Genomic DNA, 43,943 nt, shown 5'->3' with positions numbered 1-43,943 from the left:
ACAGCCACCGGCCCGTCCGCGCCTTCGACGTCCTGGGCCTGAGCTTCTCCACGGAACTCGGCTACACGAACATGCTCACGGCCCTCGACCTCGCGGGCATCCCCCTGGAGTCGAAGGACCGCGGCCTGGACGACCCGATCGTCCTGGCGGGCGGCCACGCGGCCTTCAACCCGGAACCCATCGCCGACTTCATCGACGCGGCCATCATCGGCGACGGCGAGCAGGCCGTCCTCGACATGACGAAGATCATCCGCGAGTGGAAGGCGGAGGGCCGCCCCGGCGGCCGCGAGGAGGTCCTCTTCCGCCTGGCGAAGACGGGTTCCGTCTACATCCCGGCCTTCTACGACGTGGAGTACCTCGCCGACGGCCGTATCGCCCGCGTGGTCCCCAACAAGTCGGGCGTCCCGTGGCGCGTCTCCAAGCACACGGTCATGGACCTGGACGAATGGCCGTACCCCAAGCAGCCCCTCGTCCCGCTGGCGGAGACGGTCCACGAGCGCATGTCCGTCGAGATCTTCCGCGGCTGCACACGCGGCTGCCGCTTCTGCCAGGCCGGCATGATCACCCGCCCGGTACGCGAGCGCTCCATCACCGGCATCGGCGAGATGGTCGACAAGGGCCTCAAGGCGACCGGCTTCGAGGAGGTCGGCCTCCTCTCCCTCTCCTCCGCGGACCACTCGGAGATCGGCGACATCGCCAAGGGCCTGGCCGACCGCTACACCGAGGACAAGATCGGTCTCTCCCTCCCCTCCACCCGCGTCGACGCCTTCAACGTCGACCTGGCGAACGAGCTGACGCGCAACGGCCGCCGCTCCGGCCTGACCTTCGCCCCCGAGGGCGGCTCGGAACGCATGCGCAAGGTCATCAACAAGATGGTCTCCGAGGAGGACCTGATCCGCACGGTCGCCACCGCCTACGGCAACGGCTGGCGCCAGGTGAAGCTGTACTTCATGTGCGGCCTGCCCACGGAGACCGACGAGGACGTCCTCCAGATCGCCGACATGGCGATGAACGTCATCCAGAAGGGCCGCGAGGTCTCCGGCCAGGGCGACATCCGCTGCACGGTCTCGATCGGCGGCTTCGTCCCGAAGCCCCACACGCCCTTCCAGTGGGCCCCGCAGCTGTCGGCGGAGGAGACGGACGCCCGCCTCGAAAAGCTCCGCGACAAGATCCGCGGCGACAAGAAGTACGGCCGCTCGATCGGCTTCCGCTACCACGACGGCAAGCCCGGCATCGTCGAGGGCCTGCTCTCCCGCGGCGACCGTCGCATCGGCGCCGTGATCCGCGCGGTCTACGAGGACGGCGGCCGCTTCGACGGCTGGCGCGAGCACTTCTCCTACGACCGCTGGATGACCTGCGCCGACAAGACGCTGCCGGCCTACGGCGTGGACGTCGACTGGTACACCACCCGCGAGCGCACCTACGAGGAGGTCCTCCCCTGGGACCACCTCGACTCCGGCCTCGACAAGGACTGGCTCTGGGAGGACTGGCAGGACTCCCTCGACGAAACAGAGGTCGAGGACTGCCGCTGGACCCCTTGCTTCGACTGTGGGGTGTGCCCGGCCATGGACACGACCATCCAGGTGGGGCCGACGGGCAAGAAGCTGCTGCCGCTCACGGTCAAGAACGGCGCGTCGGTACCGGGCGGGCACGCGCACTGAGGTGAGTCAGGCGCTCGACCGGGTGGTGGGGGCCAGGGAGGGCGGGGTGGCCGCTGCGCTCGCCTCTGTCGGCGCCTCGTGTCCCCGCCCGCCCTCAGGCGTCGGCAACCTCCTGCGACGAGTTCAGCCGGAGCCCGGGCCGTAGAGCGCGGCGATGTTCTCGGACGTCGCCCACCGGCTGTAGGTGGGGGACTGCGGCCAGCCCTCGGGCGAGTCCTGCCATTCCTCCTGACGTCCGTACGGCAGGAGGTCGATCAGCGCGAAGCTGTGGCTGAGCTGCTCGGTGCCCCGGCCGGCGGTGTGCCAGGTGCGGTAGACGGTGTCGCCGTCGCGCAGGAACACGTTGACGGCGAATCCTCCGTCGGGCGGTGCGCCGACGTCCGACCCGAACGGACTGTTCGCGGTCGAGTACAACGCCATCCGGTTCCCGACCCGCTCCTTGTAGGCGAGTGCCTCCTTGATCGGGCCCTGGGTGACGATGACGAATCGGGCGTCGTAGTTGTCCAGGAACTCCAGGCGGGTGTACTGCGAGGTGAACCCCGTACAGCCCGGGCACTGCCATTCCTTGCCGGTGAACCACATGTGGTTGTAGACGATCAGCTGCCTCCTGCCCTCGAAGACGTCTGCCAGCCGAACGGGGCCGCCCTCGCCCTCGAGTGTGTAGTCGGGCATCTCGACCATCGGCAGGCGGCGACGCTCGGCGGCGATGGCGTCGAGCTCCCGCGTCGCGGCCTTCTCCCGGGCACGCAATGCCTGGAGCCGGTGTTCCCAGGTCGCGGCGTCGACGACGGGTGGTAGCGCGTGGTCGGTCATGGCGTCCTCACAGATCTCGTGCGCGGTTTTGGCCTGTGTGGAGACAGACTGCGCAGGGCTCGGGAACTCATCGGTCCGGCCTGCGAACGCGGCGGTGGGCGGCTGTCCGGACCAAGCTGCGGTCGCCCCTCCGGGGACCTGGGAGGGCTACCAGTGTCGTCCTCGCCGGGCTGACCGGAGCGGACGCGTTCCCGGGGCCGGTCGGGGCGGTGGCCCGGACGGGCGGCCCGGATGCCGTTCGGCCGGGGGAGTGACAGACTGGGGTTTCTGAGCCGGCGGGCCTGTGACGGAGTGTTACGGAGGGCCAGGGGCGCGGAGGGCTCGGGGGCGGCTGTCGGCTCTTCTCTCCGGTGGCGTGGCCCGGGCAGCGCTCCCGAGCCGTGTCCCGGCAGCGAGCGATCCGGTCGCTGACCAGTTGGGAACCGTCCATGACTGCTGAGACCTCCGAAGCGCGGAAACCCCCGTACGACCCGTACCTCCCGGACGAAACCGCTCTGCTGATCGTCGACCCTTACAACGACTTCCTTTCCGAAGGCGGCAAGTTGTGGCCCCGGGCGAAGGAAGTGGCGGAGGGCGTGGACCTGCTCGACCACATGCGGACCGTGCTCGCCACCGCCCGGGCCCAGGGCTTTCGCGTCTTCGTCGTGCCCCACCACCGGACGACCCCGAGCGACTACGTCACCTGGGACCACCTGTCCCCGACCCAGCGGCGCGTCGTGGCCCAGCAGACCTTCGCCGAGGGCAGCTGGGGGGCCCAGTGGCACCCCGACTTCCAGCCGCGCAAGGACGAGATCGTCGTACGGCAGCACTGGGCGTCCAGCGGGTTCGCCAACACCGACCTCGACTTCCTGCTGAAGCAGCACCACATCCGGAAGATCGTGCTGATCGGGATGCGCGCCAACACCTGTGTGGACACCACCGCGCGCTACGGCCAGGAACTCGGGTATCACGTGACCCTCGTCCGCGATGCCATCGCCTCCTTCAGCTGGGAGGAGATGACCGCGACCCTCGAGCTCAACGCGCCCCTGTACGCCCATGCGGTCCTCACCACCGAGGAGTTCGTCGGGATGGCGGACGGCGGGGCAGGTGCGGGCTCCCCGGAGACCGGAGGCGGCGGTCATGAGCGGTGACGGTGCCGAGCGCGGCGGCCCACGGGGCGAACTGGCCGGTCAGACGGTCGTGGTGGTGGGCGGCAGCGCGGGCATCGGTCTGGAGACCGCGCGGCAGGTGCGGGCGGCCGGCGGCGAGCTGGTGCTCGTGGCGCGCAACGTCGAGCGTCTCCGGCGGGCCGCGGACGAACTGCACCCGCTGAGCACGGCCGTGTTCGACGCCTTCGACACCGAACGGACGGAGCGCTTCCTCGGGGAGCTGCCCGGGCGGGTCGACCATGTGCTGGTCACGGCGGGCAGTCCGTCGTACACGCCGCTCGACGACCTCGACCTGACCGACGCCGGACGGGACTTCGGCGGGCGTCTGGCGATGGTGCTGGCGGTGGCGCGGGCGAGCCGGGGGAAGGTCAGGGCCGGCGGGACGCTGCTGTTCATCGGCGGCACCGGCGGCCGGCGGCCCGCGCCCGGGATGGCGGTGACGGGCGCTCTCACCGCGGCGCTGCCGGCGCTGGTCGCCAACCTGGCGCTGGAGGTCGCGCCGGTCCGGGTCAACCTCATCGCGGCCGGGTTCGTGGACACCCCGCTGTCGGCCTCCCTGCTGGGCGACCAACTCGAGGTGCGGCGCGAGGCGTTGCGGAAGGCGCTGCCCATCGGGCGGGTGGTCGGTCCGGCCGACGTCGCCGCCCTCGCGGTGCACCTCATGATCAACGACGCCCTCACCGGCGCCACCTACGACATCGACGGCGGCCAGCAGCTCCTCGCGCACTGAGCCCCCGCTCGGCCCTGGTCACGGGTTCGGTCGTCGCCGGTGTTCCCTCCGAGACGGGAAGTGCAAGCCATGGACATGAAACTAGAGGTGGTCGTGGTGCCGGTGTCCGACGTGGACCGGGCCAAGGACTTCTACACGGCGCTGGGCTGGCGGCTCGACGCGGACGTCGCCACCGACGAGGAGTTCCGGGTGGTGCAGATGACCCCACCGGGTTCCCCGGCGTCGGTCATCTTCGGCGAGTCGGTCACCGAGCAGACGCCCGGCTCGGCCCGGGGCCTGCACCTGGTCGTCGACGACATCGACACCGCCCACGACGAGCTGGCACGGCACGGCGCCCACCCCAGCGAGGTGTTCCACGACGCCGGCGGTGTCTTCCACCACGCCGACGGCGATGCCCGGGTCCCCGGTCCCGAACCGCGGCACGGCAGCTACGGCTCCTTCCTGTCGTTCAGCGACCCGGACGGCAACGGCTGGCTCCTCCAGGAGGTCACCGAGCGCCTCCCGGGACGGCTGGATCCCGCGGCCACCTCGTTCGCCTCGGCCGACGACCTGGCGGGTGCCCTGCGCCGGGCCGCGGCCGCACACGGCGAGCACGAGGCGCGCACCGGCGTGGCGGACCCTGACTGGCCGGACTGGTACGCGCGGTACATGGTGAGCGAGCGGGCCGGGACGCGACCGCCCGCGTGACCGTGGACGAGCCGTCCGGTCCGGTCCCCTCCCGTCAGCGCAGTGCGGTCGCGGCCGTGGCCGTGCGGACGGCGCGCAGGGCACGGTCGACTGTTTCCTGGTTCTCGCCGACCGGGGCCACGTAGTCGAGGACCCCGCGTGCCGCGTCCTCGCCGAGGGTCCGGGTGATCACCCATGTGGCGAGGTACTGCGAGGCCAGGCAGCCACCGGCCGTGGCGATGTTCCCCTCCGCGTGGAACGGCGTGTCCAGGACGGTGACCCCGGCCGCCTCGACGAAGGGCCGGGTCTTGCGGTCCGTGGAGACGGGCATGGAGTCCAGCAGCCCGAGCCGGGCGAGGACCAGCGCGCCGGAGCACTGCGCGCCGACCAGCTGCCGGGAAGGGTCGAGCCGCAGCCGGAAGATCAGCCCGTCGTCGGCGACCACCTCCCGTGCCTTCACCCCGCTGCCGACCAGGACCACATCGGCGTCGGTCACGAACTCCATCGGGCGCTGCCCGGTCACCTCGACGCCGTTCATCGACGTGACCACCGGCGTCGGTGTCGTGATGAAGGCCTCCAGGCCGTCCTTCCGGCACCGGTTGATCAGCGCGGCGGCGATGAAGCTGTCGAGTTCGTTGAATCCGTCGAAGGTGAGCACGGCTACCTGCATGGCGTCTCCTCGGAGCAAAGAGGGGGTGCGATTTCTCAGGAGGCCGGGACCGGGTCGCGGGCCAATCCGCGGCCAGTGCCGTTCGTGGTCACCCTACCGAGTTCCGCGGCGTCCATGACCTGCTGTGATGTGTCCCACGGGCTCTTGTCGCGGACCGGCTCGCCTGCCTAAATTCGGTCATATGTCCAGTTCTGATGCCTCCCTTCCCGCCGAGCCGGTCGACTTCGCCGTCGATCTCACCGGGCACGAGATGACCCGGCGCGCCCACGTCATGGAGGCGCTCGGCGACGCCTGGGACCCCGTCGAGACGGCGCGGGGCGAGGAGGAGGCGTACGCCATGCTGTACTCCGGGCTCGACGAGGAACAGCAGCGGCTGTACGACTCGCTCGTCGCGGCCGGGGTGCTGCCCCGGCGCTGACTCCCGCCCCCGGGACATGCCCCCCGGGACATGCCCCCGGGACGCCGTGGCGCTACGGCGTCAGCACGATCCGGCCGAACACCTCCCCGGCGGCCATCTTCCGGTGCGCCAGTACGGCCTCGGCCAACGGCAGCGACTCGTGCACCACCGTCTCCAGTTCCCCGCGGCCCGCGGCCGCGAACTGTCCGGTCCTGACCGTGCGCCGGTCGGCCGCGGGCACGGTGTCGGCGCTGAAGGTCGCGAACGACAGGGACCTGCGGAACGCCGCGACCATGCTCATGCCGAAGTCGGCCGGTGGCGGTCCGGCGACCATGCCGACGGCCACCAGACGGCCGTTCGGACGGAGCCTGCCGAAGAACGACGGCAGGTCCGCACCGGCCACGATGTCGATGATCACGTCATAGCCGGCCGGTGAGTCCCCGCCGCCCTCTCCCGAGCGGTCCAGCACATGGGTCGCGCCGAGCCCGCGCAGCCGTTCGCCGCGATCGGCCGACGACGTCGTCACCGCGACCGCCGTGGCACCGCCCCGGGCCGCGAGCTGGACCGCCGCGATCCCGATGCTCCCGGCCCCGCCCCGCACCAGCACCGACTCGCCGGCCCGGAAACGGGCATGGCCGAGCGCGAAGTGGGCCACCACTCCGGAACTCCCGAGGGTCACCGCGTCGGCGGCGGACAGGTCCGCGGGGAGGGCGAGGACCTCCTCGACCGGGGCGACTGCCTGTTCCACGTAGCCGCCGCCGGTGCCCGTGAACGCCCAGACCCGCCGGCCGAGCCACGCCGTGTCGACGCCCTCGCCGACGGCGCTCACCGTTCCCGCCACCTCGCTGCCGGGAACATGGCCCTCGCGGAAGCCGTAGCCCGCGAGCGCACCGCTGCGGATCAGGGTGTCGGCGCCGCCGACCCCGATCGCCTCGGTGTCGATCACCACCTGCCCGCCGGCGGGAACCGGCGCCGGGAGATCGACGACCGCCAGGCCCTCGGGGCCGCCGAACCTCCGGATCGTCACTGCTTTCACGTGGGCCTCCTGCGTACGGGATCGAGCGGGACCCTGGAGGTGTCCGCTGCTCACGGACGCTAAGGGTCGCCCTGGCCCGGCCTGGCTAATGTGAGAGCGGTGACCGACCGTTTGTCTCACTCACCGCGTTCCGACGCCCGGGACCCGCTGCGCTCCGACGCCCGGGAATCGCTGCGTTCCGACGCCCGGGACAACCGCGCACGCGTGCTCGACGCGGCCCGCGCGCTCTTCGCCACCGAGGGGCTGAACGTGCCGATGCGCACGATCGCCCGGCGCGCCGGGGTCGGCCCCGCCACCCTGTACCGCCGGTTCCCGACCAAGCAGACCCTGGTCACCGAGGTCTTCCGGGACCAGGCGCGGGCCTGTCACGCCATCGTCGACGAGGGGCTGGCCGATCCGGATCCGTGGCACGGCTTCCGGCTCGTGATCGAGAAGGTCTGCGAACTGCACGCGCACGACCGCGGGTTCACCGAGGCCTTCAGGTCGGCCTTCCCCGACGCGATGGACTTCGCCGCGGACCGCGCGGCCACCCTGAGGTCGGTCGCGCGGCTGGCCGACCGCGCCAAGGGCACCGGACGGCTGCGCCCCGACTTCGTCCTGGACGACCTGGTCCTCATGCTCATGGCCCAGCGGGGCATCCGCACCGCGTCGCCGGCCGGCCGGGTCACGGCCTCCCGGCGCTTCGCCACGCTGGTGATCCAGGCCTTCCAGGACCCGCCGGCCGCCACGCCCGCACAGCCGGCGACGAAACCGTGACACGACCGCCATGGCAGGCGCACCGGACCGGCCGCACAATCGGGGAGAGCGAAGACCGCTGAGACACGGGGGAGCTGGCGGGCATGGAACTGGAACTGGGCTACGACCTGCTGGGCAGCAGACTCCGCACCATCGGGGACGTCCCGCTCACCTACGGCCGGTGGGGCGGCAGGCCCCACGCGCTCGGACCGCATCCGCTGGAGTACGACATGCTCGGCAGCCGGCTGCGGTGGATCGGCGACATCGAGATCGGGTACGGCCGCCTCGGCAGCGTCCCGAGGACGTTCGGGACCTGGGACGTCGACTGCGCCGCCTGGTCCGGGATCCCGCGCCGCATCGGGCCATACCCGGTGGAACACCCCAGGTTCGGCGGCCGGGCGAGGACGATCGGCCCGCTCGCCCTGTCGTACGACGCCCTGGGCACCCGCCCCCGCCGCATCACCCTGCCCAAGGACCTGCCCACCCTCCCCGACGACCTCCTCCGGGTCCTCTTCCTGGTCCTGCACCTGCAGGCCGAACGCAACAAGAGTTCGTCCGCGGCCTCTTAGACGGGCGAAGGCCCGCCGGACGGATCCGGCGGGCCTTCGAGGTGATGACAGCTCAGACGGCGGCCGCGTACTTCGGGTTGTCGCCGTACTGGTTCTGCTCCGCCTTGCCCTCGGAGGCGAGCCAGACCAGCAGGATGATCCAGCCGACCAGCGGGATGATGCCGACCAGGATCGCCCAGCCCGAACGGCCGGTGTCGTGCAGCCGGCGAACCGAGACGCCCAGGCCGGGCAGGAAGACCGCCAGGCTGTAGATCGCGCCGAGGGCGGCGAACCCGATGACCCGCCCCACGACCGCCAGCACGATGCTGATGATCAGGTTGAACAGGAAGAACATCCAGTATTCCTGCCGGCGCGCACGGCCGCTGAACACCGCGTACTTCTTCAGTACGTCCACGTACCAGTTCATTGCTCGTCCCCCAAGGACCCAAGAAAGGTTCAAGATTTGGCTGGTGTCAGCAAATCAAGCCGTGGTGGCCGGTTCCATCCATATTGGCGTGTGCGGGACAACCGTTACCGTGTCGCCGCCGTTCGGTGATCAAGGGTGGCCGATCGCATCCGCGCGGCACGCGATAGCGTCCCTATGACCATGGACATGCAGAAACAGCCGCAGCCGCAGCCGCAGCCGCAGTCGCAGCCGCAGACGCATTCGCAGGCGCAGCACCCCGAAGGGTGTCTCGTCGTCGCGATCAGGATCCCGGTCCGCGTCTTCGTGTTCCTGGTGGTCCTGCCGATACGGCTGCTCTGGGACGCCCTCGCCGCCGTCGCACGGTTCCTGTGGCGGTACCTCGTCGTCCCCGTCGCGCGATTCCTCTGGCGGTACGTCCTCGCCCCCGCCGGCCGCGCCGTCGCCTGGCTCCTGCACGTCCTCCTCGTCGTCCCGCTGACCTGGCTTTACCGCTACCTGCTCACCCCTCTCGGCCACGCCCTCGCATGGCTCTACGCGCGCGTGCTCACCCCGATCGGCCACGCGGTGCTCTGGGTCCTCACGCCCGTCGCCAAAGCCGTCGCCTGGGTGTTCGAGCAGCTCGCCACCGCCCTGTACTGGATCGCGCGCGTGCTCCTCGTGCTGCCCGTCGTCGCCCTGTGGCGCTGGATCCTCACCCCCGTCGGGCATGTCCTCGGCATCGTCCTCAGGGAGCTCCGGGACGCCCTCGGCCACGCCTGGCGGGCCGCCGGACACGTCGCACGCGCCGTCGGACGGGTTCTCGGGACCCTCTTCCGGTGGATCTTCGTGGAGCCGGTGCGCTGGCTCTACCGAACCGTCCTCACCCCGGTCGGACACGTCGTACGCGACCTCGTGCTGCGCCCTGCCGCCCAGGTCGCACGGGCCGTCGGACGTGCCGTCCGGCAGGCCCGCGCCGACCTGCGCCGCGCCCTGTTCGGCGAGCCGGCCCGGCCGCCGGCCGTGGACCGGCGGGAACCCGTCGGCCGCGACACACGTACTCTTGATGGATAGCAGTACACGGCAGCACGGCCTCCGAGGCACGGCTGCTCTCACCAGGAACACGAAGGACTGACGACACTGGGCAAGCGACAGCCCGAAGGCCCGCCGCCCGCACCGGCGGTGCAGCGCATCCGACTGCGCTACACCAAGCGCGGCCGCCTCCGGTTCACCAGCCACCGAGACTTCCAGCGCGCCTTCGAGCGTGCGCTGCGCCGCGCCGAGGTGCCGATGGCCTACTCGGCGGGTTTCACCCCGCACCCGAAGGTGTCGTACGCCAATGCCGCACCCACCGGCACCGGCAGCGAGGCCGAGTACCTGGAGATCGCGCTCACCGCGGTCCGCGACCCGGAGCGACTGCGCGTGCTCCTCGACGAGTCCCTGCCCACCGGGCTCGACATCGTCGACGCGGTCGAGGCCCGCACGTCCGGACTGGCCGACCGGCTCACTGCCTCCGTGTGGGAGCTGCGACTGGCCGGTCAGGACCCGGAACAGGCCGCACAGGCCGTCGCCGCGTTCAACGCGGCCGACGCCGTCGAGGTCCAGCGCATGACCAAGAACGGCGTACGGACCTTCGACGCCCGCCCCGCGGTCGTACATCTTGAAACGCACAATGAAACGGCTGATAGGCCGAGCGACCAGCCCTGTGCGATACTGCGGCTGGTTGTTCGGCACGTGACGCCTGCCGTACGACCCGACGACGTCCTGTCCGGTCTCCGCGCCGTGGCCGACCTGGCGCCGCCGGTCCCCGCAGCGGTGACCAGGCTGGCGCAGGGGCTGCTCGATGAAGAGACCGGCACGGTGACCGACCCGCTCGCGCCCGACCGCGAGGCAGTACAGGCCCTCTCGAAGGCCGAACCCGCTGCCGCCGCGACAGCGCCGGCGTAAGGAAGGTCCCGCGAAGGACGGACGTCGTACGCGCAGCCCTCGTACTCGGGAGCCACCTGGGTCGGGCAGCGCACCGACCAGAAGACTTTCGCCAGGCCGTCCGCGACAAGGCGTACGGAACCGGCGAGACAGGACACAGAGAGCTCCTGTGCGGCGCCCGCGCCCCACACGGCGGCACCGCGCATCGCGCGAGCCGCGGACGTCACCGGCGGTCGCTCGAAGCGAACGCCGCCGGACCAGGCGCGGCGCCCGGGAGCCTGACGGGAGAACCGCCCGCATGCTCGAACCGACCGAGCCCATCGAGGGCTCCGAACCGAACACCCCGAGCGACACCCTGCCGCCGCGCAGGCGTCGCCGTGCCGCGTCCCGCCCCGCGGGACCGCCTGCCGCGACCGCGGCGGGCGAGGCCGTGGCCGAGATCACCACGCCGGCCATACCGGCCGCCGAGTCGTTCCCCTCCGAGCCCGCAGAGGCTGACGAGGAGACGGCTGCCGACGAGCGGGAAGAGACCCCTGTGGCCTCCGAGGCGGCCGAGACCGCCGAGGAAGCCGCGCCCGTCGCGCGTACCCGCCGCCGGGCCACCCGCCGGGCGTCGGCACCCGCCGGCTCCCCGACCGGAGCCGAGGCCGTCGAGACGGCCGAGACCGTCCTTCCCGCGACCGCCACCGAGCCCGCTGAGGCCACGCCCGCGGCCGAGACCGTCGGGACCGCCGTCCAGAGCGACGAGGAGGCCGCGCCGCGCCGGACGCGCCGGCGTGCCACGCGTCGCGTCTCCGCGCCCACCGAGGCGGCCGAGGCGACCCCGGTGAAGGAAGAGGCCGTCGAGGCCGCTGCGGCCGCCGAGGCTGCTCCGGTCACCGAGGCCGGCGAGGCAGCCGAGGCCGGCGAAGAGACCGTGCCCGCGCCGCGTACCCGCCGCCGGGCGACCCGCCGGGCGTCCGCGCCCACCGGTGCCCCGGCGATCGCCGAGCCCGCAGAGACCACCGCAGCCGTCGAGGCTGTCGACGAGTCCGTATCCGCCGCCGGGACCGCGGAGGCCGTCGAGACCGCCGAGGGCACCCCCGCCCCCGAGGCGGAGCCCGGCGAGCCCGCGCCGCGTACCCGCCGCCGCGCGACCCGCCGGGCCGCCGCGCCCGAGACGGCCGCCGAGGCACCCGCCGCGGCCCAGCCGCAGGCCGTCGAGGCCCCGGCCGTCACCTCCACCACCGAGGCCCCCGCCGTCGAGGAACCGGGGACCGAGTCCCCGCGGCGCCGGCGCCGTGTCGCACGGCAGGCCGCCATCGGGTTCTCCGAGCCCGCCGCCGCGGCCACGACCGCCGGGCCCGCCGCCGCGGCCGCGACCGCCCAGGACGAGTCGCAGCGCCGTCCCGCCCGGCCCGCTGTCGCCGTGTTCCAGGCGCCCGTGTTCACCGAGCCGAAGTTCCAGACCCCGGAGCGGGCCGCCGCCGAAGCGGCCGCCGAGGCCGTCGGCGTGGAGGAGCCCGAGGAGCTCGCCCCGTACCAGCCGGAGCCGGCCCAGCCTGCCGAGCAGACCGAGCAGGCCGAGCAGGCCGAAACCGGTTCGCGCCGCCGTCGCCGGCGCCGGGGCGCCCCCGAGGAGACCCCGGTCGCCCGGCCCGCCGCCGAGGACGAGACCGAGGAGCCGGAGGAGCCGGCCGAGGACGTCGAGGACGCCGCCGACGGTGAGGACGAGGCCGAGGAGGCCGGTTCCCGCCGCCGTCGCCGTCGCGGTGGCCGTCGCCGCCGCCGTGGTGACGCCGGTGACGGCGAGGGCGGCGACGCGGACGGCGACGAGCTGGCCGCCGAGCAGGCCGATGAGGACGCCGCGGACACCGCCGAGCAGGACGAAGAGGACGACGAGGACGCCCACGACGAGGCCGGCGGCTCCTCCTCCAGCAGCCGTCGCCGCCGTCGCCGCCGGCGTCGCGCCGGGGACACCCCCGCCGACAGCGAGCCCGGCGAGAACGACCCGGAGCGCACGGTCGTCAAGGTCCGCGAGCCCCGCAAGCAGTCCGAGCCGTCCGACGAGGTGCAGTCCATCAAGGGCTCGACCCGTCTGGAGGCCAAGAAGCAGCGCCGCCGGGAAGGCCGCGAGCAGGGCCGCCGACGCGTCCCGATCATCACCGAGGCCGAGTTCCTCGCCCGCCGCGAGGCCGTCGAGCGCGTGATGGTGGTACGCCAGTACGGCGACCGCACCCAGATCGGCGTCCTGGAGGACGGCGTGCTCGTCGAGCACTACGTCAACAAGGAGCAGGCCACCTCGTACGTCGGCAACGTCTACCTGGGCAAGGTCCAGAACGTGCTGCCCTCGATGGAGGCCGCCTTCATCGACATCGGCAAGGGCCGCAACGCCGTGCTCTACGCCGGTGAGGTCAACTTCGAGGCGCTCGGCATGGCCAACGGGCCGCGCCGTATCGAGGCCGCCCTCAAGTCCGGCCAGTCCGTGCTCGTCCAGGTGACGAAGGACCCGATCGGCCACAAGGGCGCCCGTCTGACCAGCCAGGTCTCCCTCCCGGGCCGCTACCTCGTGTACGTCCCCGAGGGCTCGATGACCGGCATCAGCCGCAAGCTGCCCGACACCGAGCGGGCCCGGCTGAAGACCATCCTTAAGAAGATCGTCCCCGAGGACGCGGGCGTCATCGTGCGCACCGCCGCCGAGGGCGCGAGCGAGGACGAGCTGCGCCGCGACGTCGAACGGCTCCAGTCGCAGTGGGAGGAGATCCAGAAGAAGTCGAAGAACGGCGGCAGCTCGAACGCACCGACGCTGCTGTACGGCGAGCCGGACATGACCGTCCGGGTCGTCCGCGACATCTTCAACGAGGACTTCTCCAAGGTCGTCGTCAGCGGTGACGAGGCCTGGGAGACCGTCCACGGCTACGTCTCGCACGTCGCCCCCGACCTCGCGGGTCGGCTGTCGAGGTGGACCTCCGAGGTCGACGTCTTCGCCACCTACCGGATCGACGAGCAGCTCGCCAAGGCCCTGGACCGCAAGGTCTGGCTGCCCAGCGGCGGTTCGCTGGTGATCGACCGGACCGAGGCGATGGTCGTCATCGACGTCAACACCGGCAAGTTCACCGGCCAGGGCGGCAACCTGGAGGAGACGGTCACCAGGAACAACCTGGAGGCGGCCGAGGAGATCGTCCGCCAGCTGCGGCTGCGCGACCTCGGCGGCATCATCGTCATCGACTTCATCGACATGGTCCTGGAGTCCAACCGGGACCTGGTGCTGCGCCGCCTGCTCGAATGCCTCGGGCGGGACCGTACGAAGCACCAGGTGGCCGAGGTGACCTCGCTGGGGCTCGTCCAGATGACCCGCAAGCGCGTCGGGCAGGGCCTGCTGGAGTCCTTCTCCGAGACCTGCGTGCACTGCAACGGCCGTGGCGTCATCGTCCACATGGAGCAGCCCAGCTCCGGCGGCGCCGGCGGCGGCAAGCGCAAGAAGCGCGGGCGCGGCGGCGACGGGCACGAGCACGACCACGACGTGCACGAGACGCATGAGACGCATGAGACGCACGAGGTCGCGGCCGACGGGGCCATGGAGCACGCCGAGGCCGTCCACGCGGTCGAGACGGCGGCGGAGGTCGCGGCCGAGGCCGCCACGCCCGTCGCGCTGCCTGCCCCCGACTTCACGCCGGACGAGGAGCTGTACAGCAGCGTCGCCGAGGCGGAGGCCGCGGCCGGCCGCGGCCGTAGCCGCCGCCGGACGGGCCGCCGGGCGTCGGCTCCGGCCGGTGCGCCCAGGGAGCGCGCGGGCCGCAACCGGGGCGCGGAGGCCGAGACGCCGACCGCCCAGGCCGTACCGGCCGCCGTGGAGGCGGAGCGTGAGGTGCTGCCGGAGCCGGCCGCCGAGGCGCATGCCGAGCCGGTCGCCGTGGAGGACCCGGTCGTCCAGGCCCCCGAGGCGCCGGAGGCCCCGGCCGCCGAGGAGGCCGTGTCCAAGGGCCGTACCCGTCGCCGGGCCACCCGGAAGGTGTCGGCGCCCGCCGGTTCTCCGGCAGGCTCCGAGACGGCCGTGGTGACCGTCGTCGCCGAGACCGCCCCGGCGGCCGAAGCGGTGGTGGAGCCGGTGGTGGAGCCGGTGGCCGAACCGGCTGCGGAGCCCGAGGCGGCCGCGCCCGCCGAGAGCGCCGCCCCGGCCCGTCCGCGCCGCCGCGCGGTGCGCAAGGCCACCGCGCCGACCGCGTCGGAGGAGGCGGCCGTCGTGGTCGTACCGTCGACGGAGGCCGCCGAGCAGGCGGAGGCTCCCGCTGGCGGGGCGCCGGTCGCGGCCGAGGCCGCCGAGGAAGGCGTCGAGGGGGGCGTCGAGGAGGCCGCTCCGGCCAAGAAGACGGCCCGTAAGACGGCTGCCAAGAAGACGGCCGCGAAGAAGACGGCCGCCAAGAAGACCGCGGCCAAGAAGACGGTGGCGAAGAAGACGACGGCCAAGAAGGCGGCCAAGACCGCCAAGACGGCCGCCGCCAAGTCGACGGCGAAGAAGACCACCACGGTCACCACCGCCTCCGACGAGGGCTGACGCCCGGGCGCGGGACCGGTCCGAGTGGCCGGTCCCGTAACCCGTGGGGCCTGCCGTGGCCGGTCCCGTAACCCGTGGGGCCTGCCGAGGGTGGCCGGTCCCGTAATCCGTGGGGCCTGCCGAGGGTGGCCGGTCCCGTAATCCGTGGGGCCTGCCGAGGGTGGCCGGTGCCGCACTCCGTGGGGTCTGTTCCGAGTGACCGGCCCCACACTCCCGGGGCCCGGTTTGACCCCCTCGGCCACCGCCCCGTAACCTTGACCGTCGGCGTGTCCATGGATATGAGGACGTGCCACATCCCCGTAAACCTCTTCCTCCGGAGCACACGGTGTTCCGGAGAGGCCGTCCGCGTGCCGGGCGGCTGGACTGCGGGGGTGCCGGTTCCGAGCGAGAGAGTGAGATCCGCGTGTACGCCATCGTGCGCAGCGGTGGTCGCCAGCACAAGGTTGCTGTCGGCGACATCGTTGAGGTTGACAAGATTTCCACTGCCAAGGTTGGCGACACGGTCGAGCTCTCGACCCTGCTCGTTGTCGACGGCGAGGCCGTGACCAGCGACCCGTGGGTGCTGGCCGGAATCAAGGTCCAGGCCGAGGTCGTGGACCACCACAAGGGCCAGAAGATCGACATTCTGCGCTACAAGAACAAGACCGGTTACCGCCGTCGCCAGGGCCACCGCCAGCAGTACACGGCGATCAAGGTCACTGAGATCCCCGCGGCTGCGAAGTAAGGGACTGAGGAGAGATGGCACACAAGAAGGGCGCATCGTCCACCCGTAACGGTCGTGACTCCAACGCTCAGCGCCTCGGCGTGAAGCGCTTCGGCGGTCAGGTCGTCAACGCGGGCGAGATCCTGGTCCGCCAGCGCGGCACCCACTTCCACCCCGGTGCCGGCGTCGGCCGCGGCGGCGACGACACGCTGTTCGCGCTGCAGCCCGGTGCGGTGGAGTTCGGCACCCACCGTGGCCGCAAGGTCGTGAACATCGTTCCGGTCGCCTGAGTCCTGGTCCTCTGACTGGACGGCTCAGACCGAACGTTTCGCGAGGCGGACCTCACTTCCCGATCGGGAAGGCGGGTCCGCCTTTCGCGTGTTGACATAGGTATCACCCCGTAAGTAACTGGAGGCACCCCACCATGACCACCTTCGTGGACCGCGTCGAGCTGCACGTCGCCGCGGGTAACGGAGGCCACGGCTGTGCCTCCGTACACCGGGAGAAGTTCAAGCCGCTCGGCGGCCCCGACGGCGGCAACGGCGGCCGCGGCGGCGACGTCATCCTGACCGTCGACCAGTCCGTGACGACCCTCCTCGACTACCACCACTCCCCGCACCGCAAGGCCACCAACGGCAAGCCCGGTGAGGGCGGCAACCGGGCCGGCAAGGACGGCCAGGACCTCGTCCTGCCGGTGCCCGACGGCACCGTGGTACTGGACGGGGCGGGCAACGTCCTCGCCGACCTCGTCGGCCACGGCACCTCCTACATCGCCGCCCAGGGCGGCCGCGGCGGCCTCGGCAACGCGGCCCTCGCCAGCGCCCGCCGCAAGGCACCCGGCTTCGCCCTGCTCGGCGTGCCCGGCGACCTCCGGGACATCGTCCTGGAGCTGAAGACCGTCGCCGACGTGGCCCTGGTCGGCTACCCCAGCGCCGGCAAGTCCTCGCTGATCTCGGTGCTGTCGGCCGCCAAGCCGAAGATCGCCGACTACCCGTTCACCACCCTCGTCCCCAACCTCGGTGTGGTGACGGCCGGTTCGACCGTCTACACCATCGCCGACGTCCCCGGACTCATCCCCGGCGCCAGCCAGGGCAAGGGCCTCGGCCTGGAGTTCCTGCGGCACGTCGAGCGGTGCAGCGTCCTCGTGCACGTCCTGGACACCGCCACCCTGGAGTCCGACCGCGACCCCGTCTCCGACCTCGACGTCATCGAGGAGGAGCTCAAGCAGTACGGCGGGCTCGACAACCGGCCCCGGATCGTCGTCCTCAACAAGACCGACATCCCCGACGGCAGGGACCTCGCCGAACTGGTCCGCCCCGACCTGGAGGCCCGCGGCTACCGCGTCTTCGAGGTGTCGGCGGTCGCCCACCTCGGCCTGCGTGAGCTGTCGTTCGCGCTCGGCGACCTGATCGCCCAGGCCCGCGCCGCCAAGCCCAAGGAGGAGGCGACCCGGATCGTCATCCGGCCCAAGGCCGTGGACGACGCCGGCTTCACCGTCACCCAGGAGGACGACGGCCTCTTCCGGGTGCGCGGCGAGAAGCCCGAACGCTGGGTCCGGCAGACCGACTTCAACAACGACGAGGCCGTCGGCTACCTCGCCGACCGCCTCAACCGCCTCGGTGTGGAGCAGGAACTGATGAAGGCGGGCGCCCGCAGCGGCGACGGCGTCGCCATCGGCCCCGAGGACAACGCCGTCGTCTTCGACTGGGAGCCGTCCATGATGTCCGGCGCCGAGATGCTCGGCCGCCGCGGCGAGGACCACCGCTTCGAGGAACAGCGCCCCGCCGTGCAGCGCCGCCGCGACCGCGAGGCGGAGCGCGACGAGTCGCTGCGCGAGTACGGCGACTTCGACCCCTTCGAGGAGTGACGGGGGAGGGGGCGAGGGCCCGGATGGCCGGCCCTGGGTGGCTGGGGAAGCTCAGCCCGTCACGGCCGGCCTGAGTACCTCCTCGCACCCTGCCGGAACGTCGTCGGCGTCGTCGACTCGGCGGCGCGCGGCTCGGCGTGGTCCAGGCCCCTGTTCTTCGCCTCGAACATGTCGACCAGCCCCTGTGCCATGCCCCCGCTCATCCCGAAGCCGGTCATGCGCTCCTTGACCGCCGCACCGGTGATCTGCCGGTAGCCGACCTCGGTGCCGAGCGTCTCGGAGACGATCCGGGCCATGCCGTTCGGCGACAGATCCTCGGGACCGAGGCAGGCGACCTCGCCGGACCTCGTCCAGGTGCCGTCGAGCAGCAGGCTGGGCCTGCGCACCTTCCCGATCCCGCTCGACCTGGCACCCCTCGACTTCGGCATGGCCCGGCACCCGCGCAACTCGGCCGCACCGGGCCACCGCCGGTTCCGCGACCGGCAGGCGGCGGGGGTCACGGCTTCGACGTAGGCCGGTTCGCGCCCTGGGCGACGCGGCCGCTGAGCCGCCCTCGGATCCGGGGCCCCCGTGGTCTGTTCCTCTGACGCCGGGATCGCCCGTTGTCTGCCCAGTTGTCATGTGCACGAATGCTCTCGTTCAGCGCACGGACCGTCCGACCGTGGGAGTTTCCGAAGGTCAGACCGTTCAAGAGGCCACCGTGGCAAGGGAGTCCGCGCATGACCGGAGCACCATCGCCCGACCGACGCCGCTTTCTGACCGCCGGTGCCGCCGTCCTCACAGCCGCCGCATCCGCCCAGCTCTGGCTGCCCGCCTCCGCACAGGCGGCCGAAACCCCGCTGCCCGACGGCGTGTTCAGCCTCGGTATCGCCTCCGGCGACCCGCTCCCCGACGGCATCGTGCTCTGGACCCGGCTCGCCCCCGACCCCCTCCACGGCGGCGGCATGCCCGACACCGTCGTCCCCGTCGCCTGGGAGATCGCCGAGGACGAGCGCTTCCGCAAGACCGTCCGCCGGGGCACCGCCCACGCCCGGCCCGAGTACGGGCACAGCGTTCACGTGGATGTACGAGGACTGCGCCACGACCGCTCCTACTGGTACCGCTTCCGCGCCGGCGGCCGGATCTCCCCGACGGGCCGCACCCGCACCGCGCCCCACCCGCACGCCAGGGGCGGCTCCCTGCGCGTGGCCCTGGCCTCCTGCCAGAACTGGCAGCACGGCTACTTCACCCCGTACGCCGACATGCTCGCCCAGGACCCCGACGTCGTCCTCTTCGTCGGCGACTACATCTACGAGTCCACGCCGTCCTCGGCCGGCCCGCGCCGCCACGAGGGGACCGGAGAGCCGTACACCCTGGCGCAGTACCGCAACCGCTACGCCCAGTACCGCAGCGATCCCGACCTCGCCGCGATGCACGCGAACGCGCCCTGGGTGGTCACCTTCGACGACCACGAGGTCGACAACGACTGGGCCGGCCAGGTCCCGCAGGACCCCGACAAGCAGTCCCACGACGCGTTCGCCGCCCGGCTGACCGCCGCCTTCCAGGCCTACTACGAGCACATGCCGGTCCGGGCCACCGCGATCCCCGACGGAACGCACATCCAGATGTACCGCCGCCTGGAATTCGGCCGGCTGGCCCGGCTCAACGTCCTCGACACCCGGCAGTTCCGCAGCGACCAGGTCACCGGCCAGGCGGCCGCCGAGGACCCTTCCCTCACCATGCTCGGTGCCGAGCAGAAGCGGTGGCTCCTCGACGGACTGCACCGCTCACCGGCCCGCTGGAACCTGATCGCCTCGCAGATCATGATGGCCGAGACCGACATCCTGCCCGGCGACGGAAAACTCTGGTACTACGACGCCTGGGACGGCTACCAGGTCGAACGCAACGCCCTGCTGGACGAGTTCGCCTCGATCCGCAATCCCGTCGTACTCAGCGGCGACCGGCACCTCACGATGATCAGCGACCTGAAGAAGGACTTCGCCGACCCGTCCTCCGACGTGGTCGGCGCCGAGTTCGTCGGCACCTCCATCTCCAGCAACGGCGACCAGGACCAGGCCGCCTTCCACGCCCAGTTCGACCCGCTGAAGCCCGACAACCCGCACTGGAAGGTCATCGACGCCCACCGCGGCTACCACCTCTTCGACATCCGCCGCGACGGCATCGACGCGCGCGTGCGGGTCGTCGACACCGTCGTCAAGCCGCAGGCCACGGCGAGCACCTTCGCGACCCTGCGCGTCGAGGCGGACGAACCCGGCGTACAGGTCGTGTGACGAGCGAACCGGGCGCCCGGGAAGCCAAGTCTGTGTAACAGGAGCCTGGGACTCATCTGTGTCCCAGGCTTCTCTCAGGTGAACCTAAGGTAAACGTCTTACCTTCCGTTAACCATGGAGACGGACTGTACGAGAAGCGAAGCCCCGGTGGACAACGCCCCCATAGGCCCTACCAGCCCCACCGGACCCCTTGCCGCCCTGCCCGCCGGCACCCGGCTGCTGCACATCGGCCCGCACAAAACCGGCACCACGGCCATCCAGGGCGCCCTCTTCGCCGCGAAGGACAAGCTGCCCGAGCACGGCGTGGAGTTCCCGGCGACCAGTCGGCACCCCATGGAAGCCGCCCTCGCCGCCTGCGCGCGGCCCGCGATGATCGGCGACGCCGCGCCCACCGAGAAGCACTGGACACGGCTGCTCAAGCAGGTCGAGGCCACCGGATCCCGGACCTCGGTGGTCAGCAGCGAGTTCTTCGCCGACGCCCCGGACGACGAGACCGTCGCCCGCATCGTCGAGCAGCTCGGCGGCGACCGCGTCCACGTCCTCGTCACCCTGCGCCCGATCGCCCGGATCATGCCCTCGCAGTGGCAGCAGTACGTGCAGAACGGGCTGCGCATGGGGTACGAGGAGTGGCTGGAGCACATGCTCCGCAAGGCCCCCTACGAGAAGCCCAACCCCAGCTTCTGGCGCCGGCACCGGCACGACCGGCTCGTCGAACGCTGGATCCGAGCGGTCGGCGCCGACCGGATCACCGTCGTCGTCGTCGACGACCGGGACCGCGACAGCCTGATGCGCACCTTCGAAGCGCTGCTCGGACTGCCCGAAAACCTCCTGCGGCCCGTCCCGGACGCGGCGAACCGCTCCCTCACCCTCGCCGAGACCGAAATGCTGCGAAAGCTCAACGTGGAATTCCGCGGCAATGGACTGCCCGACGAGCTCTATTCCAAGCTCGTCCGCAACGGCGCCGTCATGCATATGAAGAACTCGTGCAGCCCCACCGCCGAGGACGTGAAGATTTCCACCCCCGACTGGGCCGTCGAGGCCGCCGGCCGTATCGGCGCCGAGATGGTGGAACGCATCGGCGCCATGGGCGTCCGCGTCATCGGCGACCCGTCCCTGCTCTCCGCCCTGCCCGAGCAGCGCGGACCGGCCGCCGGACCGGCCGCCGCCGGGGCCCGCATCGCGCCGGAGGTCGCGGCCCAGGCCCTCTACGGCGCGCTCGCCGCGGCGGCCGCGGCACCGGTGCGGCACACCGCCGAGGCGAAGGCCCGCACGGTGCACCAGACGTCGTCGAAGGAACTCGTACGGGTACTGGGGCACCGATGCCTGAAGAGGTTGCGACGGCGCTGAGCGTGGGTGCTGAGCGTGGGTGCTGAGCGTGGGTGCTGAGCAGGGGTGCTGCGTGCGGACGGCTTAGCCGTGCTAAGCCGTCCGTGCAGCACGGCTTAGTTCTGCTGAGCCGTCCGTGCGGACGGCTCAGCACTGCCGAGGCGGTGCCATGTGTCACGCACAGCAACCGGAATGCCCTGTGTAGTTACTCACAGCAAATTCATGGAACTTCCCCGGACGTCCGATCGGCGACACCCATCACCAGCGATGCAAGGTGAATGAAAGGTTGCGGGCACATATGCAGCGGGCGGCACTCACCTTGCACTGCGGTTACCGGAAGTGGGACCATTTCCTGGTTCCCTGATGCCCCAAGGTAGGTCACCTGTGTCCCAGCACATAGCCAAGCCCCGAACCACCGCAGTCATCCTGGCCGGTGGCACCGGCCAGCGGGTGGGTCTGTCGATCCCCAAGCAGCTGCTGAAGATCGCCGGCAAGGCAGTCATCGAGCACACCCTGACCACCTTCGAGAACGCCGACTCGATCGACGACATCATCGTGCTGATGGCGCCGGGCTACGTGGCGGACGTCGAGAAGATCGTCGCCAAGGCCGGATTGACCAAGGTCAAGAAGATCATCGAAGGCGGCAACACGCGGAACGAGACCACCGAGCGCGCCATCGAGGCGCTCGGCGAGGGCCTGGCCGACGGCGAGGACCTCAACGTCCTCTTCCACGACGCCGTACGCCCCCTGCTGTCGCGGCGCGTCATTGACGACTGCGTGACCGCCCTGGAGCGCTACCAGGCCGTCGACGTCGCCATCCCGTCCGCCGACACCATCATCGTCACGCGGACCCACGGCGAGGACGGCGAGTTCATCACCGAGATCCCGGACCGCTCCCGGCTGCGCCGCGGCCAGACCCCGCAGGCGTTCAAGCTGTCCACGATCAAGCGGGCCTACGAAGTCGCCGACGGCGACCCCAACTTCCAGGCCACCGACGACTGCTCCGTCGTCCTCAAGTACCTGCCGGACGTCCCGATCCACGTCGTCGCGGGCGACGAGTACAACATGAAGGTCACCCAGCCCGTCGACGTCTTCATCGCCGACAAGCTCTTCCAGCTCGGCTCCACGGCCGCGCCCGAGCAGAAGGACGAGGACGCCTACCGCGAACTGCTCACCGGCAAGACCGCGGTGATCTTCGGCGGTTCCTACGGCATCGGCAAGGACATCGCCGAACTCGCCGAGTCCTACGGCGCGAACGTCTACGCGCTGGGCCGCTCCACCACCGGCACCCACGTGGAGAACCCGGAGGAGGTCGACGACGCGCTCTCCAAGGCGTACGCCGAGACCGGCCGCATCGACTACGTCGTCAACACCGCGGGCGTGCTGCGCATCGGCAAGCTCGCCGAGACCGACAACGCCACGATCGAGGAAGCGCTGAAGGTCAACTACCTGGCCCCGGTGCAGATCGCCCGCTCCAGCTACAAGTACCTCGCCGAGACCAACGGCCAGCTGCTGCTCTACACCTCCAGCAGCTACACCCGCGGCCGCGCCGAATACAGCCTCTACTCCTCGACCAAGGCCGCCATGGTGAACCTCACCCAGGCCCTGTCCGACGAGTGGGCCGGTGACGGCATCCGCGTCAACTGCGTCAACCCCGAGCGCACCGCCACCCCGATGCGCACCAAGGCGTTCGGCCAGGAACCGGCGGGCTCGCTGCTCTCCTCCGAGGCCGTCGCCCGCACCTCCCTCGACGTGCTGCTGTCCGAACTCACCGGCCATGTCATCGACGTCCGCCAGCAGGACCCGACGGCCTCCGCAGGCCTGGCCACCGGCTTCGAGCAGGCGCTGGCCAGTGTCCTGGACCGACAGGCCGGCGTGGCATAATCGGCCTTCATTAGTCATCTGTAATTCAGGCCTCTGTGGCTGCGCGTTCGCGGAGCAACCACAGAGGCCTGAACCGTAACAATTCCCGATCGACAACCTCCCAGATCGTCCGCAAGGTCAAATTCCGGCCTTTTTGTCAGCAAAAGGTTCTCCGTGATATCCACCGCTATTCGCGTCGCCCGGGTGGGCAGCGCGGCCGAGCTGGCCGCGGCGGCACTCATGATGCTGGGCTTCCCCGTGCTCATGATCGCCGCGCTCGTCCCGAGCGTTTACGCCTTCGCGGCCGCGGCCGCCGTCACGTACCTGGCGGACCACTACCTGCACCGCAAGGGCAGTTACCTCATCAACCGCCTGAGCAAGGTCCGGGCCGGCCTGTCGATCCGCTTCCTGATCCGGCAGCTGCTGCTGATCCTGCTGCTGGCCCGGATGTCCCTGTCGAACGACCTGATCTTCTACGGCGCCATCGCCTGCTTCATCGCCTTCTACGGCCTGCAGGCCCCGCACGGCGCGCTGGTCACCCTGATCCGCAACCGCCGCCGGATGCCGGTCGCCACCCGCAACGTCGACCTGAAGTCCCGCATCCGCATCCCGGACGCCCCGCCGCGCGGCCTGCTCGACCGCTCCGCCGAGAAGATGCTCCATCTCGACCTCGCGGCCGTCGTAGGTCTGCTCGTCTCGGCGATGACCGACAACGCCGTCGCGGGCTTCGTCGGCATCGGGATCACCCTCGCCCTGGGCTGCGGATACGTACTGGTGCTGATGCCGTACGTGCGCGGCCGCAAGACCCCGCCGAACGCGGACACCGTGCTGGCCGCCGTCGACGACTGGCTGGGCCACTACAAGCCCGAGACCGTGCTCTACTTCTCCGGCTCCAAGGACTCCGCCTACCAGGTCAACATGTGGCTGGAGACCATGGAACAGCTGGACTCCCGCCCGCTGGTCCTGCTGCGCGAACGGGTCATCCTGCAAAACCTCGCCCCCACCACCGCCCCCGTCATCTGCGTGCCCGGCGGTGTGCACCTGATGAACCTGGACCTCTCCACGGTCCGTGTCGCCCTCTACGCGGCCAACGTCGGCAAGAACATCCACCTGCTGCGCGTCCCCACCATGAAGCACGTCTTCATCGGCCACGGCGACAGCGACAAGCTGGCCAGCGTCAACCCCTTCAGCAAGGTCTACGACGAGGTGTGGACCGCCGGCCGCGCGGGCCGTGACCGCTACGCCATCGCCGACGTCGGTGTCCGCGACGACGACATCGTCGAGGTCGGCCGCCCGCAGCTGGCCCCCATCCAGACCCGGCCGGACGTCCCCGCCACCGAGGGACGCTGCCCCACCGTCCTCTACGCGCCCACCTGGGAGGGCTGGGACGGCAACCCCGGCAACACCTCCCTCGTGCTCGCCGGCGAGAACATCGTGAAGAAGCTGGTCACGGCCGACCCGCCGGTCCGCGTCCTCTACAAGCCGCACCCCTTCACCGGCACCGTCAGCGCCGAGGCCGGCGCCGCCCACCGGCGCGTCCTCGCCCTCGTCGCGGAAGCCGCCGCCCAGCGGGCCGCCGACCCCCGTTTCACCGCCGACACGGCCGCCCAGACCGCGGCGCGGGCCGAGCTGATCCGTATCGAGACCCGCCTGGCCGAGCTGACCGGCACCGGCGGCGAGAAGCGCGACGAAGCCGAGGCCAGCCGCGACGACGTCGTCGACCTGAAGAAGCACGAGGAGATCGCCCAGCTGCGCGCCGAATGGAACGACGCCCACTGGCGTTCCTTCCCCGACCACGAGCACCGGGTCGTCATCGGCGCCGAACCACGCCTGTACGACTGCTTCAACGTCTCCGACGCGATGGTCTCCGACATCTCCAGCGTCGTCTCCGACTTCATCGCCAGCGGCAAGCCGTACGCCGTCACCGACTCCGCCGAAGTCGGCGTGGAGGAGTTCAAGCGGGCGAACACCGCCGTACGCGCCGCCGTGATCCTCTCCAACAGCGCCAAGGAACTGGACGCCCTGCTGGACGCCGTACGCGATCCCTCGGCCGATCCGCTGGCCGGGGACCGGGACGAGCTCAAGCAGTATCTGCTGGGACCGGACGAGCCGACCTCCATCGAGCAGTTCAACGCCGCCGTCGCCGCGCTCGCCCGCAAGGCCGACATCCGCAACCTGGGCCAGGAGGCCCGCATCGCGGCCGGTGACCCCGAGGCGGCCGAACTCGCCGAGGTGCTGCCCGGAGACCCGCTGAAGGCCGCCGGCGAGGCCGAGGGCACCATCGCCGGCTGACCGCTCGCACCACGACGCCGAGGGGGCGCGGTACCGGGAAACTCCGCCGGGACCGAGCCCCCTCGGCGTGCCCCCGAGCCCGACTTCTTACCTCTGCTTAGCCGTCCACTCCGCTTCTTCTTACCGATGCTTCGCAGTTTTCGGTGAGCAGCTCTTACCGGACGTCCGTACTGTCCGACGTAACCCGCTGTACACCGCACGGCTTGCTACTAGTCACGTGACATGCGCCACTGAAAGTGCACTCCAAGGCAACCGGCTGGGCCGACCGGCCATCTAACACGTTGCGATCGAGGTGACGCAGGGGGAACGCACCATTGACTAGGGGGAAAACGTGACCGTCGTTGCGCAGCCTGATGTGACTGTGATCATCGGGGCGTACGAAGCGATGCCGTATCTCGTCGAATGCCTGGCCTCCGTGGAGCGCCAGACCCTCGACCCGGCACGCATGGAGGTCATCGCCATCGACGACGGGTCTACCGACGGCACGGGGGAGTACCTGGAGGAGTTCGCGGACCGTGCGGCCATGCCGGTCACCGTGATCCGCCAGGAGAACTCGGGCGGCCCCAGCGGCCCCCGCAACGTCGGCCTCGCCAAGGCCGCAGGCCGCTATGTGTTCTTCCTGGACGCCGACGACCGGCTCGGCCCCGAGGCCCTCGCCCGCATGGTCGCCATGGCCGACAAGAACAACACGGACGTCGTCCTCGGCAAGGTCGAGGGGATCAACCGCACGGCGCCGCGGTCCATGTGGGGCCGGACGCTCGACCGCACCGACGTCTTCTCGTCCAACATCAAGTTCACGCTCAGCGCGCAGAAACTGTTCCGCCGCGCACTTCTCGAACAGCACGGCATGCGTTTCGACGAGTCCCTGTGGACCGGCGAGGACGCGCTGTTCACCATGGAGGCCTACCTGCGCGCCGACGGCGTCTCCGTGATCGCCGACTACCCCTGCTACTACCTGGTCGGCCGCGAGGACGGCAAACACGTCACCAAGAGCGGCAGTTACACCCTCCGCTTCGACTCCGCACGCGCCCTGATGAACCTGATCGCCGACATGGTCCCCGCCGGAGCGCGTCGCGACACGCTCATGGTCCGGCCGTTCCTGGTCACCCTGCTCCCGCAGTTCGGTCCCAAGTTCCTCAAGGACAGCGACGAAGTGCGCCGGAAGAAGCTGGAGCTGGCCAGGCCGCTGATGGACGCCCACTGGAATCCGGAGATCGCCCGCCGCCTCAAGGTCCACGAACGACTGCGACTCCACCTGGTCGCCGTACAGCGCCCCGACCTCCTCCTGGACGTCGTCGAGTTCGTACACGCCAAGAAACAGGCCGGGGCCCTCCTGGAGAAGCGCGGCACCCGCGTCTACTTCGCCTATCCGCACTTCCGCTCCAGGACGGCAGGCGTTCCCGACTGGATCTACCTCGCCGAAGCCCGCGAGGCCCGCGCCATCGGGGGCTACCGGGAGGACGCGGCCAACACCTTCCTGCGGCGCGCTCTGCGCAGGCTCCGCAGGTCGCTGCCGGCACGCGAAGTCAAAGCGGCGGCAGCCTGACCGGGCGCCCGGTCAGGCCGCCGGCCTACTGGCCCGTCCCCAGCGCCCGCCGGATCGGCTTGCCCACGGCCCGCCGGGCCCGTCGGTAGACCGAGGGCGGCGGCACGACGACCGCCGCCGCCTTGGCACGGGACCCCGCGCGCGCCAGTTCCTTCCGCAGCTTGACATTGTCCAGCGACAGTTCGTCGATACGGCTGTGCAGCCAGCCGAACCGCGAGCTGAGCGAGGTGAGATCCGCCTCGTTCCAGGGGCGGATGCCCGCCGGGAACGCCAGCGCGCGCATCCGCTCCTCGAAGGCCGCACCGCCGTCGCCGTGCGTGAAGGTGTTCTCCAGACCGTTCCGGTCGAGGAACCCGGTGAACCGCTCGAAGCGCTCCCGGTGGCCGCCGACCAGCCCGCCGAAGTCCGCCTCCGCGTACAGCTTCGCCGGGTCCGCCGAATCGGGATCCTCGGCCGCCTGGTCCAGCAGCAGGTGCGGGATCTCGAAGTAACGGCACAGCTCCAGCGTCCGCGAGTCACCGCACAGCACGGTGGCCGGCGTGCCGGCGAGCAGCGCCGCGATGTTGCCGTGGATGCGCGAACCGAAGGAGAAGTCGAAAGACCGCAGATCGTCGATCCAGGTGACCGGGTCGATGTAGACCCGCACCTTGTCCTCAAGGAACATCGGATGGTCCGGGTGGGTCGGCATCGCGGTCACCGCGGCGTTCGGGTCCGACAGGTCCCGCCAGTGCAACTGCCGCGCGTCACTGAGGTTCTGGCCGACGAACCGCAGATGCGGGTAACGCTCGTGGGTGCGCGTGATGATCCGGTCCAGGCCCTGCGTGCGCACCGCGCTGTGCGAGCCGTTGATCGCGATCCGCGAATCCGGCGTCAACTCCAGCGCCTTCTTGTGCACCGGAAGTTGGTCGCCGTACAGGAACAGCGAAGGACAGCCGATGATCTCGACGTCCTTGAAGCCCATGCTTCTCAGGTACTGCTCGGTGAACTCGCCCCGCACGCCGATCGACGCGCTGCGCTCCAGCACCGCCGCGCAGAACTCCCGCACGGTCGGCTCGATGCGCTTCAGCCGGTCCGGGTTGTAGCCGACTCCGGTCTGCGCACCGACGCCGAGCACGACAACCGGGATTTTCAGCTTCGAGACCAGCCGGGTCATCCGCTTCAACGCGCTCTCGAAGGACGGCCGGAAGGCGTTGGCGAGCGGGATGACGAAGGCGTCGTACTCCTCGTTGATCCGTGCGGCGGCGGCGACGTCGGAGGGCATGCCGTTCGACACGACCTCGGTGCCCGGAGTCTCGAGAATCTTGTGCGCGGCATCGCTGAAGATCAGGTTGCCGGAGTTGGTGGCTATGACGTCCCGGTGCAGGGCCTCCTCGACGCTGACGGCGTCGTAAGGACTCTTGCCCGATCTGAGGAGGATGCGCTTCACGCTGCGAACTTTAGATGACACAAACTTCAAATTAACTTTGCGTTTGCTTCAATTTCTATAAGCAGTCCGTGCAACCTTTTTGCCGTGAGCGGGGCGTGATCGATCGGTTACGCAACGCCCGCGCGTGCTCCCCGTCCGGAGGCTGGACGGCCGCGTCCCCCGCACATCCGCTTCGCGTAGATTGCTGCCACGCGCAAGGAAGTGGGGACAGGACGTGGCAAGCGCAAGGCAGGCCGTGAGCGAGGCCCGCAGGATCGTCGTCAAGGTGGGTTCCTCCTCACTGACCACCGCCTCCGGCGGCCTGGATGCCGACCGGGTCGACGCGCTCGTCGACGTCCTTGCCAAGAGCCGCAGCGGAGGGGAGAAGGAGGTCGTCCTCGTCTCCTCGGGAGCGATCGCCGCCGGACTCGCGCCGCTCGGGCTGCGCCGCCGCCCCAGGGACCTCGCCCGCCAGCAGGCCGCCGCCAGCGTCGGCCAGGGCCTGCTCGTCGCCCGCTACACCGCCTCCTTCGCCCGCTACGGCGTCCGCGTCGGCCAGGTCCTGCTCACCTCCGACGACATGAGCCGTCGCGCCCACCATCGCAACGCCTCCCGCACCCTCGACAAACTCCTCGCGATGGGCGCCCTGCCGGTCGTCAACGAGAACGACACCGTCGCCACCGACGAGATCCGTTTCGGCGACAACGACCGCCTCGCCGCCCTCGTCGCCCACCTCGTCCACGCCGACCTCCTGGTCCTGCTCTCCGATGTCGACGGCGTCTACGACGGCGACCCCGGCAGGCCCGGCACCTCGCGGATAGCGGAGGTGCGGAGCCCGCAGGACCTCGCGGGCGTCGAGATCGGCAGCGCCGGGAAGGCCGGCGTCGGCACCGGCGGCATGGTCACCAAGGTGGAGGCCGCCCGGATCGCCGCCGCCGCGGGCATCCCCGTCGTCCTCACCAGCGCCGTGCGCGCCGCCGAAGCACTCTCCGGCGGCGACACCGGCACCTACTTCCACCCCTCCGGCAAACGGTCCGCAGAACGCCTCCTGTGGCTCCAGCACGCCTCCACCCCGCAGGGCTCGCTCACCCTCGACGACGGCGCCGTCCGCGCGGTCGTACAGGGCCGCAAGTCGTTGCTGCCGGCCGGGATCGCCGCCGTGGAGGGCGAGTTCGCTGCGGGCGACCCGGTCGAACTGCGCGACGCCGAAGGACGCGCGGTCGCCCGCGGGCTCGTCAGCTTCGACGCCAAGGAGATCCCCCAGCTGATCGGGCGCTCGACCAGGGAGCTGGCGCGCGAGCTGGGCCCGGCGTACGAACGCGAGGTCGTACACAGGGACGACCTGGTGATCCTGCACCCGTAAAAACGGGGCGTAACGACGGGCCCCGGTGGGGGACGTTCCGTAAAACCGCCACACGAACCCTGGCGGCCTGCTCAACTTTGTCTCAGGACCACGTTCCGCACGAGCACAGCTTGCACAGCTGAAGGAGGCCGTCGTGAGACGAGTGCGCCCTGGGGCTGCGGCGTCCCGCGGTGCTCTGACGAGCGTCGCGGCCGGGGACACCTACGAGGAGCCGAAGGACCTGCCCCGTCTGTGGCACGTCACCCTCAGCGTCTGCGGTGCCGAGGTCCCCCTGCCGGAACTGCGCCGTGGACTCGAACAACTGGCCCACGATCACCCGTTCCTCCTCACCAGCCGCTACGCCTGCGACCACGCCGAGATCCGCTACTGGGAAGAGGCCCGCGACCTCCACGACGCCGCCGCCGTCGCGCTGCGCCTGTGGGGCGAGCACCGTCAGACCGCCGGCCTGCCGGCCTGGGAGATCGTCGGCCTGGAGGTCATCGACCGCACGACCTACCACCAGCGGATCGCCGAGGGCTACGGTCCGCGACCGGCGACACCGGTCGGTATCCACCCGTTCTAGCCATGACCCCTCTTGCCCCCTTTTGAACCCGTCTCGCGGTATGGGATGACGCCTGGACGGGACGCCGTCGCGCACTACGCTTCCCCCATGACCACGCTCTCGCCGTACGACGCCATGTCCCCGGTCACCCAGGCCGCCTACCGTGCCAAGGCCGCCGCCGCCGACCTCGCGCCGCTGCCGCGTGCCGTGAAGGACGACGCGCTGCTCGCCATCGCGGACGCCCTGGAGGTCCGTACGAGCGAGATCGTCGAGGCCAACGCCAAGGACATCGCCAAGGCCCGCGAGAACGGCACCAGCGAATCCGTCGTCGACCGCCTCACCCTCACTCCGGAGCGGGTCCGCGCCATCGCCTCCGACGTCCGTGACGTCGCGAAGCTGCCCGACCCGGTCGGCGAGGTGGTGCGCGGCTCCACCCTCCCCAACGGCATCGACCTGCGCCAGGTCCGTGTCCCGCTCGGCGTCGTCGGCATCATCTACGAGGCCCGCCCGAACGTCACCGTCGACGCGGCCGCCCTCTGCCTGAAGTCCGGCAACGCGGTCCTGCTGCGCGGTTCCGCCTCCGCCCACGAGTCCAACACCGCCCTGGTCCGCGTCCTGCGCGACGCCGTCGGCGGCGCCGGCCTGCCCGCCGACGCCGTCCAGCTGGTGCCGGGAGAGGGCCGCGAGTCCGTCCACGAGCTGATGCGCGCCCGCGGCCTCGTCGACGTCCTCATCCCGCGCGGCGGCGCCTCCCTCATCCAGACCGTCGTCATGGAGTCCAAGGTCCCCGTCATCGAGACCGGCACCGGAAACTGTCACGTCTACGTCGACGCGCACGCGGACATCGACATGGCGATCGACATCCTGATCAACTCCAAGGCGCAGCGGGTCAGCGTCTGCAACGCCGCCGAGACCCTCCTCGTCCACCAGGACATCGCCCCCGAGTTCCTGCCGCGCGCCCTGGACGCCCTCGCCGAGGCCGGCGTCACCGTCCACGCCGACGAACGCGTGCTGGCCTACGCCAAGGACTCCAAGGCGACCGTCGTCGAGGCCGTCCCGGAGGACTGGGAGACCGAGTACCTGTCGTACGACATCGCCGCCGCCGTCGTCGACTCCCTCGACCGGGCCGTCGAGCACATCCGGCTGTGGACCTCCGGGCACACCGAGGCGATCGTCACCACCTCCCAGCAGGCCGCCCGCCGCTTCACCCAGCTGGTCGACTCCACCACCGTCGCCGTGAACGCCTCCACCCGCTTCACCGACGGCGGCCAGTTCGGCTTCGGCGCCGAGATCGGCATCTCCACCCAGAAACTGCACGCCCGCGGCCCCATGGGCCTGCCGGAGCTGACCAGCACCAAGTACATCGTCACCGGCGACGGCCACATCCGCCGCTGACACCCGTACGGCCCAGCCGCGCACCCGACACGGCGTGCGGGCGCGCGGAAGGGCGTACAGGGGCCCGCGCAGGCGTGAGAGGCGTCTCACAGGGCCTATGAATTTCCATACCGTCTGCCCAAATTGACCCCCCAGGTCTACTCTGGATCCGTGCCGGAGGACGTGGGGGGCACGCCGTTCCCTGACGGCTGGGAGCCCGACGACGACCATGACCGCGGGATGTCGGACGAAGAGTTCGACTCCGTGGTCTTCGACGAGGCCTTTGTGACGGCGGCCGTGATCCACGAGCCGACCGCGGTCGAACGCCTCCTTGCCGCCGCACAGGCCAGAGCCGAGGCCTCCGAAGCCGAAGCCCGCCGCGCCCATGCCAGAGGCGAGCGATACGACGACGGCTACGGCCCCGACGGCCCCGATTTCGGCCACGGCGCGGACCTCGACGACCTGGACGACCCCGACGTACTCGAAGACCGGTACGGCACCGCGGGGACGTACGGCAAGCACGTCCGCTGGCACCGGCCCGTCGCCTGGGTGCTCGCCGTCGTCATGGGCATCGGCATGGTCGCGCTGGCCTTCGCGGCCGTCTACCGCGGCGCCTCCTCGGGCGGCAGCCGCGACCAGGTGCCCAGGCCCTCCTCCACCGGCCTGGAACAGGGCACCGCGGCGGCACCCTCCGCGTCCGCCGAGTACTCCCAGCCCGCCCAGCCGGCGGTCTCCGCGGTCCCGCGGACCCCCTGAGCGGCGATTGCCCGTTCTGGTGAGAACCTGTCAGAAGTTGTCGTGTAGCTGGGCGTTTACCTGAGGCTTCCGAGACCTACTCTGAGAGTATGGGCGGGCCTGTGGACCCACCCGAGGGGACACCCGAGGGCGGCCCCGTGGGTGGAGAGGACGAATACCGATCCGTCGTCTTCGACGAATCGTTCGTTCGCGCTGCCCGCCTCCAGGAATCCTCCGCGCGCGAACGCATGGCCGACCACGCGCCCGCCGTACGCCGCCGCCCGCCCCTGCGCCGGGGCCTCACCCGGCAGGCCCTGATCCTCGTCCTGCTGATCCTCGTCGCCTTCGGCACCGCGATCTACATGGGCGTCCGCCACCCCTACGGCACCCAGGAGGCCCAGCGGCCCGTCGAACCCCTGCGGATGACCGTCGTCCCGCTCGCCCCGCAGGGCAAGGTGCCCGGCGCCGCGGACGCCGAGACCCTGTTCGCGCACAGCCCCGCCGCACAGTACGAGGTCGGCGCCGAGGGGATACCGCTGCCGCCCGCCCGCAGCACCGCGCACTTCTCCGACAGCCAGGTCGTCACCGCCCTGACCACGGCCAAGGACTACATCGTCCGCTCCGCGCTCTACCCCGAGGTCCTCGACAGCAGCGAGGTGCGGCCCGCGCGGGTGCTGCTCGACCCCGGGCAGCTCGACCAGTTCGACCAGAGCCTCGACCACCCCGCGGCGGACGGCCGGCACGCGCCCACCGGATGGCTGGTCCGCTTCGACCCCACCCGCGCCGAGCTCGCCGATCCGAAGATCCGCGTCCAGGGCAGCATGCAGGCCACCGAGACCGACTCGGCCACCCTGGAGGTCACCGCCGACCACACCCTCGTCTACGCGCTGCGCGCCACCGGCGCCCCGGCCGGCTCCCAGGTCTCCCTGTTCACCGTCCGCCGTGAGCTGACCTTCCGCTTCGACCGGGACGACCTGCGCCTGCGCCAGGCCCAGCTGGTCGTCTCCTACGTCCAGGCCGGCCCGCTGTCCTGCGCCGGGGACTCCGCCGACCACCTGCACCCGCTGCTGGCCGGTGAGACGGCCAGGGCGGGCGGCCCGGCCGGCACCGACCCGTACGCCACGGACAGCGCCACCGCCCTGTGCGGCACGCTGGCCGCCGGGGCCGAACCGAAGGTCTGACGGCCCCCCGCTACTCCTCGTCCCGCGGGGGCTCCTCATGCGCGGGACCGTCCTGAGGCGGTGCGTCCTGCGGGGGAGCGTCCTTGGGGGGCGGCGCGCTCGTGAACCCCTCGAAGCCGCGCTTGACCCGGCCGCCCAGGCCGCCGGCCCCGCCCGCTATGTCCGTGACCAGCTTCATCAGCGGGTCCTTGGAGCTCTTCACATCGCTCGCGTAGCTCGCCGCCGACTCCTTGAACGAGTCGCTGACCGACGTGTCCTTGTCCCCGTCCCGCCGCGGATAGTGACCGTCCATGATCCGCTGGTAGTCACGGGACTGGGCCCACTTCTTCAGCTCGGCCGCGCGGACCGTGGTGAAGGGGTGCGAGCGCGGCAGCACGTTGAGGATCTTCAGCACGGAGTCGCGCAGATCGCCCCCGGCCTCGTACTCCTCGGCCTGCTGCAGGAACGCGTCCACGTTCATCTCGTGCAGATGGTTGCCGCCCGCGATCTTCATCAGCCCGCGCATCGAGGCCCGCGGATCCTGCCCCACCAGCAGCCCCGCCCGGTCGGCGGACAGCTCCGACTTGCGGAACCACTCCCGCAGCGCCGTCACGATCGCCATGATCGCGAGATTGCCGAGCGGGATCCAGGCGACGCGCAGCGCCAGGGTCGTCAGGAACAGCAGGATCGTGCGGTACACCGAATGCCCGGACAGCGCGTGCCCCACCTCGTGCCCGACGACCGCACGCATCTCCTCCTCGTCGAGCAGCTCGACGAGCCCGGTGGTGACGACGATGATCGGCTCGTCCAGGCCGATGCACATCGCGTTGGGCTGCGGGTCCTGGTTGACGTACATCGGCGGGACCTTCTCCAGGTCCAGGATGTAACAGGCGTCCCGCAGCATGTCGTTCAGGTGTGCGAACTGCTGGTCCGACACGCGGACCGAGTCGGACAGGAACAGCAGCCTCAGGCTCCGCTCCGGAAGCAGCCCGCTGAGCGCCTTGAAGACCGTGTCGAAGCCGCTCAGCTTGCGCAGCGCCACCAGGGCCGAACGGTCGGCCGGATGCTCGTACGCGCGCGAGGAGATCCCCGGGAACCGCCTGCGCTGCCTGCTCGGCACCCGCTCGTGCCCGTTCTGCTCGTGGCCGTCGTCGGACATGTCATCCCCCATGTGCGTGAGTGAGCCCACCGTGCCCCCGAAGCAGGGCCCAGCCTAGGCGGAGATACCGTGGGCGGGCAGTACAGCCGAAGGAGTGCCTCATGGAGCACCACCCCCGAGCCGCCTGGCTCCCCCAGGCCGCGAGCGCCGCCCACCAACAGGGCTCGGGCGACCTGCTGCGGGTCGTTCTGATCGTCATGTTCCTGGGCTGCGCGCTGACCGCCTGGTTCCTGCTGCGCGGGTACAGACACAAGGACGACTGAACCGCCGGGATCGTTCCCCTCGTGGGGCCGATGGAACCGGCGTGACCGGGGAGCCGGCCCGACGGACCCGAGGAGTCGGCTCAACGGAGGAGTCGGCTCAACGGAGGAGTCGGCTCAACGGAGGAGTCGGCTCAACGGAGGAGTCGGCGTGATCGTCGCCGGGCCGCCCGCATACGATGGGCCGACGTCTTTATCCCGTCCACACGCGATAGGTCCTGCCGCAGATGATGAATCTTCACAGCGCCGCTGCCCAGTTGGTCACCCTCGCCGCCGAGGGCGAGGAGCACGGCGGCAACCACAACAGCCTCAACCCGCTCGTCACCGGTGGCAGCGCGTTCATCATCCTGCTGCTTCTGCTGTGGATCACCACCCGTTTCAACCGCGACCGCTGAGCCGGCGGCCGAGCCCGGCACCCGTCCTCGGGGCGGGGCCCACGGGCCGGGCCGGTAGGGTCTGCACGCATGGGAGAGCAGGACATGCCTACCGGTCCGGCGCATGACGCGGCCGATGCCGCCGAGGACACGGTGACGACCCCGCGGTACACCCCCGCGGGCCCCGCGCACACCGGCAAACGCCGTCTCGGTGTGATGGGCGGGACGTTCGACCCGATCCACCATGGGCACCTCGTGGCGGCCAGCGAGGTCGCCGCCCAGTTCCACCTCGACGAGGTGGTGTTCGTGCCGACCGGGCAGCCGTGGCAGAAGACCCACCGCAACGTCTCACCGGCCGAGGACCGCTATCTGATGACGGTGATCGCGACCGCGGAGAACCCGCAGTTCTCCGTCAGCCGTATCGACATCGACCGCGGCGGCCCCACCTACACCGTCGACACCCTGCGCGACCTGCGCGCCCTCAACCCCGACGCCGACCTCTTCTTCATCACCGGCGCCGACGCCCTCGGCCAGATCCTCACCTGGCGGGACTCCGAGGAACTCTTCTCCCTGGCCCACTTCATCGGCTGCACCCGGCCCGGCCACCAACTGACCGACCGCGGTCTCCCGGAGGGCGGCGTCTCGCTGGTGGAGGTTCCCGCGCTCGCCATCTCCTCCACAGACTGCCGTGCGAGAGTCGCCAAGAGCGACCCCATCTGGTACATGGTGCCGGACGGAGTCGTGCGCTACATCGACAAGCGCGAGCTGTACCGCGGCGAGTGAGCCGAGAGGGGCACCGGTGAACGACCGATACGACGCGGGCTACGGAAGCGACCAGTACGAACTCGTCGGCTACGACGAGTACGGGCAGCCGGTGTACCGCCAGATCCCGGCACAGCAACAGCAGACGTACGACCCGTACGCCGGACAGGGCTACGGCTACGACCCGTACGCCGGAGACGGCCGGCAGGGGCAGGTCCCGCAGCCGTACGACACCGGACGGCAGGGCCCGCCGGCGTACGACACCGGGCAGCAGGCCCCCGTACCCCCCGTTCACGACACCGGGCAGCAGCCGGTCACACCCGCCTACGACCCGTACGGCACCGGCGGCCCGCCCGTCTACGACCCCTACGGGCAGGCCGCCACCAGCGGCCGGCAGCCCCGGGTCGCCGAGCAGACCGCGCACATCCCGCAGCAGGCCGGGCCCGTCGGGGAAACCACCGGTCCCCGGCAGACCCCCGGAGACGAACGGGACTACCACACCGAGCAGTTCGCGTTCGTCGAGGTCCCGGACGGTGACTCCGAGGACGTCATCGACTGGCTGAACTTCACCGAGAACCGCACCGAGCGCCGCGAGGAGGCCAAGCGCCGCGCCCGCGGCCGCATGACCGCCCTGGTCGTCGTCCTCGCCCTGGTCGCCGTCGGCGGCGCCGGCTACCTCTGGTATGCCGGAAAGCTGCCGGGCCTGTCCTCCTCCGGCTCCAAGGGCGGTACGACGACGTCCGCGGCCGCCCAGAAACGCGACGTGGTCGTCGTCCACCTGCACAACACCAGCGGCGGCGGCACCTCGACCGCGCTGCTCGTCGACAACACCACCACCAAGCAGGGCACCACCGTCCTGCTGCCCAACTCGCTCGCCATGACCGACGACGACGGCACCACCACGACCCTCGCCAAGTCCGTCGGCGACGACGGCTCCTCCGGAACCCGCGACCAGCTCGACACCGTCCTCGGCACCAGCATCGAGGGCACCTGGCGCCTGGACACCCCCTACCTGCAGAACCTCGTCGAACTCGTCGGCAACATCGACATCGACACCAACGCCGACGTCCCCGACCCCGACGCCAAGAAGAAGGGCCAGGCGCCCCTGGTCCACAAGGGCAAGGACCAGACCCTCAGCGGCAAGGCCGCCGTCGCCTACGCCACCTACCGCGCCTCCGGCGAGGCCCAGAACGCCCAGCTGGAACGGTTCGGGCAGGTCATGCAGGGCGTGCTGCGCAAGATGTCCTCCGACTCCGCGGCCGCCACGGTCACCGTGCAGACCCTCGCGCAGATCCTCGACCCCTCGCTGACCGACAAGGACCTCGGCACCTTCCTCGCCAAGCTCGCCGACCTCGCGAAGGGCGGCGACTACAAGACGGCCCTGCTGCCCGTGCAGAGCGACGGCACCCTCAGCGCCCAGACCAGCTCCAGCGTGGTCAAGGACATCCTCGGCGGCACCGCCAAGAGCCCCTCCGCGGACTCCGCGGTCCGGGTCTCCGTCCAGAACGCCACCGGAGTCAAGGACAACACCGACAAGGCCCGCGTGGTCCTCGTCAACGGCGGCTACACCTTCCTGGAAGGCGGTACGGCCTCCGGCACCCAGGCCGCCTCCAAGGTGCTGTACTCCGACGCCGCCGACAAGGAGAACGCCACCGAGGTCGCCAAGACCCTCGGCCTGGGCACCGGCGCCGTCGCCAAGGGCACGGTCGGCTCGGGCGCCGACGTCTCGGTCGTCCTCGGCCAGGACTACAAGCCGTCCTCCTCCTGAGCACGTCCCTCGCACCCCACGTGACGCGGTAATCACGTGGGGTGCGCCCGGCGGTCCGTGAGACCCTTGAGGTCAAACGACCGCCGACGGAAAGCCAAGTAGTGACCGCCACCGACCGTTCCCTCGAGCTCATCACCGCCGCCGCCCAGGCGGCCGCCGACAAGCTCGCCCACGACGTCATCGCCTACGACGTCAGCGACGTCCTGTCGATCACGGACGCCTTCCTGCTGGCCTCCGCGCCCAACGACCGCCAGGTCAAGTCGATCGTCGACGAGATCGAGGAGCGCCTCCAGAAGGAACTCGGCGCCAAGCCGGTGCGCCGTGAGGGCGACCGCGACTCCCGCTGGATCCTGCTCGACTACGTCGACATCGTCGTCCACGTCCAGCACAGCGAGGAGCGCGTCTTCTACGCCCTGGAGCGGCTGTGGAAGGACTGCCCCGAGATCGAGCTGCCCACCGATGCCAAGGCCACCCGAGGCAAGGCCGCGGAGCACGCCGAGCTGAAGGCCGCCGAGGACGCCGGCGAGCCGGGCGGGGAGTGGTGATGAGCGCCACGGGCGAGGTCACCGACCGCAGGGGCCGCGGCCGCCGCATCATCCTGTGGCGGCACGGCCAGACCCTCTGGAACGTGGAGCGCCGCTTCCAGGGCTCCACCGACGTCGAGCTCACCGAGACCGGCATCGGCCAGGCCCGCCGCGCCGCCCGCCTGCTCGCCTCCCTGAGCCCCGACGCGATCGTCTCCTCCGACCTGAGGCGGGCATCCGACACGGCCGCCCGGCTCGCCGAGCTCACCGGCCTCGAGGTGATCCGCGACGAGGCGCTGCGTGAGACCTACGCGGGCGTGTGGCAGGGCCTCACCCACGAGGAGATCATCGCCCGCCACGGCGACGAGTACGCCGCCTGGAAGCGCGGTGAACCGGTCCGCCGCGGCGGCGGCGAACTGGAGACCGAGGTCGCCGACCGGGCCGCGCCCGTCGTGCTCCGGCACGCCGAGAAGCTCCCCGAGGACGGGACCCTCGTGGTGGTCAGCCACGGCGGGACCATCCGCACCACCATCGGCCGCCTCCTCGGCCTGGAGTCCCAGCACTGGGAGAGCCTCGGCGGCCTCACCAACTGCTGCTGGTCGGTGCTCGGCGAAGGCGCCCGCGGCTGGCGGCTCCTGGAGCACAACGCGGGCACCCTGCCGGAGCCCGTCCTTGGCGACGACGACTGAGAGCCCTTTTCGGCCGTCGACCGACGGTCCTGCGGCCCCCCGTCCCGCCCCGGGACCCGGATTTCACTTTCCGGCAGGTCGCAGGCTAAAGTTCTTCTTGTTCGCCCCGCCGAGCGGAAAGACGGGAAGAACACGAGGGGCTATAGCTCAGTTGGTAGAGCGCCTGCATGGCATGCAGGAGGTCAGGAGTTCAATTCTCCTTAGCTCCACAGATCGACACTCCACACACTGTCGAGTTGTCAAAGACCGGTGATAAAGTCCCGCCCTCTCTTCAGAGGGCGGGATTTTGTGTGTTCCACTCCCGGATGATCTCGGCAGCCTCGGCGCCGGTCACCGGCCACAGCCGCTGCCTGCGCTCCCGCAGTAACGCGACCTGCTCCCGCGTCCGTTCGTCCTCCGGCGTGTAGACCACGATCCGGGACTCCGGCATCCCGTCGATCGACAGCGACTGAGACGTCATCCGCAGCTCGCCCACCGCCTCATGACGGAACGTCTTCACCCGCGGCCCTGGCTGCGCCACCGCACCGCTCGCCCACAACCGGGCGAAGTACGCACTCGTCGCGGACAACGCCCGTATGAACTCCTCCCAGGCCGGCTCGCCGACATGTCTGCCGTAGCAGGAGCGCAGGGTCGCCACCATCACCGGCAGTTCACGCTCCCGGTGCATCACCGGGCAGGCCTCCTCCGACACCGTGAACAACGTCCACAGAACGTTCGGCACACCGATCCGCACCGTCTCCGGCACCAGGAACAGGTCCCGGTAGGCCGGGTTGGTGGCCAGCACGTCGTACCGCGACGTGTACACCACCGCGGGCAGCGGATCGAGGGCGTCGATAATGCCCTGCACCTCCGCGCCGACCGACCGGGACAGACTCTCCGGCGCCGCCGCGTACGGCACCTCCGCCAGCCGGTACAGGTGCTCCCGCTCCGGCGCGTCCAGCCGCAGCGTCCGCGCCACCGCGTCCAGCACCTGCGGCGACGCGTTGATCGGCCGGCCCTGCTCCAGCCACGTGTACCAGGTCACCCCCACGCCCGAGAGCTGGGCGACCTCCTCCCGGCGCAGCCCCGGAGTACGCCGCCGCAGCCCCGGAGGCATCCCCACGTCGGCCGGTGTCACCCGGGCCCGCCTGCTGCGCAGGAACGCGGCCAGCTCCGGCCTGCGGCGGTGTGCAGTGGTCCTCATCGTCACGTCCCCCGTCGTCACGTCCTCCATCGTGGGCGCCGCACCCGCCCTCTGCCAGGTGCTGCCAGTACCAGCATCGGCGGGCTCTCGGCACCCGTACCGGCCCCTCGCCACGCTCGGACACATGACGACGACATCCCGGACGGGACCCGGTCCCGCACCCGCTCGAACCCCTGCGAAAAGTGAAGCACCCCGCACTGACAACCGGCCCCGGCTGCTTCTCACGGTCGTCCTCGCGGCCCTGTTCATGGCCGTGCTGGACGTCTTCATCGTGAACGTCGCGGCCCCCACCATCGGTTCCGAACTGCATGCCTCCGGCGCCGACCTGCAACTGGTCGTCGCCGGCTACGCCATCACCTACTCCGTGCTGCTGATCACCGGCGCCCGCCTCGGTGACCGGCTCGGCCACGGCCGGGTCCACCTCGCCGGCCTCGCGCTGTTCACCACGGCCTCGCTGGCCTGCGGCCTGGCCCAGGGGGCCACCGAGCTGATCGTGTTCCGGCTGGTGCAGGGCGCCGGTTCGGCGGTGATGATCCCGCAGGTCCTCAGCATCATCCAGCGCACCTTCACCGGCGAGGCCCGCATCCGGGCGCTCGGCGCCTACTCGGCGGTCCTCGCGGTCGGCGCCGCGGCCGGCCAGACCATCGGCGGCGTCCTGGTCAGCGCGGACCTGTTCGGCACCGGCTGGCGGCCGGTGTTCCTCGTCAACGTGCCGGTCGGCGCCGTACTCCTCGTCCTCGGCAGGCGTGTCCTGCCGGCGGGCGCCGGATCCGGACCGGAGCGGGCGCGCGGCCTGGACCTGCCCGGCCTGGTCCTGCTCGGGGCCGCGGTGTCGCTGCTGACGGTTCCGCTGGTGCTCGGCCAGGAGGAGGACTGGCCGCTGTGGTCCTGGCTGTCCCTGACGGCCGCCGTGCTCCTGTTCGCGCTGTTCTGCGGTTACGAGTCCCGGCTTGCCCGGCGCGGCGGCGCCCCGATCGTCGCACCCCGGGTGCTGCGCCACCCCGGCATGGGCCTGGCCGTCTTCCGCATCCTCGCCGTGATGGCCGTCAACGCCGGACTCCTCTTCGCCCTCACCCTGCACGTCCAGGGTGGCCTCGGCTACGGCGCGCTGCGTGCCGGACTCACCTTCGCGCCGACCGCTGTCGTCTTCGGCGCGGTCGCCCTGACCTGGCGCAGGTGGCCCGCCTCCTGGCAGCGGGCGCTGACGCCGGCCGGGTTCGCGCTCACGGCGCTGTCCGTCGCCGGCGTCGGGCTGGCCTTCCACGACGGCGGAGACGGGGGCGCGCAGCTCTACGCGGCGTACGCCGGCGTGGGCGTGGGGCTCGCGCTCGCCTTCAGTCCGACACTCACCGGCGCGCTCGCAACCGTGCGCCCCGAGGACGCGGCGGACGCCAGCGGCCTCCTGGCGACCGTCACCCAGCTCGGCCAGCTCATCGGCGTCGCCGCGTTCGGCACACTGTTCTTGAACCGGCTTGAGTCACTTGGGGCGCCGGGGGCGTATACCTCTGCGGAGGCGCTGTCAGCCTGCGCATGGGCGCTCGCCGCGACGGCGGCCGCGGGTGCCGTGTCCGGACTGGTACTGAGGCGTCGCTGACCGTATTGGTCCGGCCGTGGCAGAATCAAACGGCCGGAAGGGGGCGCGGCCCGACGGGAGGGAGTAGCGATGCCTGCGAGCATCCTTGAGGAGGGCGGCCACCTCCTCGGTGCGGCGTTGATACGGGATACGATCACCCGGCTGCTCTGCCCTTCCTGCGGTTCCGCACACGTGGCCCAAGTACTGGGCGACAACGGCGGGATCTCCTACGTGTGCACGGCCTGCGGCCACAGCTGGAGCTGATCGATGGGTGCACACAGGCGGAAGTGCGACTGGTGCGGAAGCGGCACCCCGATCGTCCGCGACATGGAGCCGATCAACCCCGACTACCAGTACTGGTGCGAGGAATGCGCTCGGGCGCTGATCATAAAAGGCGACCCGATCGAGACCTACCGTGAACTGGAGGGCGAGCCGATCTACGGCCGTCTTCTCGAGGAGCACTGCACGCTCAAGCGGTTCTACTCGTTCGTCACGGCCTGAGCGGCGCCCGGCTTCGGCAACGATGTCCGGGCGAGCGCCAGGAACACCAGGCCGGTGATCGCGTAGAGCGCCGACAACGTCAAGTCGACGGCGTTCTGGTGCAGTTCGGGCCGTCCATGCCGGTGTGGCACCCACCACAGGGCGTACGAGCAGAAGACCAGCAGGGTGCCGGCGGCCGCCACCCGGTGCCCGCGTGCCCACAGCAGCAGCACCACGGGCACGCACCACACCCAGTGGTGCGACCAGGACACCGGGCTGATCAGCAGTGCGGTCACGGCGCACCCGGCCACCGCCCAGCCCCGCCGGCCGCGCAGCTCCGCCGCGACCGCCACGGCGAGCCCCAGGACGGCCGTCAGAGCCGCTGCGGCGGTCCAGAGCGCTCCCGGCTCGGGAGTGTGCAGCAAGCGCGCCAGAACGCCACGCAGAGCCTGATTCGCGGTCTCCTCGGCCCGCCCCACCCGCCCCGTCCGGAACACCATCCCGGTCCAGAACCGCCACGAGTCGTACGGCAGGACGGCCGCCGCCAGCAGGGTCGCCCCCGCGAAGGCGACGGCCGCCCCGCGCGCGTGCCGCAGCCACGGCCCCCCGTCCCGGCCGCCGCGGCGCGCCATCAGGCCCGTGGCGAGCAGGAACACGGCGAACAGGGCGGGCGTCAGCTTGACCGCGGCCGCGATCCCCACGCCCACCCCCGCCCAGCGGCCCGGCCGTTCGGGAGGCCGTGACAGATCCCACAGGACCAGCACGGCCAGCAGCAGATTGACCTGCCCGTAGCGCACGGTCGTCCACACCGGCTCGCACCACACCGCCGCCGCCGCGACCCACAGCACGCCCTCCACGCGCGCGTGCCCGGCGAGCCGCAGCGAAAGCGCCACGAACACCACCAGAAGAACCAGGTTGCCGGCCGTCGCCAGCGTCCGCAGGGTCGGGACGTCCGCCAGCGTCAACGGGGTGAAAAGCAGCGCCGCGAACGGCGGGTAGGTGGACGGCAGATGAGCGGCCGTCGTACGCAGCGCGTAGAGGTCGCCGCCCGCGAGGACGGTCGCCCCCTCCGCGCGGTAGACCATCAGGTCGATCATCGACACGTGCGCGGCCCGCTGAGCCGCCCAGAACGCCGTGAACGACAGGAGGCACGTCCCCAGGGCGGCCGGCACCCGGCGCCGGGTCTCGGAGAACACGATCACGGTCACGAAGTCCGACACTAGCGTCCGTATCCGTACAGAACGGAAACGATTTGGTGGTGGGCCCGGTCGACCGTGTAATGTTGGCGTCGCCGCCAGGGAAACCCGGCGGAGCGAAATACGGGGCTATAGCTCAGTTGGTAGAGCGCCTGCATGGCATGCAGGAGGTCAGGAGTTCAATTCTCCTTAGCTCCACAGAAGTGGAAGGGGGGCCCAACCCGTGGGGGGGGGGGCCGGGGGGGTGTTTGGGACCCGTGGGG

General features: G+C 71.0%; 41 protein-coding genes, 2 tRNA genes and 1 pseudogene. 35 read left to right on the top strand and 9 right to left on the bottom strand.

Annotated elements, in window-relative coordinates:
- Window positions 1–1,661: TIGR03960 family B12-binding radical SAM protein (locus AB0N16_RS40575; protein WP_365805852.1), on the top strand; the 1,661-nt coding region annotated here is incomplete at its 5' end.
- Window positions 1,662–1,784: 123 nt separating this feature from the next.
- On the opposite strand, the gene AB0N16_RS40570 is transcribed toward AB0N16_RS40575, so the two are convergent.
- A complete protein-coding gene (locus AB0N16_RS40570; protein WP_365805851.1) occupies window positions 1,785–2,474 on the bottom strand; it encodes a DUF899 family protein in 690 nt (229 codons plus the stop codon).
- 428 nt (window positions 2,475–2,902) lie between these two features.
- On the opposite strand from AB0N16_RS40570, the gene AB0N16_RS40565 reads away from it, so the two are divergent.
- The 3 genes from AB0N16_RS40565 to AB0N16_RS40555 all read left to right on the top strand — a co-directional run bounded on the left by AB0N16_RS40565 (window position 2,903) and on the right by AB0N16_RS40555 (window position 5,039).
- Window positions 2,903–3,604, top strand: coding sequence for an isochorismatase family cysteine hydrolase (locus tag AB0N16_RS40565; protein ID WP_365805850.1), 702 nt, complete (start codon window positions 2,903–2,905; stop codon window positions 3,602–3,604).
- Window positions 3,594–4,352 carry an SDR family oxidoreductase gene (locus AB0N16_RS40560; protein WP_365805849.1) on the top strand — a complete coding sequence of 253 codons (759 nt, stop codon included), beginning with the start codon at window positions 3,594–3,596 and terminating at the stop codon, window positions 4,350–4,352. Before AB0N16_RS40565 ends, AB0N16_RS40560 begins: the two co-directional genes overlap by 11 nt.
- Window positions 4,353–4,421: 69 nt before the next feature.
- A complete protein-coding gene (locus AB0N16_RS40555) occupies window positions 4,422–5,039 on the top strand; it encodes a VOC family protein (protein WP_365805848.1) in 618 nt (205 codons plus the stop codon).
- Between the two features lie 34 nt (window positions 5,040–5,073).
- On the opposite strand, the gene AB0N16_RS40550 is transcribed toward AB0N16_RS40555, so the two are convergent.
- Window positions 5,074–5,688 (bottom strand): DJ-1/PfpI family protein, encoded by a 615-nt coding sequence (locus AB0N16_RS40550; RefSeq protein ID WP_365805847.1) that lies wholly within the window; start codon window positions 5,686–5,688, stop codon window positions 5,074–5,076.
- A 181-nt stretch (window positions 5,689–5,869) separates the two neighbouring features.
- Between AB0N16_RS40550 and AB0N16_RS40545 the strand changes: the two genes are divergently transcribed.
- On the top strand, window positions 5,870–6,106 hold the full coding sequence (locus tag AB0N16_RS40545; RefSeq protein WP_351691147.1) for a DUF6400 family protein: 237 nt from the start codon (window positions 5,870–5,872) through the stop codon (window positions 6,104–6,106).
- A gap of 52 nt (window positions 6,107–6,158) precedes the next feature.
- Here AB0N16_RS40545 and AB0N16_RS40540 read toward each other — a convergent pair whose 3' ends face one another.
- Complete coding sequence (locus tag AB0N16_RS40540) at window positions 6,159–7,121, bottom strand: zinc-dependent alcohol dehydrogenase family protein (protein WP_365805846.1); 963 nt, start codon at window positions 7,119–7,121, stop codon at window positions 6,159–6,161.
- Window positions 7,122–7,292: 171 nt separating this feature from the next.
- Between AB0N16_RS40540 and AB0N16_RS40535 the strand changes: the two genes are divergently transcribed.
- Together AB0N16_RS40535 and AB0N16_RS40530 are read left to right on the top strand one after the other, a co-directional pair.
- Complete coding sequence (locus AB0N16_RS40535) at window positions 7,293–7,877, top strand: helix-turn-helix domain-containing protein (RefSeq protein ID WP_365805855.1); 585 nt, start codon at window positions 7,293–7,295, stop codon at window positions 7,875–7,877.
- Window positions 7,878–7,960: 83 nt separating this feature from the next.
- Window positions 7,961–8,425: a hypothetical protein gene (locus AB0N16_RS40530; protein ID WP_365805845.1), complete on the top strand. Its 465-nt coding sequence runs from the start codon at window positions 7,961–7,963 to the stop codon at window positions 8,423–8,425.
- 52 nt (window positions 8,426–8,477) lie between these two features.
- Here the strand turns inward: AB0N16_RS40530 and AB0N16_RS40525 are convergent, their stop codons facing one another.
- Entirely contained in the window at window positions 8,478–8,831 is a 354-nt protein-coding gene (locus AB0N16_RS40525; RefSeq protein ID WP_365805844.1) for a DUF805 domain-containing protein, read from the bottom strand.
- A 180-nt stretch (window positions 8,832–9,011) separates the two neighbouring features.
- Here AB0N16_RS40525 and AB0N16_RS40520 point away from each other — a divergent pair, with 180 nt between their 5' ends.
- The 6 genes from AB0N16_RS40520 (at window position 9,012) to obgE (ending at window position 17,837) form a co-directional block, all read left to right on the top strand.
- Entirely contained in the window at window positions 9,012–9,881 is an 870-nt protein-coding gene (locus AB0N16_RS40520) for a hypothetical protein (protein ID WP_365805843.1), read from the top strand.
- A gap of 108 nt (window positions 9,882–9,989) precedes the next feature.
- Entirely contained in the window at window positions 9,990–10,754 is a 765-nt protein-coding gene (locus tag AB0N16_RS40515) for a TIGR03936 family radical SAM-associated protein (RefSeq protein ID WP_365805842.1), read from the top strand.
- A gap of 277 nt (window positions 10,755–11,031) precedes the next feature.
- Window positions 11,032–15,267, top strand: coding sequence for an Rne/Rng family ribonuclease (locus AB0N16_RS40510; protein WP_365805841.1), 4,236 nt, complete (start codon window positions 11,032–11,034; stop codon window positions 15,265–15,267).
- Window positions 15,268–15,670: 403 nt separating this feature from the next.
- The gene (rplU, locus tag AB0N16_RS40505; RefSeq protein WP_030217740.1) at window positions 15,671–15,991 is read left to right on the top strand and encodes a 50S ribosomal protein L21; all 321 of its coding nucleotides are present in this window, start codon (window positions 15,671–15,673) and stop codon (window positions 15,989–15,991) included.
- A gap of 14 nt (window positions 15,992–16,005) precedes the next feature.
- Window positions 16,006–16,260, top strand: a complete 255-nt coding sequence (gene rpmA / locus AB0N16_RS40500; RefSeq protein ID WP_020940020.1) for a 50S ribosomal protein L27 — start codon at window positions 16,006–16,008, stop codon at window positions 16,258–16,260.
- A 134-nt stretch (window positions 16,261–16,394) separates the two neighbouring features.
- Window positions 16,395–17,837 (top strand): GTPase ObgE, encoded by a 1,443-nt coding sequence (gene obgE / locus AB0N16_RS40495; protein ID WP_365805840.1) that lies wholly within the window; start codon window positions 16,395–16,397, stop codon window positions 17,835–17,837.
- Window positions 17,838–17,896: 59 nt separating this feature from the next.
- Here obgE and AB0N16_RS40490 read toward each other — a convergent pair whose 3' ends face one another.
- Window positions 17,897–18,265 (bottom strand): hypothetical protein, encoded by a 369-nt coding sequence (locus AB0N16_RS40490; protein WP_365805856.1) that lies wholly within the window; start codon window positions 18,263–18,265, stop codon window positions 17,897–17,899.
- Between AB0N16_RS40490 and AB0N16_RS40485 the strand changes: the two are divergent.
- The 6 genes and pseudogenes from AB0N16_RS40485 to AB0N16_RS40460 all read left to right on the top strand — a co-directional run.
- Window positions 18,210–18,350 (top strand): annotated as a pseudogene (locus tag AB0N16_RS40485) (LysR family transcriptional regulator); the annotation flags it as partial. The gene AB0N16_RS40490 and the pseudogene AB0N16_RS40485 overlap by 56 nt on opposite strands.
- A gap of 206 nt (window positions 18,351–18,556) precedes the next feature.
- A complete protein-coding gene (locus AB0N16_RS40480) occupies window positions 18,557–20,107 on the top strand; it encodes an alkaline phosphatase D family protein (RefSeq protein ID WP_365805839.1) in 1,551 nt (516 codons plus the stop codon).
- 114 nt (window positions 20,108–20,221) lie between these two features.
- A complete protein-coding gene (locus tag AB0N16_RS40475; RefSeq protein ID WP_365805838.1) occupies window positions 20,222–21,454 on the top strand; it encodes a hypothetical protein in 1,233 nt (410 codons plus the stop codon).
- Between the two features lie 363 nt (window positions 21,455–21,817).
- A complete protein-coding gene (locus AB0N16_RS40470; RefSeq protein ID WP_365805837.1) occupies window positions 21,818–23,317 on the top strand; it encodes a bifunctional cytidylyltransferase/SDR family oxidoreductase in 1,500 nt (499 codons plus the stop codon).
- A 183-nt stretch (window positions 23,318–23,500) separates the two neighbouring features.
- Entirely contained in the window at window positions 23,501–25,588 is a 2,088-nt protein-coding gene (locus AB0N16_RS40465; protein ID WP_365805854.1) for a hypothetical protein, read from the top strand.
- A gap of 331 nt (window positions 25,589–25,919) precedes the next feature.
- Window positions 25,920–27,134, top strand: a complete 1,215-nt coding sequence (locus AB0N16_RS40460; protein WP_365805836.1) for a glycosyltransferase family 2 protein — start codon at window positions 25,920–25,922, stop codon at window positions 27,132–27,134.
- Window positions 27,135–27,159: 25 nt separating this feature from the next.
- Here the strand turns inward: AB0N16_RS40460 and AB0N16_RS40455 are convergent, their stop codons facing one another.
- Window positions 27,160–28,560 (bottom strand): polysaccharide pyruvyl transferase family protein, encoded by a 1,401-nt coding sequence (locus AB0N16_RS40455; protein WP_365805835.1) that lies wholly within the window; start codon window positions 28,558–28,560, stop codon window positions 27,160–27,162.
- 235 nt (window positions 28,561–28,795) lie between these two features.
- On the opposite strand from AB0N16_RS40455, the gene proB reads away from it, so the two are divergent.
- The 5 genes from proB to AB0N16_RS40430 all read left to right on the top strand — a co-directional run bounded on the left by proB (window position 28,796) and on the right by AB0N16_RS40430 (window position 33,733).
- Entirely contained in the window at window positions 28,796–29,902 is a 1,107-nt protein-coding gene (gene proB, locus AB0N16_RS40450; protein ID WP_365805853.1) for a glutamate 5-kinase, read from the top strand.
- Window positions 29,903–30,035: 133 nt separating this feature from the next.
- Window positions 30,036–30,464 (top strand): hypothetical protein, encoded by a 429-nt coding sequence (locus AB0N16_RS40445; protein ID WP_365805834.1) that lies wholly within the window; start codon window positions 30,036–30,038, stop codon window positions 30,462–30,464.
- An 87-nt stretch (window positions 30,465–30,551) separates the two neighbouring features.
- Window positions 30,552–31,838: a glutamate-5-semialdehyde dehydrogenase gene (locus tag AB0N16_RS40440; protein WP_365805833.1), complete on the top strand. Its 1,287-nt coding sequence runs from the start codon at window positions 30,552–30,554 to the stop codon at window positions 31,836–31,838.
- A 150-nt stretch (window positions 31,839–31,988) separates the two neighbouring features.
- Window positions 31,989–32,573, top strand: coding sequence for a hypothetical protein (locus AB0N16_RS40435; RefSeq protein ID WP_365805832.1), 585 nt, complete (start codon window positions 31,989–31,991; stop codon window positions 32,571–32,573).
- An 89-nt stretch (window positions 32,574–32,662) separates the two neighbouring features.
- Complete coding sequence (locus AB0N16_RS40430; RefSeq protein ID WP_365805831.1) at window positions 32,663–33,733, top strand: hypothetical protein; 1,071 nt, start codon at window positions 32,663–32,665, stop codon at window positions 33,731–33,733.
- Between the two features lie 10 nt (window positions 33,734–33,743).
- On the opposite strand, the gene AB0N16_RS40425 is transcribed toward AB0N16_RS40430, so the two are convergent.
- The gene (locus AB0N16_RS40425) at window positions 33,744–34,871 is read right to left on the bottom strand and encodes a M48 family metallopeptidase (RefSeq protein WP_365805830.1); all 1,128 of its coding nucleotides are present in this window, start codon (window positions 34,869–34,871) and stop codon (window positions 33,744–33,746) included.
- 101 nt (window positions 34,872–34,972) lie between these two features.
- Between AB0N16_RS40425 and AB0N16_RS40420 the strand changes: the two genes are divergently transcribed.
- The 7 genes from AB0N16_RS40420 (at window position 34,973) to AB0N16_RS40390 (ending at window position 39,457) form a co-directional block, all read left to right on the top strand.
- On the top strand, window positions 34,973–35,134 hold the full coding sequence (locus AB0N16_RS40420; RefSeq protein ID WP_365805829.1) for a hypothetical protein: 162 nt from the start codon (window positions 34,973–34,975) through the stop codon (window positions 35,132–35,134).
- A 224-nt stretch (window positions 35,135–35,358) separates the two neighbouring features.
- Complete coding sequence (locus AB0N16_RS40415; protein WP_351692895.1) at window positions 35,359–35,526, top strand: hypothetical protein; 168 nt, start codon at window positions 35,359–35,361, stop codon at window positions 35,524–35,526.
- 69 nt (window positions 35,527–35,595) lie between these two features.
- A complete protein-coding gene (gene nadD, locus AB0N16_RS40410) occupies window positions 35,596–36,288 on the top strand; it encodes a nicotinate-nucleotide adenylyltransferase (RefSeq protein ID WP_365805828.1) in 693 nt (230 codons plus the stop codon).
- Between the two features lie 16 nt (window positions 36,289–36,304).
- Window positions 36,305–38,035, top strand: coding sequence for a LytR C-terminal domain-containing protein (locus tag AB0N16_RS40405; protein ID WP_365805827.1), 1,731 nt, complete (start codon window positions 36,305–36,307; stop codon window positions 38,033–38,035).
- Between the two features lie 101 nt (window positions 38,036–38,136).
- Window positions 38,137–38,580: a ribosome silencing factor gene (gene rsfS, locus AB0N16_RS40400; RefSeq protein WP_365805826.1), complete on the top strand. Its 444-nt coding sequence runs from the start codon at window positions 38,137–38,139 to the stop codon at window positions 38,578–38,580.
- A complete protein-coding gene (locus tag AB0N16_RS40395; protein ID WP_365805825.1) occupies window positions 38,580–39,248 on the top strand; it encodes a histidine phosphatase family protein in 669 nt (222 codons plus the stop codon). Before rsfS ends, AB0N16_RS40395 begins: the two co-directional genes overlap by 1 nt.
- Before the next feature lie 136 nt (window positions 39,249–39,384).
- Window positions 39,385–39,457: transfer RNA gene (locus AB0N16_RS40390), tRNA-Ala, on the top strand.
- Window positions 39,458–39,519: 62 nt separating this feature from the next.
- On the opposite strand, the gene AB0N16_RS40385 is transcribed toward AB0N16_RS40390, so the two are convergent.
- Complete coding sequence (locus AB0N16_RS40385; RefSeq protein WP_365805824.1) at window positions 39,520–40,431, bottom strand: helix-turn-helix transcriptional regulator; 912 nt, start codon at window positions 40,429–40,431, stop codon at window positions 39,520–39,522.
- Window positions 40,432–40,555: 124 nt separating this feature from the next.
- Here AB0N16_RS40385 and AB0N16_RS40380 point away from each other — a divergent pair, with 124 nt between their 5' ends.
- The 3 genes from AB0N16_RS40380 (at window position 40,556) to AB0N16_RS40370 (ending at window position 42,505) form a co-directional block, all read left to right on the top strand.
- On the top strand, window positions 40,556–42,025 hold the full coding sequence (locus AB0N16_RS40380; protein WP_365805823.1) for an MFS transporter: 1,470 nt from the start codon (window positions 40,556–40,558) through the stop codon (window positions 42,023–42,025).
- 69 nt (window positions 42,026–42,094) lie between these two features.
- On the top strand, window positions 42,095–42,268 hold the full coding sequence (locus AB0N16_RS40375; RefSeq protein WP_107408581.1) for a hypothetical protein: 174 nt from the start codon (window positions 42,095–42,097) through the stop codon (window positions 42,266–42,268).
- A 3-nt stretch (window positions 42,269–42,271) separates the two neighbouring features.
- Entirely contained in the window at window positions 42,272–42,505 is a 234-nt protein-coding gene (locus tag AB0N16_RS40370) for a hypothetical protein (RefSeq protein ID WP_006136074.1), read from the top strand.
- Here AB0N16_RS40370 and AB0N16_RS40365 read toward each other — a convergent pair.
- Entirely contained in the window at window positions 42,484–43,692 is a 1,209-nt protein-coding gene (locus AB0N16_RS40365) for a glycosyltransferase 87 family protein (RefSeq protein ID WP_365805822.1), read from the bottom strand. The genes AB0N16_RS40370 and AB0N16_RS40365 overlap by 22 nt on opposite strands.
- Before the next feature lie 113 nt (window positions 43,693–43,805).
- On the opposite strand from AB0N16_RS40365, the gene AB0N16_RS40360 reads away from it, so the two are divergent.
- Window positions 43,806–43,878, top strand: a tRNA-Ala gene (locus AB0N16_RS40360).
- Window positions 43,879–43,943 lie beyond the last annotated feature (65 nt).

It is taken from the genome of Streptomyces sp. NPDC051105 (genome assembly GCF_040682795.1).
In the GTDB taxonomy this organism is placed as follows: Bacteria; Actinomycetota; Actinomycetes; order Streptomycetales; family Streptomycetaceae; genus Streptomyces.
Note: the sequence above shows the minus strand (reverse complement) of the source record. Positions and strands in the feature narration are given on the sequence as shown.

What these genes read in the sequence shown, in the direction of transcription:
- AB0N16_RS40570 (WP_365805851.1), bottom strand. Translation starts at nt 2,474, where the DNA reads ATGACCGACCACGCGCTACCACCCGTCGTCGACGCCGCGACCTGGGAA.
- AB0N16_RS40565 (WP_365805850.1), top strand. Translation starts at nt 2,903, where the DNA reads ATGACTGCTGAGACCTCCGAAGCGCGGAAACCCCCGTACGACCCGTAC.
- AB0N16_RS40560 (WP_365805849.1), top strand. Translation starts at nt 3,594, where the DNA reads ATGAGCGGTGACGGTGCCGAGCGCGGCGGCCCACGGGGCGAACTGGCC.
- AB0N16_RS40555 (WP_365805848.1), top strand. Translation starts at nt 4,422, where the DNA reads ATGGACATGAAACTAGAGGTGGTCGTGGTGCCGGTGTCCGACGTGGAC.
- AB0N16_RS40550 (WP_365805847.1), bottom strand. Translation starts at nt 5,688, where the DNA reads ATGCAGGTAGCCGTGCTCACCTTCGACGGATTCAACGAACTCGACAGC.
- AB0N16_RS40545 (WP_351691147.1), top strand. Translation starts at nt 5,870, where the DNA reads ATGTCCAGTTCTGATGCCTCCCTTCCCGCCGAGCCGGTCGACTTCGCC.
- AB0N16_RS40530 (WP_365805845.1), top strand. Translation starts at nt 7,961, where the DNA reads ATGGAACTGGAACTGGGCTACGACCTGCTGGGCAGCAGACTCCGCACC.
- AB0N16_RS40525 (WP_365805844.1), bottom strand. Translation starts at nt 8,831, where the DNA reads ATGAACTGGTACGTGGACGTACTGAAGAAGTACGCGGTGTTCAGCGGC.
- AB0N16_RS40520 (WP_365805843.1), top strand. Translation starts at nt 9,012, where the DNA reads ATGGACATGCAGAAACAGCCGCAGCCGCAGCCGCAGCCGCAGTCGCAG.
- AB0N16_RS40510 (WP_365805841.1), top strand. Translation starts at nt 11,032, where the DNA reads ATGCTCGAACCGACCGAGCCCATCGAGGGCTCCGAACCGAACACCCCG.
- rpmA (WP_020940020.1), top strand. Translation starts at nt 16,006, where the DNA reads ATGGCACACAAGAAGGGCGCATCGTCCACCCGTAACGGTCGTGACTCC.
- obgE (WP_365805840.1), top strand. Translation starts at nt 16,395, where the DNA reads ATGACCACCTTCGTGGACCGCGTCGAGCTGCACGTCGCCGCGGGTAAC.
- AB0N16_RS40490 (WP_365805856.1), bottom strand. Translation starts at nt 18,265, where the DNA reads ATGCCGAAGTCGAGGGGTGCCAGGTCGAGCGGGATCGGGAAGGTGCGC.
- AB0N16_RS40480 (WP_365805839.1), top strand. Translation starts at nt 18,557, where the DNA reads ATGACCGGAGCACCATCGCCCGACCGACGCCGCTTTCTGACCGCCGGT.
- AB0N16_RS40475 (WP_365805838.1), top strand. Translation starts at nt 20,222, where the DNA reads ATGGAGACGGACTGTACGAGAAGCGAAGCCCCGGTGGACAACGCCCCC.
- AB0N16_RS40440 (WP_365805833.1), top strand. Translation starts at nt 30,552, where the DNA reads ATGACCACGCTCTCGCCGTACGACGCCATGTCCCCGGTCACCCAGGCC.
- AB0N16_RS40430 (WP_365805831.1), top strand. Translation starts at nt 32,663, where the DNA reads ATGGGCGGGCCTGTGGACCCACCCGAGGGGACACCCGAGGGCGGCCCC.
- AB0N16_RS40425 (WP_365805830.1), bottom strand. Translation starts at nt 34,871, where the DNA reads ATGTCCGACGACGGCCACGAGCAGAACGGGCACGAGCGGGTGCCGAGC.
- AB0N16_RS40420 (WP_365805829.1), top strand. Translation starts at nt 34,973, where the DNA reads ATGGAGCACCACCCCCGAGCCGCCTGGCTCCCCCAGGCCGCGAGCGCC.
- AB0N16_RS40415 (WP_351692895.1), top strand. Translation starts at nt 35,359, where the DNA reads ATGATGAATCTTCACAGCGCCGCTGCCCAGTTGGTCACCCTCGCCGCC.
- nadD (WP_365805828.1), top strand. Translation starts at nt 35,596, where the DNA reads ATGGGAGAGCAGGACATGCCTACCGGTCCGGCGCATGACGCGGCCGAT.
- AB0N16_RS40395 (WP_365805825.1), top strand. Translation starts at nt 38,580, where the DNA reads ATGAGCGCCACGGGCGAGGTCACCGACCGCAGGGGCCGCGGCCGCCGC.
- AB0N16_RS40385 (WP_365805824.1), bottom strand. Translation starts at nt 40,431, where the DNA reads ATGAGGACCACTGCACACCGCCGCAGGCCGGAGCTGGCCGCGTTCCTG.
- AB0N16_RS40380 (WP_365805823.1), top strand. Translation starts at nt 40,556, where the DNA reads ATGACGACGACATCCCGGACGGGACCCGGTCCCGCACCCGCTCGAACC.
- AB0N16_RS40375 (WP_107408581.1), top strand. Translation starts at nt 42,095, where the DNA reads ATGCCTGCGAGCATCCTTGAGGAGGGCGGCCACCTCCTCGGTGCGGCG.
- AB0N16_RS40370 (WP_006136074.1), top strand. Translation starts at nt 42,272, where the DNA reads ATGGGTGCACACAGGCGGAAGTGCGACTGGTGCGGAAGCGGCACCCCG.